This is a genomic window from Sinorhizobium sp. CB7 (assembly GCF_041357635.1).
Taxonomy (GTDB): Bacteria; Pseudomonadota; Alphaproteobacteria; order Rhizobiales; family Rhizobiaceae; genus Rhizobium.
This window is the reverse complement of sequence record NZ_JAULLL010000002.1, coordinates 398,457-454,275: the sequence shown is the minus strand read 5'-3', so window position 1 is coordinate 454,275 and position 55,819 is coordinate 398,457. Positions and strand designations below refer to the sequence as shown.

The 55,819-nt window shown below is 59.4% G+C and carries 57 protein-coding genes (2 of these 57 only partly in view); 29 read left to right on the top strand and 28 right to left on the bottom strand.

Features of this window, described 5'->3' with window-relative positions; translation table 11 throughout:
- The 5 genes in view from AAE029_RS06310 to AAE029_RS06290 are tightly spaced (at most 36 nt apart) and all read right to left on the bottom strand, a layout consistent with a single transcriptional unit that may run on beyond the window.
- Positions 1-247 carry the start of an XdhC family protein gene (locus AAE029_RS06310; RefSeq protein WP_371071939.1) on the bottom strand. It extends 464 nt beyond the left edge of the window, so only the first 247 of its 711 coding nucleotides appear in the window; the start codon lies at positions 245-247; its stop codon lies off the left edge, out of view.
- On the bottom strand, positions 247-576 hold the full coding sequence (locus tag AAE029_RS06305; RefSeq protein WP_371071938.1) for an XdhC family protein: 330 nt from the start codon (positions 574-576) through the stop codon (positions 247-249). Before AAE029_RS06305 ends, AAE029_RS06310 begins: the two co-directional genes overlap by 1 nt.
- Complete coding sequence (locus AAE029_RS06300; protein ID WP_371071937.1) at positions 573-1,835, bottom strand: VWA domain-containing protein; 1,263 nt, start codon at positions 1,833-1,835, stop codon at positions 573-575. Before AAE029_RS06300 ends, AAE029_RS06305 begins: the two co-directional genes overlap by 4 nt.
- Positions 1,836-1,839: 4 nt before the next feature.
- Positions 1,840-2,769: an AAA family ATPase gene (locus AAE029_RS06295; protein ID WP_371071936.1), complete on the bottom strand. Its 930-nt coding sequence runs from the start codon at positions 2,767-2,769 to the stop codon at positions 1,840-1,842.
- 36 nt (positions 2,770-2,805) lie between these two features.
- Positions 2,806-3,255, bottom strand: coding sequence for a flavin reductase (locus AAE029_RS06290; RefSeq protein ID WP_371072119.1), 450 nt, complete (start codon positions 3,253-3,255; stop codon positions 2,806-2,808).
- Between the two features lie 219 nt (positions 3,256-3,474).
- Between AAE029_RS06290 and AAE029_RS06285 the strand changes: the two genes are divergently transcribed.
- From AAE029_RS06285 to purB, 4 genes are all read left to right on the top strand, one after another.
- Positions 3,475-4,557, top strand: coding sequence for a branched-chain amino acid ABC transporter substrate-binding protein (locus AAE029_RS06285; protein WP_371072118.1), 1,083 nt, complete (start codon positions 3,475-3,477; stop codon positions 4,555-4,557).
- A 102-nt stretch (positions 4,558-4,659) separates the two neighbouring features.
- On the top strand, positions 4,660-5,337 hold the full coding sequence (rpe, locus tag AAE029_RS06280; protein WP_371071935.1) for a ribulose-phosphate 3-epimerase: 678 nt from the start codon (positions 4,660-4,662) through the stop codon (positions 5,335-5,337).
- 148 nt (positions 5,338-5,485) lie between these two features.
- On the top strand, positions 5,486-5,932 hold the full coding sequence (locus AAE029_RS06275; protein WP_371072117.1) for a hypothetical protein: 447 nt from the start codon (positions 5,486-5,488) through the stop codon (positions 5,930-5,932).
- A 63-nt stretch (positions 5,933-5,995) separates the two neighbouring features.
- Complete coding sequence (gene purB / locus AAE029_RS06270; protein ID WP_371071934.1) at positions 5,996-7,303, top strand: adenylosuccinate lyase; 1,308 nt, start codon at positions 5,996-5,998, stop codon at positions 7,301-7,303.
- Between the two features lie 227 nt (positions 7,304-7,530).
- On the opposite strand, the gene AAE029_RS06265 is transcribed toward purB, so the two are convergent.
- The gene (locus AAE029_RS06265) at positions 7,531-8,016 is read right to left on the bottom strand and encodes a low affinity iron permease family protein (RefSeq protein WP_371071933.1); all 486 of its coding nucleotides are present in this window, start codon (positions 8,014-8,016) and stop codon (positions 7,531-7,533) included.
- A 113-nt stretch (positions 8,017-8,129) separates the two neighbouring features.
- Positions 8,130-8,933, bottom strand: coding sequence for a DUF2189 domain-containing protein (locus AAE029_RS06260; protein WP_371071932.1), 804 nt, complete (start codon positions 8,931-8,933; stop codon positions 8,130-8,132).
- Between the two features lie 165 nt (positions 8,934-9,098).
- Between AAE029_RS06260 and AAE029_RS06255 the strand changes: the two genes are divergently transcribed.
- The 5 genes from AAE029_RS06255 to AAE029_RS06235 all read left to right on the top strand — a co-directional run bounded on the left by AAE029_RS06255 (position 9,099) and on the right by AAE029_RS06235 (position 12,121).
- On the top strand, positions 9,099-9,653 hold the full coding sequence (locus AAE029_RS06255) for an alpha/beta hydrolase (protein WP_371071931.1): 555 nt from the start codon (positions 9,099-9,101) through the stop codon (positions 9,651-9,653).
- Positions 9,654-9,890: 237 nt separating this feature from the next.
- Entirely contained in the window at positions 9,891-10,655 is a 765-nt protein-coding gene (gene purC / locus AAE029_RS06250; protein WP_371071930.1) for a phosphoribosylaminoimidazolesuccinocarboxamide synthase, read from the top strand.
- Positions 10,656-10,669: 14 nt separating this feature from the next.
- Positions 10,670-10,912 carry a phosphoribosylformylglycinamidine synthase subunit PurS gene (gene purS, locus AAE029_RS06245; RefSeq protein WP_371071929.1) on the top strand — a complete coding sequence of 81 codons (243 nt, stop codon included), beginning with the start codon at positions 10,670-10,672 and terminating at the stop codon, positions 10,910-10,912.
- 26 nt (positions 10,913-10,938) lie between these two features.
- Entirely contained in the window at positions 10,939-11,610 is a 672-nt protein-coding gene (gene purQ, locus AAE029_RS06240) for a phosphoribosylformylglycinamidine synthase subunit PurQ (protein ID WP_371071928.1), read from the top strand.
- A 109-nt stretch (positions 11,611-11,719) separates the two neighbouring features.
- Positions 11,720-12,121, top strand: coding sequence for a hypothetical protein (locus tag AAE029_RS06235; RefSeq protein WP_371071927.1), 402 nt, complete (start codon positions 11,720-11,722; stop codon positions 12,119-12,121).
- Between the two features lie 131 nt (positions 12,122-12,252).
- Here AAE029_RS06235 and AAE029_RS06230 read toward each other — a convergent pair whose 3' ends face one another.
- Positions 12,253-12,471, bottom strand: a complete 219-nt coding sequence (locus tag AAE029_RS06230) for a DUF1127 domain-containing protein (protein WP_371071926.1) — start codon at positions 12,469-12,471, stop codon at positions 12,253-12,255.
- 83 nt (positions 12,472-12,554) lie between these two features.
- Here AAE029_RS06230 and AAE029_RS06225 point away from each other — a divergent pair, with 83 nt between their 5' ends.
- The 4 genes from AAE029_RS06225 to AAE029_RS06210 all read left to right on the top strand — a co-directional run bounded on the left by AAE029_RS06225 (position 12,555) and on the right by AAE029_RS06210 (position 17,328).
- The gene (locus AAE029_RS06225; RefSeq protein ID WP_371071925.1) at positions 12,555-13,970 is read left to right on the top strand and encodes a PLP-dependent aminotransferase family protein; all 1,416 of its coding nucleotides are present in this window, start codon (positions 12,555-12,557) and stop codon (positions 13,968-13,970) included.
- 145 nt (positions 13,971-14,115) lie between these two features.
- Entirely contained in the window at positions 14,116-14,694 is a 579-nt protein-coding gene (locus AAE029_RS06220; RefSeq protein ID WP_371071924.1) for an acyloxyacyl hydrolase, read from the top strand.
- A 155-nt stretch (positions 14,695-14,849) separates the two neighbouring features.
- Positions 14,850-17,081, top strand: coding sequence for a phosphoribosylformylglycinamidine synthase subunit PurL (gene purL, locus AAE029_RS06215; protein WP_371071923.1), 2,232 nt, complete (start codon positions 14,850-14,852; stop codon positions 17,079-17,081).
- A 13-nt stretch (positions 17,082-17,094) separates the two neighbouring features.
- Positions 17,095-17,328, top strand: a complete 234-nt coding sequence (locus tag AAE029_RS06210) for a BolA/IbaG family iron-sulfur metabolism protein (RefSeq protein WP_371071922.1) — start codon at positions 17,095-17,097, stop codon at positions 17,326-17,328.
- Between the two features lie 32 nt (positions 17,329-17,360).
- Here the strand turns inward: AAE029_RS06210 and AAE029_RS06205 are convergent, their stop codons facing one another.
- Positions 17,361-18,512 carry a hypothetical protein gene (locus AAE029_RS06205; protein WP_371071921.1) on the bottom strand — a complete coding sequence of 384 codons (1,152 nt, stop codon included), beginning with the start codon at positions 18,510-18,512 and terminating at the stop codon, positions 17,361-17,363.
- 248 nt (positions 18,513-18,760) lie between these two features.
- On the opposite strand from AAE029_RS06205, the gene AAE029_RS06200 reads away from it, so the two are divergent.
- The 4 genes from AAE029_RS06200 (at position 18,761) to AAE029_RS06185 (ending at position 22,197) form a co-directional block, all read left to right on the top strand.
- Positions 18,761-18,991: a hypothetical protein gene (locus tag AAE029_RS06200; protein WP_371071920.1), complete on the top strand. Its 231-nt coding sequence runs from the start codon at positions 18,761-18,763 to the stop codon at positions 18,989-18,991.
- A gap of 200 nt (positions 18,992-19,191) precedes the next feature.
- Positions 19,192-19,527, top strand: a complete 336-nt coding sequence (grxD, locus tag AAE029_RS06195; protein WP_371071919.1) for a Grx4 family monothiol glutaredoxin — start codon at positions 19,192-19,194, stop codon at positions 19,525-19,527.
- Positions 19,528-19,666: 139 nt separating this feature from the next.
- Positions 19,667-20,905 (top strand): multidrug effflux MFS transporter, encoded by a 1,239-nt coding sequence (locus AAE029_RS06190; protein ID WP_371071918.1) that lies wholly within the window; start codon positions 19,667-19,669, stop codon positions 20,903-20,905.
- An 11-nt stretch (positions 20,906-20,916) separates the two neighbouring features.
- Positions 20,917-22,197: a multidrug effflux MFS transporter gene (locus AAE029_RS06185; RefSeq protein WP_371071917.1), complete on the top strand. Its 1,281-nt coding sequence runs from the start codon at positions 20,917-20,919 to the stop codon at positions 22,195-22,197.
- Between the two features lie 18 nt (positions 22,198-22,215).
- Here the strand turns inward: AAE029_RS06185 and AAE029_RS06180 are convergent, their stop codons facing one another.
- The 10 genes from AAE029_RS06180 to AAE029_RS06135 all read right to left on the bottom strand — a co-directional run bounded on the left by AAE029_RS06180 (position 22,216) and on the right by AAE029_RS06135 (position 32,342).
- A complete protein-coding gene (locus AAE029_RS06180; protein WP_371071916.1) occupies positions 22,216-23,040 on the bottom strand; it encodes an inositol monophosphatase family protein in 825 nt (274 codons plus the stop codon).
- Positions 23,041-23,064: 24 nt separating this feature from the next.
- Complete coding sequence (locus AAE029_RS06175) at positions 23,065-23,892, bottom strand: inositol monophosphatase family protein (RefSeq protein ID WP_371071915.1); 828 nt, start codon at positions 23,890-23,892, stop codon at positions 23,065-23,067.
- 38 nt (positions 23,893-23,930) lie between these two features.
- On the bottom strand, positions 23,931-24,809 hold the full coding sequence (gene ttcA, locus AAE029_RS06170) for a tRNA 2-thiocytidine(32) synthetase TtcA (protein WP_371071914.1): 879 nt from the start codon (positions 24,807-24,809) through the stop codon (positions 23,931-23,933).
- A 141-nt stretch (positions 24,810-24,950) separates the two neighbouring features.
- Positions 24,951-25,568 (bottom strand): 30S ribosomal protein S4, encoded by a 618-nt coding sequence (gene rpsD, locus AAE029_RS06165; RefSeq protein WP_371071913.1) that lies wholly within the window; start codon positions 25,566-25,568, stop codon positions 24,951-24,953.
- Positions 25,569-25,792: 224 nt separating this feature from the next.
- On the bottom strand, positions 25,793-27,307 hold the full coding sequence (locus AAE029_RS06160) for a helicase HerA domain-containing protein (RefSeq protein ID WP_371071912.1): 1,515 nt from the start codon (positions 27,305-27,307) through the stop codon (positions 25,793-25,795).
- A gap of 122 nt (positions 27,308-27,429) precedes the next feature.
- Entirely contained in the window at positions 27,430-28,062 is a 633-nt protein-coding gene (locus tag AAE029_RS06155; protein WP_371071911.1) for a LysE family translocator, read from the bottom strand.
- An 88-nt stretch (positions 28,063-28,150) separates the two neighbouring features.
- Positions 28,151-28,612 (bottom strand): N-acetyltransferase family protein, encoded by a 462-nt coding sequence (locus AAE029_RS06150; RefSeq protein WP_371071910.1) that lies wholly within the window; start codon positions 28,610-28,612, stop codon positions 28,151-28,153.
- A 1-nt stretch (position 28,613) separates the two neighbouring features.
- Positions 28,614-29,414 (bottom strand): glutamate racemase, encoded by an 801-nt coding sequence (murI, locus tag AAE029_RS06145; RefSeq protein ID WP_371071909.1) that lies wholly within the window; start codon positions 29,412-29,414, stop codon positions 28,614-28,616.
- The gene (locus AAE029_RS06140; RefSeq protein ID WP_371071908.1) at positions 29,395-30,225 is read right to left on the bottom strand and encodes an RNA methyltransferase; all 831 of its coding nucleotides are present in this window, start codon (positions 30,223-30,225) and stop codon (positions 29,395-29,397) included. Before AAE029_RS06140 ends, murI begins: the two co-directional genes overlap by 20 nt.
- A gap of 137 nt (positions 30,226-30,362) precedes the next feature.
- Positions 30,363-32,342, bottom strand: a complete 1,980-nt coding sequence (locus tag AAE029_RS06135; protein WP_371072116.1) for an FUSC family protein — start codon at positions 32,340-32,342, stop codon at positions 30,363-30,365.
- 320 nt (positions 32,343-32,662) lie between these two features.
- Here AAE029_RS06135 and AAE029_RS06130 point away from each other — a divergent pair, with 320 nt between their 5' ends.
- From AAE029_RS06130 to AAE029_RS06120, 3 genes are all read left to right on the top strand, one after another.
- A complete protein-coding gene (locus AAE029_RS06130; RefSeq protein WP_371071907.1) occupies positions 32,663-33,877 on the top strand; it encodes an NADP-dependent isocitrate dehydrogenase in 1,215 nt (404 codons plus the stop codon).
- Positions 33,878-34,046: 169 nt separating this feature from the next.
- Positions 34,047-34,688, top strand: a complete 642-nt coding sequence (locus AAE029_RS06125) for a glutathione S-transferase family protein (RefSeq protein ID WP_371071906.1) — start codon at positions 34,047-34,049, stop codon at positions 34,686-34,688.
- Between the two features lie 140 nt (positions 34,689-34,828).
- Positions 34,829-35,392, top strand: coding sequence for a GrpB family protein (locus AAE029_RS06120; RefSeq protein WP_371071905.1), 564 nt, complete (start codon positions 34,829-34,831; stop codon positions 35,390-35,392).
- 232 nt (positions 35,393-35,624) lie between these two features.
- Here AAE029_RS06120 and alaS read toward each other — a convergent pair whose 3' ends face one another.
- Positions 35,625-38,285 (bottom strand): alanine--tRNA ligase, encoded by a 2,661-nt coding sequence (gene alaS / locus AAE029_RS06115; protein WP_371071904.1) that lies wholly within the window; start codon positions 38,283-38,285, stop codon positions 35,625-35,627.
- A gap of 169 nt (positions 38,286-38,454) precedes the next feature.
- The gene (recA, locus tag AAE029_RS06110; RefSeq protein ID WP_371071903.1) at positions 38,455-39,543 is read right to left on the bottom strand and encodes a recombinase RecA; all 1,089 of its coding nucleotides are present in this window, start codon (positions 39,541-39,543) and stop codon (positions 38,455-38,457) included.
- Positions 39,544-39,786: 243 nt separating this feature from the next.
- Here recA and AAE029_RS06105 point away from each other — a divergent pair, with 243 nt between their 5' ends.
- Together AAE029_RS06105 and AAE029_RS06100 are read left to right on the top strand one after the other, a co-directional pair.
- Positions 39,787-40,731: a carbohydrate kinase family protein gene (locus AAE029_RS06105; protein WP_371071902.1), complete on the top strand. Its 945-nt coding sequence runs from the start codon at positions 39,787-39,789 to the stop codon at positions 40,729-40,731.
- Between the two features lie 30 nt (positions 40,732-40,761).
- Entirely contained in the window at positions 40,762-41,688 is a 927-nt protein-coding gene (locus AAE029_RS06100; protein ID WP_371071901.1) for a pseudouridine-5'-phosphate glycosidase, read from the top strand.
- Between the two features lie 123 nt (positions 41,689-41,811).
- Here AAE029_RS06100 and cckA read toward each other — a convergent pair whose 3' ends face one another.
- Positions 41,812-44,421 carry a cell cycle histidine kinase CckA gene (cckA, locus tag AAE029_RS06095; RefSeq protein ID WP_371071900.1) on the bottom strand — a complete coding sequence of 870 codons (2,610 nt, stop codon included), beginning with the start codon at positions 44,419-44,421 and terminating at the stop codon, positions 41,812-41,814.
- A 306-nt stretch (positions 44,422-44,727) separates the two neighbouring features.
- Between cckA and AAE029_RS06090 the strand changes: the two genes are divergently transcribed.
- Positions 44,728-45,714, top strand: a complete 987-nt coding sequence (locus AAE029_RS06090; protein ID WP_371071899.1) for a flagellar biosynthetic protein FliO — start codon at positions 44,728-44,730, stop codon at positions 45,712-45,714.
- Positions 45,715-45,866: 152 nt separating this feature from the next.
- Here AAE029_RS06090 and dksA read toward each other — a convergent pair whose 3' ends face one another.
- Positions 45,867-46,286 carry an RNA polymerase-binding protein DksA gene (gene dksA / locus AAE029_RS06085; protein ID WP_371071898.1) on the bottom strand — a complete coding sequence of 140 codons (420 nt, stop codon included), beginning with the start codon at positions 46,284-46,286 and terminating at the stop codon, positions 45,867-45,869.
- Positions 46,287-46,578: 292 nt separating this feature from the next.
- On the opposite strand from dksA, the gene AAE029_RS06080 reads away from it, so the two are divergent.
- From AAE029_RS06080 to AAE029_RS06065, 4 genes are all read left to right on the top strand, one after another.
- Positions 46,579-47,079, top strand: a complete 501-nt coding sequence (locus AAE029_RS06080) for a histidine phosphatase family protein (RefSeq protein WP_371071897.1) — start codon at positions 46,579-46,581, stop codon at positions 47,077-47,079.
- Positions 47,080-47,253: 174 nt separating this feature from the next.
- Entirely contained in the window at positions 47,254-48,732 is a 1,479-nt protein-coding gene (locus AAE029_RS06075; protein ID WP_371071896.1) for a YcjX family protein, read from the top strand.
- Positions 48,729-49,841 (top strand): YcjF family protein, encoded by a 1,113-nt coding sequence (locus AAE029_RS06070; protein WP_371071895.1) that lies wholly within the window; start codon positions 48,729-48,731, stop codon positions 49,839-49,841. The genes AAE029_RS06075 and AAE029_RS06070 overlap by 4 nt, the downstream gene beginning before the upstream one ends.
- A gap of 201 nt (positions 49,842-50,042) precedes the next feature.
- On the top strand, positions 50,043-50,591 hold the full coding sequence (locus AAE029_RS06065; RefSeq protein WP_371071894.1) for a hypothetical protein: 549 nt from the start codon (positions 50,043-50,045) through the stop codon (positions 50,589-50,591).
- Between the two features lie 61 nt (positions 50,592-50,652).
- Here the strand turns inward: AAE029_RS06065 and folK are convergent, their stop codons facing one another.
- Genes folK through folP form a run of 3 tightly spaced genes read right to left on the bottom strand, consistent with a single transcriptional unit; the run spans position 50,653 to position 52,395 of the window.
- Positions 50,653-51,171, bottom strand: a complete 519-nt coding sequence (folK, locus tag AAE029_RS06060; protein WP_371072115.1) for a 2-amino-4-hydroxy-6-hydroxymethyldihydropteridine diphosphokinase — start codon at positions 51,169-51,171, stop codon at positions 50,653-50,655.
- Positions 51,164-51,532, bottom strand: coding sequence for a dihydroneopterin aldolase (folB, locus tag AAE029_RS06055; RefSeq protein ID WP_371071893.1), 369 nt, complete (start codon positions 51,530-51,532; stop codon positions 51,164-51,166). Before folB ends, folK begins: the two co-directional genes overlap by 8 nt.
- Positions 51,529-52,395, bottom strand: coding sequence for a dihydropteroate synthase (gene folP / locus AAE029_RS06050; protein ID WP_371071892.1), 867 nt, complete (start codon positions 52,393-52,395; stop codon positions 51,529-51,531). The genes folB and folP overlap by 4 nt, the downstream gene beginning before the upstream one ends.
- 103 nt (positions 52,396-52,498) lie before the next feature.
- On the opposite strand from folP, the gene AAE029_RS06045 reads away from it, so the two are divergent.
- On the top strand, positions 52,499-53,125 hold the full coding sequence (locus AAE029_RS06045; protein WP_371071891.1) for a DUF922 domain-containing Zn-dependent protease: 627 nt from the start codon (positions 52,499-52,501) through the stop codon (positions 53,123-53,125).
- Between the two features lie 295 nt (positions 53,126-53,420).
- On the opposite strand, the gene AAE029_RS06040 is transcribed toward AAE029_RS06045, so the two are convergent.
- Positions 53,421-53,741, bottom strand: a complete 321-nt coding sequence (locus tag AAE029_RS06040; RefSeq protein ID WP_371071890.1) for a 2Fe-2S iron-sulfur cluster-binding protein — start codon at positions 53,739-53,741, stop codon at positions 53,421-53,423.
- 243 nt (positions 53,742-53,984) lie between these two features.
- Positions 53,985-54,356 (bottom strand): Hpt domain-containing protein, encoded by a 372-nt coding sequence (locus tag AAE029_RS06035; RefSeq protein ID WP_371071889.1) that lies wholly within the window; start codon positions 54,354-54,356, stop codon positions 53,985-53,987.
- A 477-nt stretch (positions 54,357-54,833) separates the two neighbouring features.
- Here AAE029_RS06035 and AAE029_RS06030 point away from each other — a divergent pair, with 477 nt between their 5' ends.
- Positions 54,834-55,819, top strand: the 5' portion of a protein-coding gene (locus AAE029_RS06030; protein WP_371071888.1) for a hypothetical protein. Its footprint extends 5,335 nt past the window's final position; the window shows 986 of its 6,321 coding nt (coding positions 1-986); it begins with the start codon at positions 54,834-54,836; its stop codon lies beyond the right edge, outside the window.

The window sequence follows — 55,819 nt, the reverse complement described above, 5'->3', positions numbered from 1 at the left end:
CGCCGATGACGACGATGCGGGCGGGTGGCAGATGGACATTTAAGAAGAAGGACCGACCTTCGGCCTCGATGACGCCTGATTTTCCGGAGCGAAGCGCCGACGAGACTGCGTCGCCAAGAACGCCCTCAAAGGCGGGCTCTCCCTCGACGAAAACCTGGTCACTGCCGTGACCGAGTTCGGTGATCTGCACCACAGCCTTTCGCTGACGCCGTGCGGCATTCAGTTTCGACAGATTGGCGAGTTCCATTACGCAAGCCTTTCGACATAGACGCGGATGCGACCGCCGCAGGAAAGACCAACCCTCCAGGCGGTTTCGTCAGCCACGCCAAATTCCAGCATCTTCCGCTTGCCGGAGCCGATGATATCGATGGCTTCCGCAATCACGGCACCCTCGACGCAACCGCCGGAGACCGAGCCGTGGAAGTTGCCCTCGCCATCGATAACGAGATGGCTTCCGGCCTGGCGCGGCGCAGAGCCCCAGGTTTCGATCACCGTGGCAACTGCAACATCGCGACCGTTGCTCTTCCATTCTTCCGCAATCATCAGCGGATCAAGATTTTCGGATGACGTTGTCATGGACTGCCTCTTAACTTTTCCAGGTGGCGGCGCGGATCATATTGTCCGGATCGCCCCGCATTGAGAGCCGATGCGAGATCGGCCAAGGATAACAGATTGTGGACCGGGCGGAATTCGTCAACATGTGGCAACATGGCGCGTACGCCCCGCGCCCTCGCCTCGAAGCCTTCGAACCGCAGCAGCGGATTGAGCCAGATGAGGCGGCGGCAGGAGCGGTGCAGCCGGTCCATTTCCTTTTCCAGGAGTTCAGTTCCCTCGCGCTCGAGGCCGTCGGTGATCAAAAGCACGACAGCGCCCTGCGCGAGAACGCGGCGCGCCCACAGTCGGTTGAATTCCTTCAGCGTTTCGCCGATCCGGGTGCCGCCGGACCAATCCCTAACGGCGGCGGCGCATTCCTCCAGCGCCTCGTCCGGATCCTTGTGACGCATTTGCCGGGTAACGTTCGTCAATCGCGTTCCAAACAGGAATGTGTGCACCCGCCGGCGCTTTTCCGTCAGGACATGCAGGAAATGTAGGAAGATGCGCGTGTATTGGCTCATCGAGCCGGAAATATCGGCGAGAACCACAAGAGGCGGCTGCATCTCCCGCTTGTCTCGGTAGCGCGGCAGGATCAGTGCGCCGCCGTTGCGCAGGGCGACGCGCATCGTTGCCCGCGGATCGGCATGGCGATGCCTGTGAGAGGAGCGGAACCGTCGCGTGCGCACTTTGTCGAACGGCAGTTGCAGCTTTGCCAGTTCCTTTTTCGCAAGGCTGATTTCGGCTGCCGACATTTGCGCGAAATCCATTCTGCGCAGCACTTCGCTGCCGGACGCTGTAAAGCGCGCATCCACTTCGATATCGGGATTTTCACGCGAATGCCGGTTGTTGCGCTGATCGCCAACCAGGGCGTCGCTGGCGCGAGCTTCTCCCGGTTTCGACTTTTGCCTGTCGCGATTGTCGGGAGCTGCCGGCGACATCATGGCGATCATTTTCTCGACGAGATCGCGTCGGCGCCAGAAAAGCCGAAAGGCTTCATCGAAGACGACACGATCCTCGTGCCGCTTTACGAAAACCGAAAAGAGCGCGGCCTGAAACTCTTCCCGCGACCCGATGCCGATTGCATCCACCGCCTCGATGGCATCCGTGATGGCGGCCGGGCCGATTTTGAGGCCGGCCTTGCGCAGCGCGCGGGCAAAAAACACGATATTGTCGGCCAGGCGCCCCTCGCCCATCGGCAGCGGTGGCGCGACGGTTCCATCCTGACGCGCGATTGTTTCCATTTCTTCAGCCTGCCGCCAGCAATTCCGCCTTGATTTCATCCAGGACCTGGCGGCCCTCGCTGCCCTGAATGCGGGCGATGTCGTCCTGATACTTCAGCAACGTGCCGAGTGTATCTGAAATTGTTTCCGGATCGAGCGCCAGGTGGTCGAGCTCGGTAAGTGCACTCGCCCAGTCGATCGTCTCTGCGACCCCCGGATTCTTGAAGAGATCGAGAGTCCTCAGCTTCTGCACATAGGCCACGACTTGGCGCGACAGCGTTTCGTTGCATCCGGGCACCTTGCGGCGGATGATCTCCAACTCCTGGTCGGCGAGCGGATAATCGACCCAGTGGTAGAGACAGCGCCGCTTCAGGGCGTCATGCACCTCGCGCGTGCGGTTTGTCGTAATGATGACGATCGGCGGCTCGGATGCGCGGATCGTGCCGAGCTCCGGAACGGTAACCTGAAAATCGGACAGCACTTCGAGCAAGAAGGCCTCGAAGGCCTCGTCGGTGCGGTCGAGCTCGTCTATCAGGAAAACCGGAGCCCGGCCTTGCGGCGACGACAGAGCCTGCAGTACAGGCCGCCGGATCAGATAACGCTCCGAAAAAATATCAGATTCCATCCGCCCCCGGTCGGTCAGCCCGGAAGCTTCGGCCAGTCGGATTTCGAGCATCTGCGCCGGATAGTTCCATTCGTACACCGCCGAAGCGACATCGAGACCCTCGTAACATTGCAGCCTGATCAGCGGCCGGTCGAGCGCCTTTGACAGCACTTTGGCTATCTCCGTCTTGCCGACGCCTGCCTCTCCTTCCAGAAACAGCGGCCGCTTCATCTTGAGCGCCAGAAACAGGACCGTGCCGAGCGCGCGGCCGGCGAGATAGTCGTGGGCGCCGAGCATCGCAATCGTTTGATCGATTGATTCCGGCAGCGATGGCGCAGATTGGTTCGGCATGTCTCCTCCCGGGGAGGCTTCTCCCCTTATGGGGCTCTATAGTGTGCGATAGTCGCGGTTTAGGTAGAGCAGTGCGGATGTCGTCTCGCTGTAGTGCACCGCCACGACCTCGCCGAATATGACATTATGCGTCGACATCTCCTTGATCTCCGTAACCCGGCAATCGAAGGAGGCAAGTGCGTCCATGAGTACCGGTGCGCCGGTGACCAAAGTTCCAAAGGAGCCAACTGAAAAACGCGCGTCCGAATCGAGCGGCATGCGTCCCGAAAAGGCATCGGCGACCGATTGATGTTGGGCGCCCAGTGCATTCAGCGCGAAGACCCCGCTGCGAAAGAAGATCGCATTCTTCGGATTGCTGTTGTTGAGGCAGATCAGAACTGAGGCGGGATCGTCGGAAACCGAACAGGCGGCGGTGATCGTCACACCACGCCTTTCGCCACCGAGCGCCGTTGTGACCAGCTGGACATGCGCGGCGTAACGGCTCATGGCATCGCGATAAAGGGCGGGATCTATTTCCTGCCTGCCCACTAAAACTCTGTCCTGCACGTTCTCTCCATTTTCTCCTTTCCGGCCAATATGGAGGTTTGGAGTTACCTTTTCTACAACGCCGTCCCGGAAAACCGCCCGAAATTGCTGCTTTTTCTTTGACGACGACATCCTGGCGGATAAAAGGGCATGAAAGAATATAAGGGAATTCATTTTCACATGAATATTGTCCGCGGCATGTTGCTTTCGATTGCGGCGCTCCTCGTGGCGGGGAGTGCCAATGCTGCCGGCGTCGTCATCGGTGTCGTCGCACCGCAGGAAGGCAGCTTTGCTCCCCTTGGCGCCCAGATCTTTGCCGGTGCCGGGTTCCAGGCAAAGGCGGATCAGGACACGGTGATCGCCATCAATGAGACATGTGAGGAAGGCAGCGGCGCGGCGATCGCCGACGCGCTCGTCAATGCCAAAGTACAGGTTGTCATTGGTTTCCTTTGTTCAGAAACGCTGGAAAGCGCCCTGCCCCGGCTGAAGGATGCCGGGATTCCTGCAATTACCGTTTCCGTCCGTTCCCGAATTCTGATGGAGGATGCACTTAAGAATGGCTGGCCGCTGTTTCGCTTGGCACCTCCTGACGGGGCCGAAGCTGCGAAAGTAATTGACGTCATTCTGAAGGACTGGCCGGCCGAGCCGCTGGCCCTCATCGAGGACGGCACCATTCATGGCCGGGAGCTTGTCGCAGCGGTGCGCAATGCCCTTGAGGAAAAAGGCCTGAAGCCAGTCTTCACCGATACTTATCGTCCGGGCCAGGAACAGCAGATTGCCCTTGTGCGGCGCTTGAAAAGAGCCGGCGTCACGCACGTCTTCATCGGCGGTGACCGCAGCGATGCGGCAATCATCGCGCGTGACGCGAAAGCTGAAAACATTCCGCTGGCCATTCTCGGCGGGGATGCGATGCGTGCGGCCGATCAGCCGGTGCCGCTCGCTCAAGGAGTGCGTGCCGTCGCCCTTCCCGATTATGCGCTGCTTCCCCCCGCCGCGAGCACCGTGGAGGCGATGCGGGCGCAAAATATCGAACCGGAAGGCTATGTTTTGCCCGCCTATGCCGCCGCGCAGATCGCTGCCGCCGCTGTCACCGCCGCCGTTGCGGAGAATAAGCCGGCTGCTGAAAAACTTCAGGGCACCATATTCCAGACCGTTATTGGCGCCGTGAGCTTTAACGCTGCACATGAACTGTCGGAAAACCCCTACCGGCTTCTCGAATGGCAGGGACAGGCGTTCGGGCTTGTGGGAGCGACAACGGAGTAGCGGCCGGACTTCGGCTGATTGTTGCACCGCTCGCTCTGTTGTCCACCCGGTCAGGTGGTGATAAGCCAGACGACGAATTACTACAGAGGAGTCCCGACACCGATGACACCGCCGATTCGGATTGCCCCCTCGATCCTCGCCGCCGATTTCGCCAAGCTCGGGCAGGAAGTGCGCGACGTCACGGCGGCAGGCGCCGACTGGATCCATCTTGACGTCATGGACGGACATTTCGTGCCCAACATTTCCTTCGGCCCGGATGTCATCAAATCTCTGCGCCCCCATACCGATGCCACCTTCGACTGCCACCTGATGATCTCGCCTGCCGATCCGTATCTGGAGGCTTTCGCCAAGGCCGGCTGCGATCGCATCACCGTCCATGCCGAAGCAGGGCCGCATCTGCACCGTTCGTTGCAGACCATCCGTCACCTCGGAAAGAAGGTCGGCGTCACGATCAATCCCGCAACGCCCTTGAGCGCGCTCGAAAACGTGCTCGACGATGTGGATCTCATTCTGATCATGTCCGTCGATCCGGGCTTCGGCGGCCAAAAATTCATTCCCGCCATAACGGACAAGATCCGTATGGCCAGGTTGATGATCGGAGACAGACCTATCGAGCTGGAGGTTGACGGTGGTGTGACGGTCGAAACCGCGCCGGCGGTCGCTGCTGCCGGAGGCAACGTGCTGGTGGCCGGTTCCGCGATCTTCAAGAGCGGCTCGCTAGAAGCATACCGGGAGGCAATCAGCGCCCTGCGCACTGCCGCGGAAGAAGGGCGGAAATGAAAAAGACAAAGGTCGTCCGGGACCGCATCGCGATGCCGGTGCGCCTCTGATGACGGAGCTGCCGGCGCGACTGCTCAAGCCTGTTTCGGCTCCAGCACGATTTTCCCTTCGCGACCGATTGGCTGCGGCCTTCCCGCCATGGTCCGACATGCTGATCGGGGCCCCGTGCTGGGGCGTCCAAATGGCTCTGTCCGCACTCGTCGCGCTCTATCTCCGCAATAGGATGGAGACGAGTCATCTGCCGACACTGATCCTTCTCTATGGTCTCGGTGGAATGTTCAGCTGGCCGTTCATGCTGCCGCTTGCACGCTTCTTCGCTAGGGGACGTCGCCCGGAAACCCGCTTTGCTGCATTCTTCGTGGCGTTGGCCGGCGGAACTGTCGCCATGACCGCCTTTCTCTTCGCGATGGACTATCGCGTATTCTACTCGCGCTGGCACGACCCATTCGGTACAATCGTCTGGGTCTTTCAGTTCGTTTTCACCAGCGCGAATGCGGTTTATCAGTTCGCCGTCCTCGGTTTGGATCTCTTCCTGCCGGTCGGCCTCGCCTGCTTGATCGTCACCAGCCTGTTCCTTGCCAAACGCATGCGTTGAGATTACGCGCCGTCTTTGCTACAGGGGCGCCAGCCAATCTTTTCGTCAATGAAAGCAGAAGCCATGATCCCTCGTTATTCCCGGCCCGAGATGGTCGCCATCTGGTCGCCCGAAACGAAGTTCCGTATCTGGTTCGAGATAGAGGCCCACGCCTGCGACGCGCTGGCGGAATTGGGAGTCATCCCGAAGTCGGCTGCCGAGACCATCTGGGAAAAGGGCGGCAAGGCCACATTTGACGTCGCCCGCATCGATGAGATCGAGGCCGTCACCAAGCACGACGTCATCGCCTTCCTGACGCACCTTTCCGAAATCGTCGGTCCTGACGCCCGCTTCGTCCATCAGGGCATGACCTCGTCCGATGTGCTCGACACCTGTTTCAATGTCCAGCTCGTGCGTGCGACGGACATCCTGCTTGCCGACGTCGATAAGCTCCTGGAGGCGCTCAAGCGCCGGGCGTTCGAACACAAGGACACCGTCACGATCGGCCGCTCGCATGGCATCCATGCCGAACCGACCACGTTCGGCATCAAGCTGGCGCTCGCCTATGCCGAATTCGAGCGTTGCCGGACGCGGCTTCTCGCCGCTCGCGAGGAGGTCGCCACCTGCGCGATTTCCGGCGCCGTCGGTACCTTCGCCAATATCGATCCTCGCGTCGAGGAACATGTCGCAAAAGCGATGGGCCTGAAGCCAGAGCCGGTGTCGACGCAGGTGATACCGCGCGACCGCCACGCCATGTTCTTTGCAACCCTCGGGGTGGTTGCCTCCTCGATCGAGCGTCTGGCAATCGAGATCCGCCATTTGCAGCGTACCGAAGTACTCGAAGCTGAGGAGTACTTCTCGCCAGGGCAGAAAGGCTCGTCGGCGATGCCGCACAAGCGCAATCCGGTGTTGACGGAAAACCTGACTGGCCTTGCGCGGATGGTGCGCTCCTACGCTCTGCCCGCCATGGAAAATGTCGCGCTCTGGCATGAGCGGGACATCTCGCATTCCTCTGTCGAGCGCATGATCGGCCCCGATGCGACGATCACTCTCGATTTTGCGATTGCCCGCCTGACCGGCGTTGTCGATAAGCTCCTGGTCTATCCGGAAAATATGATGAAGAACTTGAATAAGTTCCGAGGACTTGTTCATTCCCAGCGTGTTTTGCTTGCGCTGACGCAAGCCGGCGTGTCGCGCGAGGACGCCTATCGTCTCGTGCAGCGTAACGCGATGAAGGTCTGGGAGGAAGGCAAGGACTTCCTGGAGGAACTTTTGGCTGACGCGGAAGTTCGAGCCGCACTTTCGGAAGAGGATATCCGCGAGAAGTTCGACCTCGGCTACCACACCAAGCACGTGGACACGATCTTCCATCGCGTCTTCGGCAACAGCTGACGAGCAATGGAGCGGGATACCGAAAGTGCGCGCGGTCTTCGGGCAACATTTTGCTCTAACCTAGCGATTTAGAGAGAGATTCAGATTTCAGGTCGGGTCGATCTGAAATATTCGTCCCCAACTAATGCATGTCGCGCAAAAGTGTGCAGCGGTTTTTGCGGCAACGACATGCATAAAAAACAATAAGCTAAAGCCTGTCGCGTGAATCTCTTTTCAGGCGACAGGCTTTAGCCGCGGGCCGCTTGCCGGCGCTTTCTGTCGTCAGGTGGCTTTCTGGCAGTTTCAGTCGCGCCAGCCTCGGAAGAACTATCCGCATCGCGGTTTTCCGACTCCACGGCTCTGCAGTCTGCTTTTTTTCGCCGGGCCGCTTTCGCAACGAGTTCGTCGAGATGTTTCAGATCCTCTTCATCTAGATGTTCGATGCCGATGAAGCGGTTTTCGGCCTGGCTGGTTAGAATCAGCTCGTTGAGCTTGGCCTGAATGGCCTTCGTATCCCGTGTCTGGGCATTCTGAAGAATGAAGACCATGAGGAAGGTGATGATGGTGGTGCCTGTATTGACGACAAGCTGCCACGTTTCCGAATAGTCGAAGATCGGTCCTGTCGTCGCCCAGACGATCACAGACAGAAGCGCCAGTATGAAAGCGGCGGGCTTGCCCGCCCATTCCGAAACCCAACTGGCGAAACGGCTGAACACATGTGCATGTATCGTCATGCAGTCCTCCTCGATCACGGTGAACGATCAACGTTTCGAGAAGCTGCGGGTTCCTTATCCTAGAGCGCCGGGCGGGCAGAGGTTCGCCCGGCGCGGTCTATCGTGCTCGCGCCTTATCCGGCAGCCGGAGCGATGAGCTTGCGGTAGAAATGCCACGTGGCATGGCCGAGAACCGGCATGACGACAGCAAGACCCGCAAAGATCGGAATGGTACCGATCACCAGTAGTGCGGCAATGATCAGGCCCCAGAGGGCGACTGGCACAGGATTGGCCATAGTTGCGCGCAGCGAGGTATCCACGGCCGCCACGGCGCCGACATCCCGGTCGAGCAGCAGTGGAAACGCGACGACTGTCGTTGCCAGCACGGCAAGCGCGAACAGAAAACCGATCAGATTCCCCCAGATGATCAATTGCAGGCCGGCGGACGTGGTCAATACGCTCGACAGAAAGGCAGAAATGGAAGCCGGCGCGTTGCCGTCGAAATAGAAGATATAGAGCAGCTGCGCCGCGATCAGCCAGGCGATAAAGAGCCCAACCAGCATGATGCCGACTGCGATGATGGATGGCAGCGCCGGCGAATGACGGACATCGAGCGCATGGGTCCACGAGGTATCCAGCCCCTCCTCGCGTCGGCGGCTGATCTCATAGAGACCGATGGCCGCGATCGGACCGATCAGCGCGAAGCCGGACATCAACGGAAAGAGCAGCGGCAGGAAATTCGCCCCGGAACTCCAGACGGCTAGAAAAATGCCTGCGATCGGATACATCAGACAAAGAAAGACATAATGGGAAGGTTTTTCCCGGAAGTCATCAAGACCCTGGCGCAATGCGTCGAAGACATCCCCCGTCCCGATTTTTCTGACAACAGGGCGGACAAAAGTTTCGCTGCCACCCGCCATTACATGAAAAGCCGTCATCGTTCTCCTCCTAGACCGATTGGCCGGCTACAAGGCAAAAACGCATCGACAGAGCACTGCCGACACGTTCTTCCGCAACCGGCACGCACCCAAACTATCAAATCTTGCGGGAATTGTCGCTCTTCTCTTGACTTCTTGCTGAAGCTTTCTCACATCGGCGTGATCATGAAAGCCTCGGACGCAGACATCCTCATCATTCCCGGATACACCAATTCCGGACCGGACCACTGGCAGAGTCGCTGGGAAGCGAAGCTTAGCACGGCACGTCGCGTCGAACAGGCCGAGTGGTCCAAGCCCGTGCGTGAGGACTGGGTCGCCCGCATTGCCGAGGAGGTCAACAACGCTGTCAGACCGGTTGTGCTGATTGCCCATTCGCTCGGCGTTCCCTCGGTCATCCACGCCATTCCTCTTTTCCGCAAGCCGGTTGCGGGCGCTTTCTTCGTGGCGCCGCCTGATGTTGCCAATCCCGCGATCCGGCCCAAGCATCTGATGACGTTCGGTCCCTATCCGCGGGACCCCCTGCCCTTTCCTTCGATCACGGTTGCGAGCCGCAACGATCCCTTCGGCAGCTTCGAGCACGCCGACGACATTGCCGGCAGCTGGGGATCGTTCCTGATCGATGCGGGCGAAGCCGGCCATATCAATGCGGAATCTGGCCATGGACCCTGGCCAGAGGGTACAATGGTCTTTGCAAGATTCCTCAGCCGCCTGCGCGGCTGAGGCGGCAGCCGATATAGGCAACAACCGGCGCCCCATCGCGAGCCCTGTTTGCTCGGTCAGGCAGTGCTGAAGAGGGTCCCAATTCGATGCCGGCCTCACCTGGGATCGGCAAAGATGGAATACCAGGGAAAGACCTCGCGGGCGGATTGTGAAATTGCTTCTTTTCCGATAATGGGACGCCCAGAGATCGAACCACTCGCGCTATCCCAAGAGCGCCAACGACAGAGAATAATGACGATGAACCGTCGCCGCCGTATTTACGAAGGCAAGGCCAAGATCCTGTATGAGGGACCTGAGCCGGGCACGCTGATCCAATTCTTCAAGGATGATGCGACCGCTTTCAACAAGAAGAAGCATGAAGTCATTGACGGCAAGGGCGTCCTCAACAACAGGATTTCCGAATATATCTTCAGTCATCTGAACAAGATCGGCATTCCGACGCATTTCATCCGTCGTCTCAACATGCGCGAGCAGTTGATCAAGGAAGTGGAGATGATTCCGCTCGAGATCGTCGTGCGCAACGTTGCGGCCGGCTCTCTTGCCAAGCGCCTCGGCATCGAGGAAGGCGTCGTTCTTCCGCGCTCGATCATCGAGTTCTACTATAAGTCTGATGCGCTCGAAGATCCGATGGTCTCGGAGGAGCACATTACCGCCTTCGGCTGGGCCAATCCTGCTGAGCTCGACGACATCATGGCACTCGCAATCCGCGTCAATGACTTCATGACTGGTCTTTTTCTGGGCGTCGGCATTCAACTCGTCGATTTCAAGATCGAATGCGGCCGCCTCTTTGAAGGCGACATGATGCGCATCATCCTCGCCGACGAAATCTCGCCGGATTCCTGCCGGCTCTGGGACATCGAAACCCGGGAAAAAATGGACAAGGATCGCTTCCGCCGCGATATGGGCGGGCTGCTGGAGGCCTATTCCGAAGTCGCCCGCCGTCTCGGCATCATCAACGAAAACGAGCCGGTGCGTGGCACTGGCCCCGTTCTGGTCAAGTAAACAGGGAAGCAAACGTGATCAAGGCTCGTGTAACCGTTACGCTGAAAAACGGCGTTCTCGATCCGCAGGGAAAGGCTATCGAAGGCGCGCTCAGCACATTGGGATTCGATGGCGTTGGCCATGTCCGCCAGGGCAAGGTCTTCGACATCGAAGTCGAGGGCGCCGACAAGGCGAAAGCTGAAGCCGATCTCAAGGCGATGTGCGAGAAGCTTCTCGCCAACACGGTGATCGAGAACTACACGATTTCGATCGACTGAACGAGACAGACAGGATCCGAGCCGCCATGAAATCAGCCGTCGTTCAACTTCCGGGCCTTAATCGCGACCGCGACATGATTGCAGCACTTACCAAGATCTCCGGTAAGGCGCCGGTCACCATCTGGCAGACCGAAACGGAGATCCCGGATGTCGACCTGATCGTCATCCCCGGCGGCTTTTCCTACGGCGACTACCTGCGCTGCGGTGCCATTGCCGCCCGCATGCCGGTGATGCGGGCCATCAAAGACAGGGCAGAAAAAGGCGTCAAGGTCCTTGGCGTTTGCAACGGGTTTCAGATTCTTCTCGAGGCAGGCCTTTTGCCGGGCGCGCTGATGCGTAACGCCTCGCTAAGGTTCGTCTGCAAGCAGATCAAGCTGGAAGTCGTCAATGCCGAGACCGATTTCACGCGTGCCTATGAGAAAGGGCAGATCATCCGTTCCCCGGTCGCTCACCACGACGGCAATTACTTCGCCGATGCCGAAACGCTGGCGGCGATCGAGGGCGATGGCCAGGTCGTCTTCCGATATGCGGAGGGGACCAATCCCAACGGCTCCATCAATGACATTGCAGGCGTGATGAATGCTAAGGGCAATGTTCTCGGCCTGATGCCGCATCCGGAAAATCTGATCGAAGCGGCGCATGGCGGCTCCGACGGCCGCGGGATCTTTGCTTCCGCACTCGACGTAATCGCTGCTTAACTTCCGAGGTGTAAGAGGCTCTACATCAAAAAGTTAGAGCGGAATGTTGCCGGAAACCGCGCACACTTTTCGGCATCCCGCTCTGGGTCCTGATCGACGAAAGAGATTGATGCATCTTCACCCTGCCGCCGGAGCCGTCCGTACCTTCTGCCTGCTTGCGCTCATGACGCTTGCGTCATGTCAGTCAGGAACGTCGAGCAGTTCTCCTGAGCGAAGCGCATTGTCCACGATGGAACGCGTCGCCGTGGGCGCCAATTCTTGCTGGTTCAAATCGGGCGATGCCGCTTTCGGGGCCTATCGTCTTGCGCCGGAATTGAATTCCTTCTCCGGTCGTCCACGCATTCTGCTGGTGCACAAGTCCAGTCCCGAAGGTCGCCCCTTGCTGGTGGTCCAGGCCGAAGGCAATCCCGCACGTCTTCAGGCGTTCGGGCCGATGATGGCGGAGCCGGTAGCGGATCGCATTTCTGCCGATGTCACGCGCTGGGCAGCCGGAAGACGGGATTGTCGATAACCTGCATATCTACAGCGCCGTGCGTCTTTTCAGACGTACAAAGGTCGCTGTAGCACTTTGAATTGCTCCATGTTTTCATCCTTAAATCAGTTTTGATTCAAGGAATCATGCAACAGAGCATTAAGAACCGCTCAATCCCAGAAATAAGATTTGCTGACTTCTTTCATCGCTTCGGCGCGGGTCAGCCCAATATCTTTCAGCTGATCATCTGTGAGCTCGCGCAGCGCTCGCCGTCCCTTCCGCTTTTGTGCCCAAAGGCGGAAGGAATTCAACAGACCGTTTGTCCGTTCGGAGCTTGAATCAGCAACAGCTGCGCTAATTGTCTCAATTGTATCGATTGATCGCGACATCTCGCACATTCCTGGTCGTCGTAGGGGCGCAATTGTCTCTTAAACTTGACAGCGAGAACGATGCAATCTATTGAATTGTCACCATGACAAATTGGCTCCCAGACATTTCTCGCGGCAGCGGCCCCATGTATCTGCGTCTTGCCGACAGCATCGAAACGGCAATCGCTAACGGTACGCTTGCTGCAGGCAGCAAGTTGCCGCCGCAGCGTAACCTTGCCTATGACATCGGCGTTACGATCGGGACGGTCGGAAGAGCCTATGCTTTGGTCCACGAGCGGGGCCTCGTCGCCGGAGAGGTCGGACGCGGCACCTATGTGCTCAATCGTACTGATACGCAGCCTTCGCTGCAGCCCGATCCCCTCACCCTGTCATTGGCGGGAACGAGACCAATCGATGCTCCTTCGGACATGATCCGCTTTGACACCACCGCTGCGCCGGACCTGGGACAAGGTGCCGTGATCGGCCGGCTCTTCGCGGATATCAGCCGAGACCACCCGTCCGAAGTCGCCTCCTATTCGCGCAATTTCCCGCAGAAATGGTTCGAGGCGGGGCGGATCTGGCTTTCCCGAAATGGCTGGCAGCCCGAGGTCGAAAATGTTGTCTCGACGCTCGGAGCCCATGCAGCGGCGATCGCGGTCATATCAGCGGTCTCCTCACCGGGTGACAAGATCGTCTTTGAGAATCTGACCTATACCCATGTCAGCCGTAGCGCACGGGTTCTCGGACGCCGGATCATCCTGGCCGATTCGGATGAGCATGGCATGATCCCAGACGAGTTCGAGCGGCTTTGCATGCAGCAGCATCCGCGGCTCGCCTTCCTGATGCCCACCGCGCACAATCCGACGCTTGCGACCATGCCGGAGGATCGAAGGATGGCGATTGCCGCGATCGCCCGCAAGCATGGCGTATGGCTGATCGAGGACGATATCTATGGCGCCATGTCCCAGGATGACGCCCCCCTGCTCGCGTCCCTGGCGCCGGATCGAACATTCCTGGTGGCTGGTCTTTCCAAGGCGGTTGCTGCCGGCGTCCGCGGAGGCTGGATCGCCTGCCCGCCGCATTTTGCCCAGCGCGTGAAGGTGACCCACAAGATGGTTACCGGTGGCCTGCCTTTCATCCTCGCCGAGACCTGCGCAAGGCTCGTGCTGGAGGGGCACGCCCATGAGATACGCAAAAAGAGCGTCAAGGAAGTATCGGCACGCGAGAAACTCGTCCGAGAACACCTCGCCGGATTCGATTTCGTGTCCCATCCGCGTGTTCCGTTCCTATGGCTGAAGCTCCCGGAGCCCTGGATGTCTGGAACCTTCAAGCAGGCTGCTTTCCAGGCCGGTGTGCTCGTCGACGATGAGGACGAGTTCAAGGCGGCCAGGATCGAAAGGGTCTATCATCGCGTTCGCGTGGGGTTTTCCGCGTCGCAATGTCAGGAAGACGTCGCCGATGGCCTTATGATTTTGCGTCGCTTGCTTGAAAGCGGCGTTGCCTACGACGCAGACGTGTAGCGAATTCCTGCCTTGTGTTGCAGTTCGGTGTCATGGGCCCAAAATGCGCTCGGGCCTCTCTAGGCTCTGTTTACGAACCCGCTCAGATGTTACCAGTTCGTTCATGGAGATTGCCAAATGATTCTTGGGTAAGGCGGGAGATTTCATGCCATCGATTGCTTCCCGATTTAGTCACGCAGCATGGTCCTTCGTGCTGGCCGGCACGATTCTAGCCGCTGCCGGACACGGCACGGCCCAGGCCGAGGACAAAATCTTCGATGAGTTGCGCTTTGGCGCCTCCGCTTCCATACAGGGCGGCCATTCACGCGAGGATGGTATCTTTCCCGAGATTTCGGTGTTTTTCGATCCTTTCGGCTACGAAACCGCAGCGGACTGGAAGGAGCGGTTGCTTCGTCCGCGCGTGCAGCTCGGCACGTCGATCGGCACGGCCGGAGAAGCGACACAGTTCTTTACCGGTTTTTCCTGGACGATCGACCTTAGCGAAAGGGTTTTCGTCGAGGCTGGCATTGGCGGCACGATCCACACCGGCAAGCTCCATGACAACGACGATGGTCCCGCACTTGGGTCCCGTGTCCTCTTCCGCGAATATGCGGCGGCCGGTTTGAAACTCGACGATCATTGGCGCGTGATGGCGCAGATAGCCCACTCGTCCGACGCCAATCTCCGCGACGGTCCGAATGACGGCATGACCCGCGCCGGAATTCTCGTGGGTTACAAGTTCTGATCGACTGATTGCTCCTATCGTATGCACACGGGGGTCCGCGGCGCGGCGGCTGTTTGTTGATCCTGGCATTTTCCTGTCGCATGACGGGTACAGTTGCGCTAAAGAGACCCGATCCCCTTATCGGCCCCTTTATCGGCAAGGAATCCCGAGCGCCCATGACACTTTCCAATTCGATTCAGATCACCCCGGAACTCGTTGCTGCGCACGGCCTGAAGCCGGATGAATATCAGCGTATCCTCGATCTGATCGGCCGCGAGCCGACTTTCACCGAGCTCGGCATCTTCTCGGCCATGTGGAACGAGCACTGCTCCTACAAGTCATCCAAGAAATGGCTGCGCACCTTGCCGACCAAGGGGGCGCGCGTGATTCAGGGTCCGGGAGAAAATGCCGGCGTGGTCGACATCGATGATGGCGACTGTGTCGTCTTCAAGATGGAAAGCCATAACCACCCATCCTATATCGAGCCCTATCAAGGGGCAGCCACCGGCGTCGGCGGCATCCTGCGCGATGTCTTCACCATGGGTGCACGTCCGATCGCGGCAATGAACGCGCTCCGTTTCGGTGAGCCGGATCATCCGAAGACCCGCCATCTCGTTTCCGGGGTTGTTGCTGGGGTCGGCGGCTACGGCAATTCATTCGGTGTACCGACGGTCGGCGGAGAGGTCGAATTCGATCCCCGCTACAATGGCAACATTCTCGTCAATGCCTTCGCGGCCGGGCTCGCCAAATCCAATGCCATCTTCTATTCGAAAGCCGAAGGCGTGGGCCTGCCGGTCGTCTATCTCGGCGCCAAGACGGGCCGCGATGGTGTCGGTGGCGCGACGATGGCGTCCGCCGAATTCGACGAGTCGATCGAGGAAAAGCGCCCGACCGTGCAGGTTGGCGATCCCTTCACCGAAAAATGCCTGCTCGAAGCCTGCCTCGAACTGATGCAGACCGGCGCCGTCATCGCAATCCAGGACATGGGTGCCGCCGGCCTCACCTGCTCGGCAGTGGAAATGGGCGCCAAGGGCGACCTCGGCATCGAGCTTGATCTCGACAAGGTGCCGGTCCGCGAAGAGATGATGACAGCCTATGAGATGATGCTGTCCGAAAGCCAGGAGCGCATGCTCATGGTGCTGAGGCCCGAAAAGGAAGAGGAAGCCAAAGCGATCTTCGTCAAATGGGGCCTCGATTTTGCGATCGTCGGCAGGACGACGGACGATCTGCGTTTCCGTGTTCTTCATCAGGGTGAAGAAGTCGCCAACCTTCCAATCAAGGATCTCGGCGATCAGGCCCCTGAATATGACCGTCCCTGGCGCGAGTCGGACAAGCGTGCGCCGCTGCCCGCCAGCCTAGTCGCTGCTCCCGAGGATTACGGCCAGGCTCTGCTAACGCTCGTCGGCTCGGCCAACCAATCCAGCCGCCGCTGGGTCTACGAGCAATACGACACGCTGATCCAGGGCAATTCACTGCAACTTCCGGGTGGCGATGCCGGTGTCGTTCGTGTCGACGGTCATCCGTCCAAGGCGCTCGCCTTCTCCTCGGATGTCACGCCGCGCTATGTCGAAGCGGATCCATTCGAGGGTGGCAAGCAGGCGGTGGCCGAATGCTGGCGCAACATCACCGCGAGCGGTGCAGAACCATTGGCGGCAACCGACAACCTGAACTTCGGCAATCCGGAAAAGCCGGAAATCATGGGCCAGTTCGTCAATGCGGTGCGCGGCATTGGAGAAGCCTGCCAGGCCCTCGATTTCCCGATCGTCTCTGGCAACGTCTCGCTTTACAACGAAACCAACGGGATCGCGATCCTGCCGACGCCAACGATCGCCGGTGTCGGCCTGCTGCCGGATTGGACGAAGATGACGCGTATCGGTTCGGCATCCTATGGCGACCACGTCATCATGATCGGCCTCGATGGCAGTCATCTCGGCTCTTCGATCTATCTGCGCGACATCGTCGGAAGCACGGATGGCCCTGCCCCGGAAGTCGATCTCTTTGCGGAACGCCGAAACGGTGATTTCGTCCGCTCTGCCATCCGCAATGGTCAGGTCACAGCCTGCCACGATATCTCATCCGGTGGTCTGGCTCTGGCCCTGGCCGAGATAGTCATAGCGTCAGGTAAGGGTCTCCGTATCAGTCTCGGCGAGTGCAAGGGAGCGGCCCATGCGCTCCTGTTCGGCGAAGACCAGGCGCGCTATGTCCTGGCCGTGCCGGAGGACGTGGCGAATTTCCTTTGCGCCAATGCTGAAGGAGCCGGAGTGCCCTTCCGCCGTCTCGGCGTGGTCGGTGGCGATGCGCTCGTCATCGATGATCTTCTCTCGCTTCCGATTCAACAATTGCGTGACGCCCATGAATCGTGGTTCCCTGATTTCATGGAAGGCGAGACCACACTCGCTGCGGAATGAGGAGTAGACTGCGATGCCCATGAGGCCTGGCGATATCGAAGACATGATCAAGGCCGCGATACCCGGCGCCAAAGTTACGATCCGCGATCTGGCAGGTGACGGCGATCACTACGCTGCGGAAGTGGTCGCGGAAGCATTCCGGGGCAAGAGCCGTGTGCAGCAACACCAGATGGTCTATGAAGCCCTGAAGGGCAATATGGGCGGCATTCTACACGCGCTTGCACTGCAGACGTCCGCTCCGGATTGATGATCGGCTAAAATGCGAACTGATATGCCCGGTCAAAGACTGGGCATATTTGCGGACGAGAACTTGGCGAAGGAAGCCGCCGGCAACGGACCGGCCGTCAGGAGCGTGAAATCGAACGGTGCGCGCAGGTCCGGTCCCAGCACATACTGGCGGTGAACCCGCAGGAAATCCCTCTTGATCTTGCGATAGCGTTCCGAAGCCAGCATATGCCGGATGCGGATGAAAACGATATTCGCCTGCGGCGCGTCCGCATGTCCGGCCAGCCTCACCACGGGTGCCTTGTAGAAATGGATGGCGTCCGTCAGACAATGGACATCCAGCCAGAAGATCTCCTTGCACCTGGCGATAAGCCCCACCCGCGAGCGCAGAACCGCTGCGGGACGTAGCAGCGCACATTGCAGAATAGCGCCGCCGAGAGTGGCGAAGACCACCCGCTTGCCGTTGAGAAGCTTCGGTTCTCGCTCCATCAGCATGCCGATGACATGCGCGGCAACGTTCGATCCCATGCTGTGCGAGGAAATGACATATTCCTCCGCCTCTTCGGCAAATGCCGCGCGCGCGGCCTCCGTACAGCGCTCGAGCCATTGATTGAAATGCGCCCTGTCCATTCGGGCAAATGCGACGGCCAGTTCCCAGTCCGCAAAAAGATGTAGCGTATGAAGACGCTCGGCAAGCGGCAGAAAAATGAGAGCGAAGAAGGCAATCGCAACCGGAATGCTCCAGAGAAAATGCCAGGCGGAAAGTCCGAGACCGTAAGGCAGCATCGCCATGGACAGGCTGATGAGAAGACCCACCGCCATCAACAGGAAGGGAAATATGAAGAACAGCCCAAAGCGCCAGGCATGACGGAAATAGCCCGCCATACCGCCATCCAGTGCCACGCGCGCCGCATTCAGATATCCATGCACGAGCCTAAGGACGAAGTTCTTGTTCCGTAACGCTCTAACGAGGTCGTCGTGATCGAGGATGTGAATGCTGCTCTGCGTCCTCCAGCCTGCGCCTTGTGCGTCGACAATGAAGGAGCGGACTCCGCTTGTTTCCGCCAGCTCCCCGGTGGAGATGTTATAATTCCAGACGGCAGCACTCTGCTTTGCCGAACGCTCATACCGTGCTCTGTGTGCTTGCGCATCGAGGGGTTCGAAGCCTGGAAAATGCAGGACGACCCTCTTCGTAATTTGATTCATCTATATCTTTCGCGGGAGCGTTCGCCCCCCAAATATTTCTAACCGGCGCAACGTTTCCGATGGCACGACAGGCCGGAAAAACATCTCGCAATTTCAACGCACGCTTGCTAACTGAACCGCCGCGGAATTCAATAGGGAGTGCAGGCGTTTCTCACCTCTGCAGCGCCGTGCGTCTTTTCAGGCGCACAAGGGTCGCCGTAGCACGTTTGAATTTTGCCAGCGCGATAAAGGCGGTTTTCGGAGGGGCAATGACCGATCTTGTCAAGGAACTGGTAAGCGGGGTTGTCGAGAGCGTTCTGAAGGAGATTCTCAAAAAGACAACCGGACGGACGACGACGAAACGCAAGAGACGGCAATCGCGTTCAACGACGACTGGCCGCTTAACGCAGAAGTCCGCTTCTTCCACGCGAAAGCCGGCCAGGAAGCAGACCAGCCGCCGGCGCACGGCCGCAAGCCGCAGCAAGCAGCGCACGCAGTAGCTTTCTCTCGCGAGAAGCGGGATTAAGTCGATTACTCTTGGTTGCTTCTGACAACCGTAACGATAGCGCAACAGCGTCATTCTTGCGCAGGGTTTCGCCGTTCTTTTTTGTTTTCGGCGCTGGAATTCCGGCTGTCACATGCTATCTAAGATGAACGATTGAACTGCGGGCCTTGAACCTGCATGTGAAAGGAAGATTTCATGAGCGGAATTCACGATTTCATCGACAACGAAGTCAAGAGCAACGACGTCGTTCTCTTCATGAAGGGCACGCCGCAGTTCCCGCAATGTGGGTTCTCCGGGCAGGTCGTCCAAATCCTCGACTACATTGGCGTCGACTATAAGGGCATTGACGTGCTTGCCGATCCGGAAATCCGCCAGGGCATCAAGGATTATTCGAACTGGCCGACGATTCCTCAGCTCTATGTAAAGGGCGAATTCATCGGCGGCTGTGATATCGTGCGCGAGATGTTCCAGGCGGGCGAATTGCAGCAGCACTTCCAGGAAAACGGCGTCACCGTTCGCGGCGCCGCCTGACCGGTCACCGGGCGCGCCTGCCCGGTTTCCAAAGTGATTTTTGCTATCAAGGCGCCACTGCGCAGGTGGCGCCTTGGATATTTTTGGGATCAATACTGTGACAAATCCTTCACAAACCGCGTCTGCTGGGCAGTTGCCCATGGGCAGGTTGGAATTCATTGCGCTTGCGGCTCTGTTGATGGCCGTGAACTCGCTTGCGATTGATATCATGCTGCCTGCCTTGCAGCAGATCGGCGAAAGCCTCGGCGTCGACAACGAGAATCATCGGCAGTATGTGGTCTCCGCCTATCTACTGGGCTTCGGTGGGGCTCAGCTCTTCTATGGTCCGCTGTCTGACCGCTTCGGTCGTCGTCTCCCGCTCCTGATCGGTCTCGTGGTCTATGTCGTCTCGGCTTTCGGCATTGCTCTTGTTCCGTCTTTCGCCGGTCTCCTCCTGTTGCGTTTCATTCAGGGGCTAGGTTCGGCCGCAACCCGTGTCATCACGATTTCGATCGTCCGCGACATCTATGGCGGTCGCCAGATGGCTGAAGTCATGTCGCTCATCATGATGGTGTTCATGATCGTGCCGGTCATCGCACCGGGAACCGGCCAGATCGTCATGCTCGTCAGCACCTGGCACATGATCTTCGTCTTCATCGGCACGATGGCAACGGCAGTCGGCATTTGGATGTATCTTCGCATGCCGGAAACCCTTCATCCCGAAAATGTCAGGCCCTTCACCGTGAAAGCCGTGCTTTCAGGTTTCGGCATCTTCTTCACGAACAGGATTGCCCTCTGTTACACGATCGCCAACACCTTTCTTTTTGGCGCTCTCTTCGGTTTCATTAATTCCGCCCAGCAGATCTATGTCGGGATTTACAAGCTCGGCGTTTATTCGCCGCTCGCCTTTGCGGGTGTCGCGCTGTTCATGGCCTTTTCCTCTTTCGCCAACTCTCAGCTCGTCGGCCGCTTCGGCATGCGACGCCTCTCGCACGGATCGTTGATTGGCTTTTCCACGCTCAGCTTCATCTGGCTTCTGGCCGAGATATACGGCCCCTCGCCCATGCCCTTCCCGCTTTTCATGGCCTTCTTCGCGCTGGTGATGTTCCAATTTGGCTGGATTGGTTCAAACTTCAATGCGCTCGCCATGGAGCCGCTCGGCCATGTCGCGGGGACCGCTTCCTCTGTTATCGGCTTCATGAGTACGGTTGGCGGCGCCCTGATCGGCGCCGGCATCGGCCAGGCCTTCGACGGCACCGCGACGCCAATGGTTGCCGGCTACTTCATCGTTTCGCTGATCGGTCTGGTTTTCGTGCTGATTGCCGAACGCGGCCGGCTTTTCCGTCCACAGAATGCGCCGATTTCAGGCGACGATTCGCTCGCCAGTTTCAACCACTGACAGGCCTCAAGATGAATCCGACGCAGTTGCAGAAGAAAGAACTCCAGGGCTCGGCCCGCATTGGCCTCGGTCTGTTCGAATTCATTGTGACCATCGCCATCATGACCGCGAGTGTCGCCATGGCCATCGACATCATGGTTCCCGCCCTTCCGAACATCGGCCATTCGCTGGGAGTAAGAAACAGCAATGACGCGCAGCTCGTCATCGGTGTGTTCTTTCTCGGCTTTGGACTGTCGCAGATCGTCTTCGGCAGCCTGTCGGATGCGTTCGGCCGCAAGAAGATCGTGCTCGGCGGCTTTGCATGTTACACGCTGGCGATGTTTGCCGCCTCAGTCACGGCCAGCTTCGAGATGCTGCTTGTCATGCGCTTCATCCAGGGCATAGGCGCAGCCGCGGTGCGTATCACCACTATGGCGGTCGTGCGCGACTGTTTCGGCGGCCGCGAGATGGCGCGCGTCATGTCCTATGTCATGATCGTCTTCATGATCGTGCCGATCGTCGCACCGTCCGTCGGGCAGCTGATCGTCCATTATGCCAACTGGCACTGGATCTTCATTCTGCTCGGCATCGTCGGCTCGCTGCTCTTTCTCTGGGCCCTCACCCGCCTGAAGGAATCATTACCGGAAGAGGAGCGTGTGCCACTTTCCGTGCACTCGGTGCTCTCCGGCTTCGGCACGGTCCTGACGAACCGCATCACCTGCGGCTACATGATCGGGCTCACGCTTTTCACCGGCATCATCTGTGCCTATGTGGTCTCGGTGCAGCAGGTGTTCGGCGAGGTCTATGGATTGGGCGACCGGCTGCCGCTCGCTTTCGCCGCAACGGCGGCCGGTATCGCCGTTGCCAATTTCGCCAACAGCTATTTCGTCCGTAAATTCGGCATGCGCCGTATCTCGCATGGGGCGATGATCATCTTCACAGTTCTGTCGACGGTGGGTTATTCCGTGGCCCTCGGCGGTACGCCGCCTTTCGCCACCGCTTACATTCTCTTCACGATCCTTCTGATGATGTTTGCGCTGATTGCGACGAATTTTACCGCGATCGCTCTCGAGCCGATGGGCCATCTCGCCGGAACCGCGACAGCCGTCAGCGGCTTCGTCTCCACCACCGGGGGAGCCTTGCTGGGTGGCGCCATCGGTCAGATGTTCAACGGCACGATTCAGCCGATACTTGGCGGCTTCGCCCTCTTCGGCGCCCTGACGATCCTTTCGACCCTCTGGGCGGAAAAAGGCAGGCTCTTCACGCATCCTGGAGACAGCCCGCAACTCGATGCGGGCGCTGGTCATCTCTAAAGGAAGTTTTCACGGTGTTCAGACCGTGAAGACCTCCCGTCGCAGCAATTCCCAGGACGCCTTATCCGGCGCAATCAGCAGCCCGCCGTCCACGTGATGCGGCAAATAAGGCGTGCCATTGAAGCGGGCGGCATAGGCGCCCGCCTCCTGTGAAATCAATGTTCCTGCAAGATGGTCCCACGGCATAAGCTTGTTGTACATGAGATAGTGGACATGGCCGCCGGCAAAGACCCGGTATTCATGTGCGGCGCAGCGATAGTTGGTGAGGAAGCGCACCTTGGCGAGATTTGCCAGAATCTCGGCCCGCTTCTCCTTCGGGAGATAGCCGGTAGAGGCCATGCCGACCATCTGATCCAGCGGAACCGGCGCGGCGACCCGCAGACGTTCCGCCTCGCCGGTCGGCCGTCTCAGCCAGGCTCCGCCGCCCTTTTCGGCAATCACCCAGTCGTCGCCCATCGGATCGAAGATGATGCCGGCCACCGTTTCGCCTGCGACGACCACAGAACCCATGACACCGAAGGCGGGAATGCCGGAAGCGAAATTGAATGTGCCGTCGACAGGATCGACGATGATCGCGAGACCGGCGCTTCCGAGCTTGCCGAGCCGCGTCGGATCCGCAGCGACCGACTCCTCGCCGATGAAGAGCGCATCCGGCCAGCGCGCCGCCACTTCGGCGCTGATCAGCTGCTCAGCCTTCTCGTCCGCCTCCGTCACAAGATCGGTTGCTTCGGTCTTGGCGCGAACATCTGAGCTGCCCAGCCGTCGGAAGCGCGGCAGAATCTCCGCCTTTGCGGCGTGACGCAGCAGATCGGCCAGGGCCTGAACGTCAATCTTCGATACCATCCTCGATCCTTCTCTACTCTTCGTTCAGAGCCCGACAATCTCGCGGGCGATCATTTTCCAGCTCTCCCGGTCGGGCGCGGAGATGATACCGCCGGAGGTCTCACCAGGAAGATAGGGCGTTCCGTCGAATTTCGCCGTATAGCCGCCGGCTTCATGATGCGCGAGCACGCCAGCCAGGTGGTCCCATGGCATCTGCTTCTCATGACCGATGAAATGCAGCCGCCCGCTCGAGACCATCCAATATTCGTAGGCAGAGCAGTTCATCGAAACGGCCATCTTCGCCTTCGCCATGTTTCCGGCCACGAGCGGGCGGGCCGGAGGCGACATGTGGGGCCAGGAGAATGTCCCGACCATGGCGTTGAGTTCCGTCGGCACGGCGACCGCAAGCCGCGTAGTCTGGCCGTTCCTGCGATTGAGAAACGCACCCGCGCCCCTTGCCGCCACGATCGTGTCTCCAAGGATGGGGTCGTGAATAATACCGGCCACGGTCTCGCCCTTGACCGTCACGGCAAGGATTGTGCCGAAGACCGGAAGACCGGCCGCAAAATTGAATGTGCCGTCGACCGGATCGATCACAAAGGCAAGGTCGGCATTGGCAAGCGCCGGCACGACCGACCTGTCGGTCTCGTAGGATTCCTCGCCGACGATCAGAGCGGACGGAAATCTCTGCTTCAATGCCGCCGTGATGTGCTTTTCCGCCAGAAGATCGGCCTCGGTAACGAGGTCGATGGATGAGGTCTTCTCGGAAATGTCGCCGGTGCGGAGATTGCGGAAGCGCGGCATGATTTCGGCAGCCGCAGCGTCAGTGACGGCGGCCACGAGGAATTCGAGGTCTTGATCGGAGATTTTCATGGACGGTTTTCGTTTCGAAGAGGAGGAGAAAGATCCTCTTATGTCCGATTCTGTGACGGATCGGTGACGGCGAGCGCGGAAAAATCAAACAGCTTCGGATCAAACAGGTGAGATGCGTTCACATGGGCCAATGCTCTCAGCATCGTATCCTTGCGCCCCGGCATGCGCCGTTCGATATCAGCCAACATATCCTTCATTGCATTGCGCTGCAGGCCGTCCTGAGAGCCGCAAAGATCGCATGGAATAATGGGGAACCGCATGGCGGTGGCGAATTTCGCCAGATCATCTTCGGCGCAATAGGCGAGCGGACGCAGCACCATGAGGTCGCCCTCGTCGTTCAGAAGCTTTGCAGGCATGGAGGCGAGACGTCCGCCATGGAAGAAGTTCATGAAGAAGGTTTCGAGAATATCCTCACGATGGTGGCCGAGCACCAGCGCATCACAGCCTTCCTCACGGGCAATTCGATAGAGATTGCCGCGGCGCAGACGCGAACAGAGCGAGCAATAGGTTGCACCGTCCGGCACCTTCTCCTTCACGATCGAATAGGTGTCGCGATATTCGATGCGGTGCGCCACTCCGATTGAGGTCAGGTATTCCGGCAGCACGTGCTTGGGGAAATTCGGTTGGCCTTGGTCGAGGTTGCAGGCGATGAGCTCCACCGGCAGCAGGCCGCGCCATTTGAGATCCAGCAGAATGGCGAGCAGTCCGTAGGAATCCTTGCCTCCGGAAAGGCCGATCAGCCAGCGCTTCTGGCCGTTGAGCATCTGGAAGTCGTCGATTGCCTGGCGCACCTGCCGCAGCAGCCGTTTGCGCAGCTTGTTGAAGGAGACGGTATGCGGCGTATCGGCAAAGAGAGCGTGGCCTGTGCCGCCTTCGTCATCCATGTCGTCATCGGCTATCGTCGCTGCAATATTCATCCCATTGTTCCGTTAGGTGCCTGGACCTCGTTTTCCCATAGCAGAAATGCCCGGAGCACAACACCACGTCGTTGCCCTCCCCGGACAACAAAAAGCCGCCCCGAAGAGCGGCTTTCCATCTGCGAAAACGTATCGCGTTTATTAACGCGAGTAGAATTCGACGACCAGATGCGGTTCCATGACGACCGGATACGGAACGTCCGTCAGAGCCGGGACGCGTGCGTAGGTCGCGACCATCTTGTTGTGGTCGGCTTCGATGTAGTCAGGAACGTCACGCTCAGCGAGACCGACCGATTCCAGAACGGAAACGAGTTCCTTGGACTTCTGACGTACTTCGATGACGTCGCCCGGCTTGCAACGGTAGGAGCCGATGTTGACGCGGACGCCGTTCACGGTCACGTGGCCATGGTTGACGAACTGACGGGCGGCAAAGACCGTCGGTACGAACTTAGCGCGATAGACGATCGCGTCCAGACGCGATTCCAGGAGGCCGATCAGCTTTTCAGCCGTGTTGCCCTTGATGCGGTTTGCTTCGTCGTAAATCGCACGGAACTGCTTCTCGCGGATGTCACCGTAGTAGCCCTTGAGCTTCTGCTTGGCGCGCAGCTGCACACCGAAATCCGAAAGCTTGCCCTTGCGGCGCTGGCCGTGCTGGCCCGGGCCATATTCGCGACGGTTCACCGGGGACTTCGGACGGCCCCAAATGTTTTCGCCCATACGGCGGTCAATCTTGTACTTGGACGATTCGCGCTTGCTCATCGTATTTCCTTTTCAAAGTGTTATGTCGGTTTGTTACCAAACCGCGCGAAGGAAACACGCCCTCCTTTGACCTCTTTTCGGAGGTCCGACAGGATTTTCCACGTTACGCGAACAGGGAGAACCCACGGGACATGTCAAATGAAACACCGGACATTGCTGCCCGGTGCTGGCCGCGTCTTTAGCAGAAGTCATAAAAATGTCAACAGCGGGAATCGCTTTGGGTCCTATTCCGCGGCTTGCTGTGCACCGTCTCCGTCCGGCGCATTGGCGTCGCCCGGCGCGGTTTGGCAGTTCATGTCCGGGAAGGCGACGATGCGCTTGCCGGAAAAGTCGGTGTGCACCACGATGGTACCCTGCTCCTCGAAATAGCCGAGCAGGCGGCGGGCGCGACGGGCTGAATGCGTGCCGTAGGCGCGCGCGATGCGCGCATCCGAAGGGCACGGCTCGCCGCAGACAGCGCTCTTGGCCAGCATGAGGAAGACGCCCTGGAGATCGTCGGTGACTGTCGATGAGAGAGAGAGTGCCGTTGCCCAGGCCTCCGTCTCAGCGGTAGCGGCATCGACGCCCGAGCGGGAGATTGCGACACGGCGGCGGAACTCCGGCAGCGAGATCGGCGGACCCGGTACGCGGCGCATGCGCAGCCGTACGAGGAATTCCTGATAGAGGACGGAATCGGTGCGGAAGGCGGAGGCTGGATCGTCGAGTATTTCGGCAAGCACGGTCACAAGTCGTTCCTCGCGCTCCTCGACGGAAAGCTCCGGCTGACTGGCGCGTGCTTCGACAGGCGCCGGCGCAGCCGCGGGGGTCGAGCGGGAAAGTTCAGCGAGGATGTCCGTCGTCGGTCTCGGGGCCGGTGGCGCACGGCGCACGATCGGCCGCTGGAATTCCTCGGGGTCCGGCGTGAAGATCAGGTCTTCGACATCCTGCGGCGCGTCCGGCAGCGGCATCAATTTCGGGCTGGAGGAGCGCGCCGAAGTTTCCACCGTACCGATGGCGATCGGCAGCGGACGTCGCGAGAGCGCCGGGCCGAGAGCGACGAAATTACCGCGCTTCAGATCGCGAAACATCTCCGCCTGCCGCCGATCCATGCCGAGCAGATCGGCGGCGCGCGCCATGTCGATATCGAGAAAGGTGCGCCCCATCAGGAAGTTCGAGGCTTCGGCCGCCACGTTCTTGGCAAGCTTGGCAAGACGCTGCGTGGCGATGACCCCGGCAAGCCCGCGTTTACGCCCGCGGCACATCAGGTTCGTCATGGCGCCGAGCGACATTTTTCGCGCATCCTCGGAGACATCGCCGCCGACGGAAGGCGCAAACATCTGAGCCTCGTCCACCACGACGAGCACTGGATACCAATATTCGCGGTCGGCGTCGAACATGCCGTTCAGGAAGGCTGCGGCAGCGCGCATCTGCTGCTCGATATCAAGTCCTTCCAGTGTCAGGACACACGAGACGCGGTGCTGTCGGATACGATTGGCGATGCCGGCAAGCTCGGCCTCCGTGCGTTCGCCATCCACCACCACATGGCCGAATTTGTCGGAAAGCGTGACGAAATCACCTTCGGGATCGATAATAACCTGCTGCACCCATTGCGCCGATTGCTCGAGAAGACGGCGCAACAGATGGGATTTCCCGGAGCCGGAATTGCCCTGAACGAGCAGACGGGTCGCCAGCAGTTCCTCGATATCGAGCGTGGCCGGCGTGCCCCCGGACGCTGTTCCCATATCGATTCCAACCTGCAATTTGCGACCTCGTTCAAGACTCAGATGTGTGGACGCCCATTTTCACCAAATGGAGCGGCTCGGTCTATCAAAGAATCCTTCGGTTTTCGCGGGGTAGGATTGCAAAACCCACAGGGGAATATCTAAGCCGTGGCACGACGATAGAGCGCCAGCGATCCAGCAAGCGCGAGCAGTGCGCCGCCGCAGATGCGATCGAGCCAGAGCGCCCCGGCCTTCCTCAGCATATGCACGGCCTGGGCGCCCAGCAGCGCATAACCGAACATGACGAGCAAATCGATTGCTGCAAAGACCAGCGCAAGGATCGCATATTGCGGCAGTTGCGGCAGATCCGGTGCGATGAACTGGGGGAGGAATGCGGAGAAGAACAGATATCCCTTCGGGTTTGTCACGGCGACCAGAAAGCTTTTCAGGAAGATCTGCTGGGCGGAACGCGATCCGGTATCCGCCGCCGGCGCCGAGACGTCGATCGTGCCCTTCGATCGCAGCAGCATGATGCCCAGAAAGGCAAGATAACCGGCACCCAGCCACTTGATGATGGAAAACCAGAATTCCGATGCTGCAAGCAGTGCACCAAGCCCCAGCGCGACTGCCCCGATGAGGACAAAATCGGAGACAACCGCTCCGGCCATTCCGAAACAGGCGCGCCGAGCGCCGTAACGCGAACCATTGGTCAGGGCGAGCAACACAGTCGGACCCGGCGTTGCGATGCCGATCAATGATACCATTGCGAATGCAAGAAGCGTCAAGTCCGTCATTTCCATCCCTCCCAAGGCGGATGGTGCAGATCATCATCGGATGAGATCTGTCGCAACCGAATTCATGCCGACGTCAACTTCCGCTCACCTATCGTTGTTGCGCTGCCAGTAAATAGAGTATGTCTGGCTCATTTTCCGCGTTCTCAGCGCCATCGGTTTCTCTCATGGCCACAAACCCATGCGCCTCGTAGAAGCGGCGTGCCCGATCGTTGCGTTGGAATGTCCAGAGAAAGAGCTGCGGCGATGCCGATCGGGCAACCTCGAGCAAACGCGAGCCGATACCGCGTCCCTGCGCGGCGGGAAGCACGTAGAGCTGATCGATCCAGTCCCGACGAAATGCGATAACGCCGAGCAACAGATCATTGGCGGCTGCGCCCCAGACCTCGCAGTCATGGAAAACGTGCTCGCTCCAGAAATGCTGGTCTTCCTCCGGTGTATGAAGTCCCATGAGCCAGGGCAGCCGTTCATCGAACGACGCGCGGTGAACGCGCGCCGCGGCCGGCATGTCGGCAAGGGCGAGTCTCCGGATTACGATCTCGCCGCTTCCCATCTCAGGCCTTCAATCCGAATCCCTGCATCAGCCGGCGTGTCGGAAAATCGGGCGCGCCGGAGGTGAAGACGGCAAAATCGAAGCCGTCGGGATGCACGGCATCGACGATCTGAGGGACAAGCCGTCGAGCCTGTCTTGCGATCGCTTCTGCCGGATCGAGCCAGTCGACTGGCCAGGGCGCCAGCCGGCGGAAGACATTGGCCATGAAGGGATAATGGGTGCAGGCGAGCACGATGATATCCGTCTTCCTGCCGTCTCTCTCGATGAAGCATTGGTCTATTTCGGCAGTCACGGCCTGATCGGAGACAGCATCGCCGCGAATATAGGCTTCCGCCATCCGCGCCAGATTTTCCGAACCGACCAGTCGGACATGGCACTGCGTCGCAAAGGATTGGATCAGATCACGGGTATAGGCGCGCTTCACCGTTCCCGGGGTGGCAAGCACCGAGACCAAACCGGAGCGCGTTCGCTCGGCCGCCGGTTTGATGGCCGGTACGGTGCCGACGAAGGTCATCTGGGGAAAGGCCGCCCGCAGGTCGGCGCCAACAAGCGTGAAGGCGGTATTGCAGGCAATGATGCAGACTTCCGGATCGTGCTCCTGCAGGAGCTTTGCGAAAAGCTTGATGATCCGCTCTTTGAGCGCATTCTCCTCCCAGCCGCCATAGGGAAAGCCGGCATCGTCCGCGATGTAGATGAATCCGCGTTCCGGCATGAGTACCCGTGCCTCACGCAGGACGGTCAGCCCGCCAATCCCCGAATCGAAGACCAGAACGGGTTTCAGCTCATTCGCCGGTGGTGTCATTGCTTGGCGGTTCCTTGGTTGCGGCAGGCGAGCCGCGTCCACGCGGAGATTTCCGCGAGAAGCGGTCGAGAGATGAAATCACGCCGCGCAACACGCTGATTTCCTGTTCCGTGAAGGCGCGGCGGGACAGGACAGCACGCAGGTTGTCGACCATTTTCGGCTTTTTCCCGGCAGGGTGGAAATATCCGCGCGCATCGAGGGCTTCTTCGAGCTGATCAAATAGACCAAAGAGTTGCTTTTTGGTCGACGGTCGCTGCTCGACCGCCTGAAACGGAACGGCGCCGAGATCCTCCATGCCGGATTTCATCCATTCATAGGACATCAACAGAACGGCCTGGGCGATATTCAGCGATGCAAAGGCGGGATTGACGGGAAAGGTGACGATTTCGTCTGCAAGGGCAACTTCCTCGTTGGTAAGCCCCCAGCGTTCGCGGCCGAAGAGGATGCCCGTCCCCTCGCCCGCAATGAATTTCTCGCGCAAGGTCCGGGCGGCTATGACCGGAGAGCGTACCGGTTTGTACCCGTCACGCTCGCGTGCGGTCGTTGCGTAGACGAAATTGAGATCTGCGATCGCCTCTTCCAGCGTGTCGTAGACCCGCGTTGCTTCGATCACATGGTCTGCCTTGGATGCCGCCGCCTGTGCCTTTTCATTCGGCCAGCCGTCACGCGGATTGACGAGGCGAAGTTCAACCAGCCCGAAATTGGCCATGGCCCGGGCGACCATGCCGATATTCTCGCCCATCTGCGGTTCGACCAGGATGATCACCGGTCCTTCGGCCAGAAGTTGACGCTCGCTGTTGGTGCCTGCCATGAAATGCCGATCCTGGCGGAATGCCGAAAATGTACGCGGTTTTCGGACGACATCCCGCTCTAAATTTTGATGTGGCGCCCTCGAGGCGCATTCATAGCGGGAATAGCGAGGGAGGCCACAAACGGCAAGGCCCTTGCTTACGGATAGAGCCTATCCAGCATCGAGCCGATCATTTCGATGCCGAGCCGCGATCCCTTGCGCGACAGCGGCAAATTGTGTCCGGCCGAGCGTGGAGTCTTGCGTTCGACGAAGAAACATTCCGATCCGCGCGGCGAGATATCGGCAAGCCGTGCCGTGTCGGCGGCCAGCTGCCGCTGGATATCCCCATCGGCCGCCATTGCGGGATCGTAGTTCCTCGCCGTGATCCGCGCCCAATAGGTCGCCGCGAGGAAGAGCGCCAGCGTCTGCCGGATGCGTCCCGGCCGGGTGACCATGGACCAGGAGGAACCAAGCGGCCGGACCGAAGTCGTCAGGTCCCGGTAAGCGGCATCAAGCTTTTGCGAAAGCGGCATCAGTTCAAGATGTGCCTTTCCCGCGGCGGCCGCACTTAGGAGTTCACCCAGCGCTCCATACCATCGCTCCAGCGCGGTATCGACGGCACCGCGTGTGCGGGCCGGAAAGACGAGAAAGGCGACAAGGATTCCCGCCGCGGAACCGATTAACGTCTCGCCGAGCCGCAATTGCAGCAGGTTGAACGTCAGTGCACCGGTCATCCCGTAGATAAGGCATAGGACAATGGAGATGAAGAAAGTCATCATCGCGTATGAAATCTGCAGGAAATAGAAGGCCAGGAAAATGCACATGGCCGCGGCCAGCATGGAGATCGCAAGATGGCTGGTAAGCAGCGTCGCGAGGCCGAGGCCGATCACGATCCCGAAAAGTGTGCCGATCGAGCGCTGGAGCGCTCTGATTGCCATGTCACCCCGCGATGTTGTGTTGGAAAAAACCAGAAATGCCGTCAGGACCGACCAGAACCACCTCTCGCGGGAAAGCGCCAGGCCGAAGGCCATCGCGATTGCCGAAGCGAGCGTGATCTGGAGCGCGGATCGCAGCAGCGGATTTTGCAGCGAAAAGTCGATCTTCTCCGGCGAAGTCGTCTCGCTTATGCTTTCAATTTCAGCAAAGCCGGTTTCTCTCGCCTTGGCGATCGTATCTGCGAGCCCCTTGCGGGTTTCTCCGAGCCATAAAAGCGCCTGTCTCGTTTCATCCTGACTGCCAGCTTCGGCATTTATCCCGGTTTCTTCCTGCCTCTCCAGAGAAGCTCCATCATTTTCGATCACTGCGTGAACCAGTGCAAAGGGCGGAAGCTGCTGCCGGCTGAGCACGATCACGCTCTCGGCCGCAAGATGGACGTCGAACAAGCGCAGAGCCACCTCCGCCGCTGGCCCGCTATCACTGTCGAAAACTCCACCGGCGGGGCGTGGCACGAAACTTTCCGCCATCAGGACGACTTCCTTTAATCGCTCCTCCGCTTGGCGAAGTTCATTGCGGTCAGCCTCGCTCACCCTGCCTTCCGCTGCGATGGCCGCCAGCTTGTAGAGTATCTCATTGACCCTGCCTTGCACGCTTTCGAGCGATCGCAGCAAATCCCGGCGCCAGTCGTCCGGCAGCATCCAGGCACGCACGACATGGCCAACCACCAACGCGACGAGTGGTCCAATGGCGATAACAGGCAATTCGCTGAGATTCGGCTCGAAATAGGCTCCCATGAAATAGGAGATGAAGGCGAACATGCCGATGGCAAATCCACGTGGCCCGAAGATCCGAGCCGCCGCTGCGAGAAAGATGATGACGAGAAAGACGAAGTCAGACAGGAGGCGGTGATCCTTCAAACCGGCGGCAATGGTGACCGCCATGAGGCTTGCGAGACCGCCGAGGAGACGCGTGACGAACTGGCGGGCAGTCCCCTTGTCGCGAACCGACACACCGCCCTGAATGGAAAGAACGACTCCAAGCCCAAAGGCGGATGTAGGTAGCGGCAAAACGAGATAATGGATGGCGATCAGAATGAGGAAGGAAATGATGATGGTGAGCGTGACCCGCGACGCCATGCGGAATCGTGAAAGCGCTGGATCATTGGCGAGAATCCAGTCTCTGATCTGAAATCCCGAACCGATCACGCCCCTGTCCTCTTCCGAAATCAACCGGTTAGCCGGAGGATGGCAAATATCGCCGCGGCTTTGCAATCAAATCACGATCGCACCGATGCCATGCGCCTTTTCGGCGCTGGTCCCGCATGAATCCACTGCATGGCGCCGAGCTGTTTGGCAACCGGAAAACAGCCGACTGGTCTATGAAAAAGACCTTTGGGGGCGCGTCAAAAGACCTCCCGGCGGCGCTTGCGGCTTTGCGTTCCCTGTTCACAGTGCTATAGCCCTCGGGATTTCCATTTACCCACCGGGACGTCCGTCCCCATAAGCTCAGACGAGGCAGGAATATGAAGAAGATCAAGGTCGCAAACCCTGTTGCCGATCTCGACGGCGACGAAATGACTCGCATCATTTGGCAGCTCATCAAGGAAAAGCTGATCTTCCCCTACCTCGATCTCGACATCGATTACTACGATCTTTCCGTCCAGAACCGCGACGCCACGAATGACCAGGTTACCGTCGACGCGGCCAACGCCATCAAGAAATATGGCGTCGGCATCAAGTGCGCGACGATCACGCCGGACGAAGCCCGCGTGAAGGAATTCAGCCTGAAGGAAATGTGGAAGTCCCCGAACGGCACGATCCGCAACATCCTTGGCGGCGTCATCTTCCGCGAGCCGATCATCTGCAAGAACGTGCCGCGCCTCGTTCCTGGCTGGACGCAGCCGATCGTCGTCGGTCGCCACGCCTTTGGCGACCAATACCGTGCCACCGACTTCAAATTTCCGGGCAAGGGCAAGCTGACGATCAAGTTCGTCGGCGAAGACGGCCAAGTCATCGAGAAGGAAGTCTTCAATGCGCCCGGCGCCGGCGTTGCCATGGCCATGTACAACCTTGACGAGTCGATCCGCGAATTCGCCCGCGCCTCGATGATGTACGGACTGATGCGCAAGTGGCCCGTCTATCTCTCTACCAAGAACACCATTCTCAAGGCCTATGACGGCCGCTTCAAGGACATCTTCCAGGAAGTCTACGAGACCGAGTTCCTGGATCAGTTCAAGGAAACCGGCATTACCTACGAACACCGCCTGATCGACGACATGGTCGCTTCCGCCCTGAAGTGGTCCGGCGGCTACGTCTGGGCATGCAAGAACTATGACGGTGACGTCCAGTCCGACACGGTCGCACAGGGCTTCGGCTCGCTGGGCCTAATGACCTCGGTCCTTCTGACGCCGGACGGCAAGACCGTCGAAGCCGAAGCTGCCCACGGGACGGTCACCCGCCATTACCGCCAGCACGAGAAGGGTCAGGAAACCTCGACGAACTCGATCGCTTCCATCTTTGCCTGGACCCGTGGTCTCGCCCACCGCGCCAAGCTCGACAACAACCAGGAACTCGCAAAGTTTGCCTCCACGCTCGAGACCGTCTGCGTCGCGACCGTCGAAGACGGTTTCATGACGAAGGACCTCGCGCTGCTCATCGGCCCCGATCAGCCGTGGCTGTCCACCACCGCCTTCCTCGACAAGATCGACGCGAACCTGCAGAAGGCAATGGGCGCCTGAGCCACACGGCATCGTCACTATCGAAAAACCCGGCCATCGTGCCGGGTTTTTTTCGCCCAACCTCGCCCCTTACCGCGGGCTGCACCGCCAACGGCCGAAACCGTGTGGTTGAAACTCGCGGCGGGGAATGTTAGTTGTAGGGAACATAGAGAGAACGATGGGGGAGATAATGAACGAGGAGATCACGTTTTACACCAATCCTATGTCGCGTGGCCGCATCGCCCGCTGGATGCTGGAAGAAATCGGTGTTCCCTACAGAACCGAATATCTCGATTTCGGCACGACGATGAAGGAACCGCGCTATCTCGCCGTCAACAGAATGGGCAAGGTCCCTGCGATCCGTCATGGTGATACCGTGGTGACGGAATGTGCGGCGATCTGTGCCTATCTGGCGGACACATTTCCGGAGAAAGATCTGGCACCCAGGCCGAATGAGCGTGGCAGCTACTATCGATGGATGTTCTTTGCGGCGGGCCCGCTCGAAGCCTCCGTCACCCTTCGCGCGCTCGGCTTCGAAATCCCGCCGGACCGCCAACGCATGGCCGGTTGCGGTTCCTTCGGCAATGTCATGGGAACGCTGGAAGAGGCGGTATCCGCCTCGCCTTACATCGCCGGCGATCGCTTCACCGCCGCCGACGTCTATGTGGGCTCGCATATCGGTTGGGGGCTCGGCTACGGCACGCTCGAGAAACGGCAGGCATTCGTCGACTATTTCGGCCGCCTCAGTGACCGCCCGGCCTATCGTCGCGCTAACGAGATTGATGATGAAGCGATGAGTGCCGCAAAATTGGCTGAGCATTCCAAACCGTAGTGAGTTGGAGCGCCTTTCGTTCAGACAGGTATGCGGTGCAATTGCGCTTGGATTAACAGCCTTCCCGTCGCAGCGTTTTTTATGGCATTGGCTGGTGCTACACCGCTGCAAACTCTTGCTGGATGGATAGTCGCTCAAGCATGTCGAAGCTTATTGAAATACTGGCCCCACGACAGAGTTGGGTCGACGATTTCCTGCGTCTTAAGCAGACTATCATGCGGGCTGCACCGGCTGGCGCGTATCTCCATCACATTGGCTCCACAGCCGTGCCCGGGCTCGCCGCGAAGGATATAACCGATATCCAGGTTACCGTGGATGACCTGGCTCAAATCGATGGCGCCGCTTTCGAACGGGAGGGCTTCAAATGCCGGCCGGGGCTTGTCGACCACTGCCCGCCGGGACTCGAGCTGGCCGAAAGCGAGCTGAGAAAACTGTTCTTTCGCGGTTCGGGTCGTCCAGCGAACGTACACATTCGTGAAAAGGGGCGATTCAACCAGCGTTTTGCACTTCTCTGCCGGTATTTCCTGCGCGCCCACCCGACGGCGGCAAGCGCTTACGCGCTCATCAAACAGCGTCTCGCCGAGCGCTTTCCAACAGACGCGGATGCGTATTACGATATCAAGGATCCCGTGTTCGACATCATCATGGACGGCGCCAACGAATGGGCGAAGGTCATTGGATGGTCGGAACCGCCAGGGGACTGATGCATGGTGTACAAAAGTGCGGCGGGCTCACTGCAACGATATGCATGAAAACAACAGCCTGAAACGAAAAGAAAAAAGGCGGAGATCAATCCTCCGCCTTCTCAAATTGCGTTATCGGTCGATTTTCGTTAGAGCGTTTCAGCTTTTCATGAAAGCGCAGAACCGCTCTAACCCTTTGTTTTTACGCAATTCCGGACGGAAAACCGCTTCGCACTTTTTCCTGGAATTGCTACTAGCCCGCCAGCGCCACCGCGACAGCTTCGATCGCCTGATCCGCCTTGGAACCGTCCGGGCCACCGGCCTGCGCCATATCGGGGCGCCCACCGCCACCCTTGCCGCCGAGGGCCGCAGATGCGACGCGGACGAGATCGACGGCGCTGAAGCGGCCGGTCAGATCGGGCGTCACGGCAACGACCGCGCTCGCCTTGCCGTCGTCGGAGACACCGATGAGCGTGATGACGCCGGAACCGAGGCTCGCCTTGCCGTCGTCGGCAAGTCCCTTCAGATCCTTCGGGTCTACACCGGAAATGGCCTTGCCGAGGAACTTAACGCCTGCGACCTCGCGCACCGAGTCACCCGTCCCGCCCTGCCCGCCGCCCATCGCGAGCTTGCGCTTGGCATCGGCGAGCTCGCGTTCCAGCTTGCGGCGTTCCTCTATCAGAGCTTCGACGCGTGACAGAACATCGGCGGGCTGTACCTTTAACGATGCGGCAAGCGCCTTCACGCGTTCATCCTGCTCGGCGAGATAGTCGCGCGCGGCTTCACCGGTGACCGCTTCGATACGGCGAACGCCGGCGCCGACGGCGCTTTCACCGAGGATGCGTACGAGCCCGATCTGGCCGGTCGCCGCGACATGCGTGCCACCGCAGAGCTCGATCGAATAGGATTTGCCCGCCTTGGTGCCACGCACGCCCTGCCCCATGGACACGACGCGGACCTCGTCCCCATATTTCTCGCCGAAGAGCGCCATCGCGCCCTCGGCGATCGCATCGTCGACGCTCATGAGCCGCGTCGTGACCGGTGCGTTCTGCAATACGATCTCGTTGGCCATATCCTCGACCTGCTTCAATTCCCCGGCCGACATCGGCTTTGGATGCGAGACGTCGAAGCGCAGGCGCTCGGGCGCAACCAACGAACCCTTCTGCGCCACATGCGTGCCGAGCACTTCGCGCAGTGCCTCATGCAGAAGATGGGTGGCGGAGTGATTGGCGCGCAGGCGCGAACGCCGGGCGTGATCTACCGTCAGCACAACCGGCTCGCCGGTCTTGATCCCGCCTTCCGACACCGTCGCGATGTGGACGAACAGGCCTTCGCCCTTCTTCTGCGTGTCGCTGACCTGGAGCTTGCCGCTCTCGCCGGCAATCACACCGGTATCACCCATCTGACCGCCGGATTCGCCATAGAACGGTGTCTGGTTGACGACAACCTGCACGCTGTCGCCCGCTGAAGCGCTGTCGACAACTGCACCGTTCTTGACGATTGCCTGAATCACGCCTTCCGCCGCCTCCGTGTCGTAGCCGAGGAACTCGCTTGCACCGAGCTTTTCCTTGAGCTCGAACCAGACGGTCTCGGTCGCCTTCTCTCCGGAGCCGGCCCAATGTGAGCGCGCTTCCGCCTTCTGACGCTCCATCGCGTCGGTAAAGCCGCTGATATCCACACCGATGCCGCGGGCGCGCAATGCATCCTGCGTGAGATCCAGCGGGAAGCCGTAGGTATCGTAGAGCTTGAAGGCCGTTTCGCCGTCGAGCATGTCACCCTTGCCGAGCGTCGTTGTCGCATCCGACAACAGCGACAGCCCCCGCTCCAGCGTCTTGCGGAAGCGGGTTTCCTCGAGTTTCAGGGTTTCGGAAATCAGCGCCTCGGCGCGCGCGAGTTCCGGATAGGCGTGGCCCATCTGCTGCACCAGCGTCCGCAGGAGCTTCCAGATCAGCGGCTCGCGCGCGCCAAGCAGCTCGGCATGGCGCATGGCGCGGCGCATGATACGGCGCAGCACATAGCCGCGGCCTTCGTTGGAAGGCAGCACGCCGTCGGCGATCAGGAAGGCGGAGGAACGCAGGTGATCGGCAATGACGCGATGGCTCGCCCGACGCTCACCCTCGGCCTTTACGCCGGTTGCCTCCTCCGACGCGGAGATCAGCGCCCGGAAGAGGTCGATGTCGTAGTTGTCATGCTGGCCCTGGAGAACTGCGGCAACGCGCTCCAATCCCATGCCGGTGTCGATCGACGGGCGCGGAAGGTCCACGCGCTCTTCCTTCGTCACCTGCTCGTACTGCATGAAAACGAGATTCCAGATCTCGATGAAACGGTCGCCGTCTTCCTCCGCGGAACCGGGCGGGCCGCCCCAGATTTGATCGCCGTGGTCGTAGAAGATTTCCGAACAGGGGCCGCAGGGACCGGTATCGCCCATTGCCCAGAAATTGTCGCTGGTGGCGATGCGGATGATCTTCTCGTCGGGCAGACCGGCGATCTTCTTCCATAAGTTAAAAGCGTCATCGTCGGTATGGTAGACAGTGACCAGCAGACGTTTCGCATCGAGGCCAAATTCCTTGGTGATCAGGTTCCAGGCGAGTTCGATCGCCCGTTCCTTGAAGTAATCTCCGAAGGAAAAGTTGCCGAGCATCTCGAAGAACGTGTGGTGACGCGCGGTGTAACCGACATTATCGAGGTCATTGTGCTTGCCACCGGCGCGCACGCACTTCTGCGCCGTTGCCGCCGTCTTATAAGGGCGCTGCTCCAGCCCGGTGAAAACGTTCTTGAACTGTACCATGCCAGCATTGGTGAACATCAGCGTCGGGTCGTTTCGGGGAACGAGCGGGCTGGACGGCACGATCTCGTGTCCGTTCTTCTTGAAGTAGTCGAGAAAGGTCGACCGGATTTCGTTCACACCGCTCATGTTTGGCCTTTCAATGCGTGAGGCAGGTCTCTACTGTAGTAAATCCAGTGGCTTTTATCGTCCGCTCCAGCCAGTGTCCAGCGGACAAAGAAAACCGGCCGCAATCTGGAGAGATAATGCGGCCGGTTTGAATTCAGGCTTAACCGGAAACGGCGATCACCGCTTCAAATTACATCTCCGCGGCGGCGTCACCGTCATCGGCCTCAGGACCACCGTTCTGGAGGAAGCGATCGGCGATCAGACCGGCATTCTGGCGAAGCGCCATTTCGATCTCGCGCGCCAGGTCCGGGTTATCGCGCAGAAACAGCTTGGCGTTCTCACGACCCTGCCCAAGGCGCTGACTGTTATAGGAGAACCAGGCGCCTGACTTTTCGACGATGCCCGCCTTGACGCCGAGATCGATGAGTTCGCCCGTCTTGGAGACGCCTTCGCCATACATGATGTCGAATTCGACCTGCTTGAAGGGCGGCGCCATCTTGTTCTTGACGACCTTGACACGGGTCTGGTTGCCGACGACCTCCTCGCGCTCCTTGACGGAGCCGATGCGGCGGATGTCGAGGCGGACGGAGGCGTAGAATTTCAGCGCGTTGCCGCCTGTCGTCGTTTCCGGCGAGCCGAACATGACACCAATCTTCATACGGATCTGGTTGATGAAGATCACCATGCAGTTCGAGCGGCTGATCGAGGCGGTCAGCTTGCGCAGCGCCTGGCTCATCAGCCGCGCCTGCATGCCGGGAAGATTGTCGCCCATCTCGCCTTCGATTTCGGCGCGTGGCGTCAGTGCCGCGACCGAGTCGACGACCAGCACGTCGATGGCGCCCGAGCGCACCAGCGTATCGGTGATCTCAAGGGCCTGCTCGCCGGTATCGGGCTGCGAGATGAGGAGGTTCTGAAGATCGACACCAAGCTTGCGTGCATAGACCGGATCGAGCGCATGTTCGGCGTCGACAAAAGCGCAGATGCCGCCCTTCTTCTGCGCTTCGGCGATCGTCTGCAGCGCGAGCGTCGTCTTGCCCGAGCTTTCCGGTCCGTAGATCTCGATAATGCGACCTTTCGGCAGGCCGCCAACGCCAAGCGCGATATCCAGCCCCAGAGAACCCGTCGAAATCGTCTCGATCTCGACCACATTCTCGTTCGAACCGAGCTTCATGATCGAGCCCTTGCCGAACGACCGCTCTATCTGGGAGAGCGCCGCTTCAAGTGCCTTGCTTTTATCCACCGATTTGTCCTCTACAAGCCGCAAAGAATTCTGTGACATCCGATCCACCTTTAGGTTATTGAAGCCGCATAGGCAACGTAGCCGCCGATGGGAATTTTGTACTCTATTTGTTCCGATGTCGCAAGGTCATATCAAGCAATTGAAAGAAAAAGGTAAAATGAGTTCTGTTCGGCATTTGTTTTCCTGTTTCATAGCAATAACTTATGGCGGATCTCGGGCATGCGGCGCCATCGGCCCGGGAATGCTCGATTCGCGCGATCCGCCGATGAAAGGGAACTTGCCGTGACGAAAAAGATTCTTGTCCTAGGCGGAGCCCATATCGACCGCCGCGGACGCATTCTCGCCGAAACCGCGCATGGTGCGAGCAATCCCGGCACATGGTTCGAGGAGCCGGGCGGCGGCGGCTTCAATGCGGCTCGTAATCTCGCAAGGCTCGGCTTCGGCGTGCGGCTGATTTCACCGCGTGGCGGCGACGCGGCAGGCGATGTCGTGGCAGAAGCCGCGCATCGGGCGGGCATCGAGGACAAGCCCTTCGTCTTTCTTGATCGCAGAACGCCAAGCTACACGGCTATCCTCGAAAGTAACGGCAATCTCGTCATCGCGCTGGCGGATATGGATCTCTATCGGCTGTTCGTGCCGCGGCGCCTGGCGATTCGCGCAGTTCGGGATGCGTTCGAGAAGGCGGATCTGATTCTCTGTGATGCGAACCTGCCGGAGGAGACCTTGGAGGCGATCGTCCGGCGGAGCGCATCGTTGGCAAAGCCGGTTGCGGCGATCGCGATCTCGCCCGCAAAGGCTGTCCGCCTGCGTGCCTGCCTCGAGGACATCGACTATCTCTTCATGAACGAGGCGGAAGCGGAGGCACTGAGCGGGAGCCGGCCGGACGCGCCGGAACATTGGCCGCGCCATCTGCGCGCTCTTGGGTTGAAGGGCGGGGTCATCACGCGAGGAAAGCTTCCGATCATCGCATTTTCCGCCGATACCGCCGTCAGCCTGCCACCGATTGCGGTAGAGCAGGTCGCCGATGTAACGGGTGCTGGAGATTCGCTTGCTGCCGGAATGCTCGCAGCACATCTTTCCGGCCATGATTTCGCAGAGGCGTTGCGTCATGGAGCCGCAGCGGCCGCAATCACTGTACAATCGCCCCACGCGGTCGCCGAAAATCTGACCCCTGACCTCATGGAGGCGACGCTCGCTCTTGTCCCTCAGGCAGAATTTCTGTCATGAACAGCAGAACTCCATCGAACGGATAACCGCATGACCCAAACCATTTCGCCTCTCCTGCCGATCTCCTACTCCAAGGAAGTCGCCGCCGCCAAGTTGCGCGGTGCACCGCTGGTCGCGCTCGAATCGACGATCATCACCCACGGCATGCCCTACCCCGGCAACATCGAGATGGCCCGCAGCGTGGAGGCGATCATCCGCGAGGAAGGTGCAGTGCCAGCGACGATCGCCGTCATCCACGGAACGCTCCATATCGGCCTCGAGGCGGAAGAGCTGGAAAGCCTCGCCAAGTCCAAGGGCGCAATGAAGGTCTCTCGCGCCGATCTCGCCTTTGCCATTGCCGAACGTCGCACGGGTGCCACTACGGTTGCCGCGACGATGATTGCCGCCGCCCGTGCGGGCATCAGGGTCTTCGCCACCGGCGGCATCGGCGGCGTCCATCGCGGCGCCGAGCAAAGTTTCGATATTTCCGCCGATCTCGAGGAACTGGCCAGGACCGGCGTTATCGTCGTCTGCGCCGGCGCCAAGGCGATCCTCGATATTCCGAAGACGCTCGAAGTACTGGAAACGCGCGGCGTTCCCGTCGTCACCTACGACAGTGCGGAATTCCCGGCCTTCTGGTCGCGATCTTCCGGGCTGCTGAGCCCGCTGTCGCTCAACAGTCCGGCAGCGATCGCCAATTTTCAGATGACCCGCGATCAGCTCGGTATTGATGGCGGCATGCTCATCGCCAACCCGGTGCCGGAAGCCGATGAGATTCCGCGCGAGGAGATGGAGATCTACATCCAGAGAGCGCTCGACAACGCGGAGCGCGACGAGGTCACCGGCAAGGCTGTGACCCCTTATTTGCTCGACGCTATCTTCCAGATTACCGAGGGCCGCAGTCTGAAGACCAATATCGCACTTGTCGAGAACAACGCACGGCTGGCGGCGGAAATCGCCGTTGCGCTTGCATCCTGACGGGGCCATCGGGCGCCCGAGCGGTTGGTTAGCGGTTCATCTTTCATGTAAAGATGAACATCTAAGCTTTTGTTTTTTCGCGTTTTCTTGCGGAAAGCTGTTTCGCGCTTTCCTGGAATTGCTCTAGCTGTCCAGCGCTTCGTGCACCGCGACGGCAAGCTGCTTCAGCGAAAACGGCTTGGCGAGAAAGCCGAACTGGGCATCGGCCGGGAGGTTGCGTGCGAAGGCGTCTTCCGCATATCCGGATACGAAGATGAACTTCATGTCCGGATATTTCTTGCGCAGTTCGCGCAGGAGCGTCGGTCCGTCCATTTCCGGCATGACGACGTCGGAGACAACGACATCGACCTTGCCTTCCAACTCTTCCAAGATCTCCAGAGCCTCGACGCCGGAACCGGCCTCGTGCACGGTATATCCGCGTGTTTCCAGCATGCGCTTGCCGCCGCGCCGTACGGCCTCCTCATCCTCGACAAGCAGGACGACGGCGGATTTGCCGGTCAGATCAGCGGGTTCCGCCGCGGAGACAACTGCGAGGCCTGGCTCCATCACAGAAGCCTTCCGGATTTCGCCTGCACTTTCCTCCGCGACTGACGGCGTCTCAGCAACATAACGCGGCAAGAAGATGCGGAAGGTCGTTCCCTTTCCGACCTCGGATTCGGGATGAATGTAGCCGCCCGACTGCTTCACGATCCCATAGACCATCGCTAGTCCGAGACCAGTGCCCTTTCCGACTTCCTTCGTGGTGAAGAAGGGCTCGAAGATCTTGTCCATGATTTCGGGAGCAATTCCCGTGCCGGTGTCGCTGACCTCGATCAGCACGAGCTCCTCATGCGGTAGCTCGGCGTAATTCAGCGCCGCCACATCAGCGGTGGAAAGATTACGCGTTCTAAGCGTCAATGTACCGCCGTTAGGCATTGCGTCACGCGCATTGACGCAGAGATTGATCAGGACCTGTTCAAACTGCGACAGGTCGGTCTTGATCGGCCAGAGATCTCGCCCGTACTCGACCTCCAGCTTGACATTGGTGCCGGAAATCAGCCGATCGACAAGCATTCGCAGGTCGCCGATGACATCTGTGAGGTTCAATACCGTGGGCCGCATCGTCTGCTTGCGCGAGAATGCGAGGAGCTGGCGCACGAGCACCGCGGCCCGGTTCGCATTGCGCTTGATCTCCATGAGATCGGCGAAACTGGCGTCCGAGGGGCGCGCCTGCAGAAGGAGATGGTCGGAAGACAGCAGAATCGCGGTCAGAACGTTGTTGAAGTCATGCGCGATGCCGCCTGCCAGCGTCCCGACGGCATTGAGCTTCTGAGTCTGCGCCATCTGAGTCTCGAGCGCTTTCTGCTCCGTCACCTCGACCGCATAGACGATTGCAGCTTCCTCAGGCGCCTCATCGCTCTGATCGATGACGGCGTTCACATAGAAGCGGAAATGCCGCGTCTCGTCCTTCGGATTACGGGAATCGATTGGCGAGATATCGCCCTGGCGATCCTTGGCTGCGGCGAGTGCCTGTGCAAGGTGCTGGTGCTCGGTCTCATGCACGATGGAATTGAGGAATGCGCCGCGCTCAATGTCATCGCGTGACACAATGTCCGAAAACAGCTTGAGGAACGGCGCATTGGTTCTGAGGATCCGGCCCTCACCATCGACGGATGCGATCGCCATGGGCGTATTATTGAAAAAGCGGGTGAAGCGCATGGAGGCAGCGGAGGCGGACTGCTCGCCCTCCCCTCCGGTCTGCCGCGCCAGCACGATCGTACGGCTCTCGCCCGGAGCGCCGTCGCGCATCGAACTGACGCTGTGGACGAGGTGGACCGGAAGGCTCTGTCCGTTGGTCTGCCGCAGATCGAGATCCAATGTAACCGTCTTCTTCAGGCCCGGTTCCGCCTGTACGGACTGTATCAGCGCCATGCCCTCGCCCGCCACCAAATCATTGATCGTCATGGAGCCGGGAACGAATTTCGTAAGATCGAGGCTCAGCCATTCCGCCAGCGTCGCATTGAGATAGAAGATCTCGCCCTTACGCCCGGCGGAGAAGAAGCCCGCCGGTGCGTGGTCGAGATAGTCGATCGCATTCTGCAATTCCTTGAAGAAGCGTTCCTGATCGTCGCGCTCGGAGGTGATGTCGGTGATCTGCCAGATGAACAGGCTTTGTCCGCGCTTTTCCTGTGGCAGCGCGCGCGCCTTCAGACGATACCAATGCGCACCGGCGCCGCCCACACCCATCGCCGGCCCAAGCGGCTTCAAGAGCCGGAACTCCTCGCTGCCTTCGCGGCCGTCGCGCAGTCCGTTGACAAGCCTGTACAGCGCTTCGTTGGATTCGCGGTGACGCGACAGCAGTGCTTCCAGCGTCTGCACTTGCGTCGCCTTCGTTGCCCCGGTGAGTTCGCCATAGGCGGTATTGGCGTAGATTACCCGACCTTTTTCATCGGTGATCAGCGTGCCGTCTGGATGGCTGTTGAGAAATGATCGGGCAAGAGTATCCGATTGCGACTGCGGCATCACTTCGACGAAGCCGATGATCGAGGAAACAAGAAAGAATATCCCCACCATGGCAAGGATGCCGAGCGCACCCAGCACGATCTCGTTGTCGAGGGAATTCTTAAACATGATGAAGGCGGCCGCCACGGCGACCAGCACGACCGCAAGGAGCATGATACGCAGTACCGTACCCGAACGCACTCCGCGATCCACCAGCGGCATGTTGTAGTCGTCAGCCTGACGCTTCGTCATGCATCCCTCACAATTGCAGCCCCTTTTCATGATAGCCCAAAACGGGGTCAGAATCGGAACTTCCGAATCTTCTTAGCAATTTGCGCCAGCGGCAAAAACACTGCGGCAGAGAAAGACCGCTTGAATTCACAAGGAACCGCTCCAGCTTTGGCTCTGATGGGACGGTCGAAGCCGATCGTTCCGGCGTTCCAACACGCCGCACAGGCCCTGCCCCGCCGAGGGCACTGGACAAACGGCGTCTTCATCCTGTCTAAGGAGAACGGAAAGTCGTTTTGGAAGTACCGGGGGCGAGGGAGTATTTGGAATATGTATGATGATCTTGTCGCAGCCTATGGAAACCGCTTCTTCCTCGCCGTTGGCGGAGTGGGAATAGCCCTACTCTGCTTGATCGGCATATTTTGGATCATTCGCAACCGCCGCGCACCTTCCCCCTTCGTACGTGGTGGCAGAAATCGCCAGCCCCGGCTTCAGGTCTTGGATGCGGCCGCGGTCGATACGCGCCGCCGCCTTGTCCTCGTTCGGCGCGACGATGTCGAACATCTGATCATGATCGGTGGTCCGACCGATATCGTCATTGAAAGCAGGATCTCCAATGCCGAAGCGCCTGTGACTGCCGTGCCCGCTTTCACCTCCAAGCCGGAAGTGAAGACCACGGAACCTTCGCCCGTATGGCCGGAACCGCGCGCCGTTCCCCGCTCCGTTGCGCCTGCCGTTCCGGTGGACGAACCGACGCCCCCCTATGTCCCTCTCGAAGCGACGCTTGAAAGTCTCCCGCGCAGAGAGCCCATTCTCGATGCGGAGCCATCTGTTCGACCGGCACCTTCTCCACAGCGGGAGCGTGCCGCTGCGCCACAGCCCGTTCCGGAACGCACTCCGTCAACACCGCCCCGCACCGCACAGGCCGTCGATATCCTGGACGCCCACCGCCAGCGGGTTCTTTCGCAACAGCCCCAACCTCAGCCGCCCGTAACGCCGCCGGCTCAAAGCCTGCCCGCCGCCGCGCAAGGTACGCCCGTCGTCCCTGATGATGGCAATGTCGCGCCGCCCGTAGCGCAACCGAGGCCACGGGAACTCGGAAGTGATTTCCAGCGTGTCCTGGAAGCGGAGATGGCAAGCAATCTGACAGCGGAACGGCTCGTGCCACCCGCGGGCGCCGCACCTCATCGCGCCAGCCAGCCGAGCCAGATGCCGCGTCGCGACCCGGAACTGCCCCCGATCACCGGTTCCGATGCCGCATTGCAGAAAGAGGTCGCGCGCATTTTCGGCGAGATGAGCGTCAATCGCGACAAGTGAAATTGTAAAGGCAACGCATGCCGCGCAAAAGTGTGCAGCGGTTTTGCGGGAACGGCATGCCCGAAGACAACAGCGTCTTCAGCGTCTTCATCTCACAAAATAGAAAGGCACGGCGAATGCCGTGCCTCGACTATTGATCCCGGAAATGCGGGTTATTCGTCGCGATAGACCTTTTCACGCCGCTCGTGGCGCTCCTGCGCCTCGATGGACAGCGTTGCGATCGGTCGCGCATCGAGCCGCTTCAGTCCGATCGGCTCGCCGGTTTCCTCGCAATAGCCGTAGGTGCCGTCCTCGATCCGCTGCAGCGCGGCATCGATCTTCGAGATCAGCTTGCGCTGGCGATCACGCGCTCGGAGTTCGATTGCCCTGTCTGTTTCGGAGGACGCCCTGTCGGCGAGGTCGGGATGATTGGCGCTTTCCTCAGCTAGATGGTCGAGAGTCTCGCGCGCTTCTCTGAGGATATCGTTTTTCCAGGCAATTAACTTAGCGCGGAAATATGCCTTCTGATTTACGTTCATGAACTCCTCGTCTTCCGAGGGAACGTAACTGCTAAGATCGATCTTCTCACTCAACGCGATTCTCCTGAAGAACATCTCATCTGGCGGGTGTATATCCCAACCGCATGTAGTGATTCAAGCCAAATACGATAGGTAAACAGATTTTTAAATCTGTCATAAAAATCGGCTAAGGCACTATTTTTTCAGCACTTATTCGTGGAGCTAATTCAAGCGCAACTTGCGAGCCGATCTTTGACTACTTGTCGCATCGCGCGGCTGCCGGGCATCAACTCGGGCGCTGTAGTTGACGGAGCTGAAGCTGAGAATGTAGTGAATGGGCCATTTCGTGTTCGGAATTTTTTGTCGAATGGTCGCCATTTCGCCTCCGCCATATCGAATTTATTTGCTGCGACATGCCGAGGCTGGATGGGCGCGGCCCGGAGAGCGTGATTTCGATCGCGCACTCAGCGCAAACGGATTTGCGGAAGCTGAGATTGTCGCCGATATCGCATCGGACAGAGGCTACAGGCCAGACCTCGTCATCAGTTCGACGGCCGTTCGCTGCCGACAGACGGCCGACGCAATCCGTCGGGTGATGGATCCGGACGTGGAGTTCCGTTTCGTCGACGAACTCTACAACGCATCGCTTCCTGTTTATATTGAGATCCTGCAATCCCAGAGGGGCGCGAACGCCATCATGCTGATCGGCCATAATCCGGTGATGGAACAGACACTTGAGGCGCTGATAGGCCACGAAGCGCTTTGCAAGGCGTTGCCCAACGGATATCCGACGGCGGGCCTTGCTATCGTCGACGCGCCTTCAAGCCCAGGATTGGCTTGGACTCTGAAAGAACTCTTGACGGAATAATCCGACGACGGTCTCGGCATGCGAAGCGAACCGCAAGGCGGCGCAAGAAATTTCCGGATAGGCAGTGTTGCAAACGAAAATCAGCCATGACCGGCGTTCTGCAATACCCGTCTCGAAATTTCTTTCCTCATTGCATAAATCATATGGACTTAGCTTTCATTCCGGGATCCCGCCTTGCCGCCAAGCCTGACCACCTTTACCGACGACGCGCGGATCGCGCTTGACAATCTGGCCGACCGAGCCGTGGGTCTCGTCAATCCGGCAATACGCCTCGGCGTGACGGGCCTCTCCCGTTCCGGCAAGACGGTCTTCATTTCCTCGCTTATCCATAACCTGCTGCATAACGGGCGCCTGCCGCTGTTCGAGGCGCTGCAGTCGGGTCGGATCTCTTCCGCCCGTCTCGAACCGCAGCCGGATGATGCGGTCCCCCGTTTTCAGTATGAGGATCATATCCGGGCGCTGGTGAAGGAGCGCGTGTGGCCCGATTCCACGCGGGCGATTTCGGAGTTGCGCATTACCCTCGATTATCAGAGTGCAAGCGGCTGGAACCGGCTGTTTTCTCCCGGCCGGCTCTCCATCGATATCGTCGACTATCCCGGGGAATGGCTTTTGGACCTGCCGTTGCTCGCCAAAGACTACCGAACCTTCAGCGAGGAAACGGTAGCGCTTGCCCGAAGCGGCGTTCGCTCCGAACTTTCGGGGAACTGGCTTGCTGCGACGGGTGCCGTTGATGTCAACGCGCCTGCGGACGAGATGCTTGTCCGGGATTTGAATGCAGCCTTTGCCGCCTATCTGCAGGCCTGCAAATCCGACGAGCGCTCGCTTTCCACCCTTCCGCCGGGCCGGTTCCTGCTGCCAGGCGACCTTGAAGGCTCTCCTGCCCTGACATTTGCGCCGCTCGCCGATTTACCGCCGGCCGCCAAGGCACCGAGGGGATCGCTGTGGGCGATGATGGAGCGCCGCTATGAAGCCTATAAGTCTGTGGTGATCAAGCCGTTCTTCCGCGAACATTTCGCGCGGCTCGATCGCCAGATCGTGCTTGTCGACGCGCTGCAGGCTCTCAACCGCGGCCCGGAAGCGGTCCAGGATCTGGAACGCGCTCTGACGGACGTGCTTGCCTGTTTCCGTCCCGGTCACAATTCCTTCTTCTCTTCCTTTCTCGGCCGCCGGATCGACCGGGTGCTGGTGGCGGCAACCAAGGCCGACCATCTTCATCATGAAAGCCATGACCGGCTGGAAGCGCTGACCCGCCGGTTGGTCGAGCGCGCCATCCAGCGCATCGGCATGGCTGGCGCCGGCATTGACGTCATGGCGCTGGCCTCCGTTCGCGCCACGCGAGAAGCAACCGTCAAGCGCGAGGGACACACGCTTCCGGTAATTGTCGGAACGCCCATGGCGGGAGAAACGATCGGCGGAGAGCGCTTCGACGGTACGCGCAAGACCGCGATATTTCCGGGAGACCTTCCGGAAGATCCGGAAACATTGTTCAAGAGCCTTGAATCCGACCCCGCAAACGTCCAATTGCCGGAAGTGAATGTCGTGCGCTTTCGTCCGCCCGAGATTGAGGAGACGGGCGGCGGCATCAAGCTCTCGGTGCCGCATATCAGGCTCGATCGCGCCATGCAGTTTCTGTTCGGGGATCGCCTCGCATGATAAAATCCAGTTCCCAGAATCCCGAGAGACCGCATCCTGAGAAACCGCATCGCCGCCCCGCCGCCTTTTCTTTCGAGCCGGAGGCAACCGCCGATGCGGCGCCCAGCCTGACAGCCCCCAAATCCCCGCTCCGTTCACCGCAGAGCTTCGAGGGCGACGTGATCCTCACCCCGGATGAAGAGGACCCGTTTCTGACCCCGCCCGAAGCGACGAACGATTTGGACCTTCCGGTCGCTGCGCCGCGTCGCCGCCAGTTTTCCTTCGCCAGGATCGCGCTTGGCGCTTTCGGTATCCTGATTTCGCTCGCGATTGGTCTGTGGACGGATCGCCTGATCCGCGATCTGTTCACCCGTGCCGACTGGCTGGGCTATGCCGCGCTTGCAGTGCTTGCGATCGGTATTCTTGCCGTCATCGCCGTTGTTCTGCGTGAGGTGGCCGGCATGATGCGGCTTGCTGCGGTGCAGACCATCAAGGTGGAGGCAGAAGCCGCCATTATCGAGACCCGTCCAGCCAGGGCGCGCGCTTTGGTGAACCGGCTGTCGGGCCTCCTTTCATCAAAGCCCGCGACGGCCAAGGGACGGGCAACGCTGAAAGCGGCCGAGGACGACATCATCGACGCGCCGCATCTCGTCGCTCTTGCTGAACGCGAGTTGCTGGCGCCTCTCGACCGGCAGGCGCGCGCCCTCATCCTCAACGCTTCGAAACGCGTTTCCATTGTCACGGCCGTCAGCCCTCGTGCCCTCGTCGATCTCCTTTATGTCCTTTATGAATCGGCGCGGCTTGTGCGTGCTATGGCTGATCTGTACGGCGGCCGGCCGGGAACGCTGGGCATGATACGCCTGATGCGCGACGTCATCGCCCATCTTGCCGTCACCGGCTCTATCGCCGCGGGTGACAGCCTAGTGCAGCAGGTGCTCGGCCATGGCCTGGCATCTAAACTTTCGGCCCGGCTCGGTGAGGGCGTCATCAACGGCCTCATGACGGCAAGAATCGGTATCGCGGCGATGGATCTCTGCCGCCCCCTGCCCTTCAAAGCGCTGAAGCGACCGGGAATCGGCGATTTCATCAGTGATCTGACGCCTACGATGACCGGCCGCAATAACCCGTAGATCGACGCGCCAGAAGGCAATAGGGTGACGGGGAAGCGACAGGCATCGCTCATTATTCTGACCGGCGTCCTGAGATCGCGCGGAACAGCATCCTTCCAACAGCTGGCTGCCGCGGCTATTTTAGCGGTCGCGGAAACCAACTGTTAACCATTATCCGGCAAAACTCACATTAGTTCGGATGCGGTTCGCCAAGGAAAACTCATGTACTCGCGCAAGTTCCTTATTGCATGCGGCCTGGCCGCCGCAGCGTTTTTTTCTCTCACCGATGTCGCTTCCATGGCCAATGCTGCCTCCCGCGACAAAGCCTTCTTCGAATCCGTAGCCGGCACGTGGAGAGGTCCGGGCGAAATCGTGGCAGGCAAGTACAAGGGAACGAAGTTTACCTGCAACCTGGTCGGCGAGCCTATGGCGGACGCCGCGGGCATCAAGCTCGACGGGACTTGCCGCGTTGGCGTCTTCAAGCAACCGATGTCCGCAGTGATTTCCCAAACTGGCGGTACCTATACCGGCAAGTTTCTCGACGGTGCGGCCGGCAAGGGACTGGACGTAACTTCCGGCACCGTTAACGGCTCCACTGTCGTCGTCGGATTGAACCGTGCAAAGCTCAATGGCGCAATGATCGCGCGTCTGCAGGATGACAAGGCGATGAATGTGACTATTTCCGTCAAGGTCGAGGACAAGATGATCCCGGTCATCGGCCTTTCGCTGACGCGCCAGGTGGACGAGATCGCAGTCGGCGCGATCGAATAGGTCTCATCTTTATAATTTCATATCCAGAAGCGGCCTGAGAGCTTTTCCGGGCCGTTTTGTTTCAGGACCGTCGCCACCAGTTCTCGTTGTCTTCGGCGATCTGGATGCCTTCCATATCTGCCTCGCGCAGCCACTCGACCACCGTGCGGCCTTTGACCGTCAGGTCAGGCGCAAAATCCGCAAGCGGCATCAGCACGAAGCCCCTCTCCGTCATGCGCGGATGCGGGATTTCAAGTCGCGGGGTTGCCAGAAGGAGATCACCATAGGTGAGGATATCGATATCGAGCGTCCGCGGTCCCCAGCGTTCTTTTCGCTCGCGCTTCATCTCCTTCTCCACGCCGAGGCAGACATCGAGAAGAGCCTCGGGCTCGAGCGTCGTTTCGAGCTCTGCGCAGGCATTGAAGAAAAAGGATTGATCGGTCTTGCCCCAGGGCGGCGTACGATAAAGCCGTGAAACGGCGATAACGGCACAATCATCTCGCGCATCGAGGATTTGTAGCGCGGACGTCATCGCCCGGATCGGATCGCCAAGATTGCCGCCGAGCCCGAGGGTCGCACGCTGCGGTATGGCCTCAGGCAAAATGCTCAACACTCACCTGTACGTAATCGAGAACGCCCGGCACCGGCGCATTCGGTTTTCTCACGACGATCTTCGCCCGTTTTATCTGCGGGAAGCGAGCGCAGAGTGCCTTTGCAACATCGAGCGCCAGCGCCTCGATAAGGTAGCGCCTCTTACCCGTGACGATCTCCTGGATAACGTTGAAAGCGATACCGTAGTGGACGGTATCGTCAATGGAGTCAGTTTCGAGAGCATTGCCCGCGACGACGTCGAGTTCGGCATCGACGAAGAAGCGCTGTCCAAGAAATTCCTCCTCGTCATGGACACCATGACGAGCGAAGAAGGCGCAGTTCTGCAGGGTTATGGTATAGATGCTGCTCATAATGCCCCCTCTCCTGCCGTTGATCGGCGGGTCGCCAAGATGGCATCGGCGACAGCAAGGGCGTCCCTGTTGATTGCGACATTGTGTACGCGAAAGATCGCAGCACCTTTAAGGCGCAGGATCGCGCTGCTTGCCGCAGTGCCCACGTCCCTATCGGCCGCCTCCTGTTGCGTCGCAGCGCCGATGAACCGTTTGCGCGACGTCCCGACCAGCAAAGGCAGACCGAAGCGATGGAGTTCATGCAAGCGATCCATGAGTTCCAGGTTTTCCGTATGCTCCTTGGCAAAGCCGAAACCAGGATCGAGTACGATATGTTCCCGTCCGACGCCCGCAGCATCGGCAATTTCCAGTGATTTCCCGAGGAACGCGTCTTGATCATTGATGACGTCGGCAAGCTTGGTGCGCCCACGACCCGTGTGCATGATGCAAACTCCGGCACCAGCGGTGGCGGCTAGCGACGCGATGTCGGGGTCGCGCTGCAACCCGAAGACATCGTTGATGATGTGGGCGCCGGCGCTGATCGCCAGTCGCGCGGTTTCTGCATGATAGGTATCGATGGAAATCAGCGCGTCTGTCTGTGCACGCAGGGCTTCGATCACGGGCAGCACGCGTCCCTGCTCCTCGGACGGGCTGACTTCCACAGCCCCTGGACGGGTCGATTCTCCACCAATATCGATGATGTCAGCACCCTCGGACAAGCATTGCAGCGCGTGGTCTACCGCAGCTTCGACGTCGACGTAGCGTCCGCCATCCGAAAAAGAATCCGGCGTCACGTTGATGATCGCCATGATGGAGGCACGCGCGCCAAGCTCCAATGTGCGCCCATGCGCGACTTGCCATGATTGTGCGTGAATTCTGGTCACTTGGGATCCGTACAGTCCAGGAAACGAAAAATCCGAGGCGAATATTGCGCTCGCATCGGCTATGCCGCAAGCTCAGTCGAAGTTCAACCTGGTAGTGCCACGAATGCTGTCTGCATCCCGATATGTCCGCGTATTGCTTGCCATCCCCCTGTCGCTCGGTATCTGCGGGCCGGCGGCGTCGGAGGTCGTTGTCCGCAACTCCTATTCCTATTTCGATATCCGCGGAAAAACCGCCGATGATCTCGATCGCGAACTGGCAAAGCATGGTCCCTCGACCCAGGGCAATGACAATCGCCATCCCGGCGCCACCAGGATCCGTTTCGGCGGCGATGTCACCTATGCCCAACGCGGTGGCTGGTGCTATGTTGCAAACGTCCGGGTAACGGTCGACACACAGATCATAATGCCGAGATGGCGCAACCGCAGAAACGCCGAGAAGGATCTTTCCATCGTTTGGGATACACTGGCAAGCGACATCAAACGGCACGAGGAGCATCACGCGGAGATCGCGCGCAATCATGCAAGGGCGATGGAGAAGGAGATTCGCAAATTGCGCCCGCAGAGAAGTTGCGAGACCCTGCAGCGCAAGGTCGCAGACGAATCAACGCAGGCAATCGCAGCGCATGATCGGGACCAGGCTCGATTTGATCGGGTGGAGGCCGTCAATTTTCAGAACCGGATGACGCGGCTGCTCTATTATAGAATCAGACCGCGAACTGGCGGCGAATAATAGCCCAACATCGTGATCCCTTCCATTGAAATTGCCGGGAATCCCGCGAAACTTGTACGAGCGCCGACATAGACCCAGTGATTGATCGATCATTTTTCGTTCTGGAATGTTGTCGGGAACTAAAATATTATTATTCGAAAGCTCGTTGATTCGAACTTTTGTTACCAGGTTCTCCTGGCGCATTCCGAAGCCGCAGGCGTATTCCTCCCTCGCCTGTTGGTAATGCGCCCTCCTCGCCTCGCTCGTCGGTTCGAAGAGCGAGGCCCTTTTTTGCGGCTATGATCTTGCGGAAGGCCTATGCCTGGCGCTCTGGTACGTGCACGACGAGGCCGTCGAGTGCGGCCGTCAGACGGATCTGACAGGACAGGCGCGATGTCGGGCGGACTTCGAAGGCGAAATCGAGCATATCCTCTTCCATGGGTCCTGGAGGTCCGGCCTTCTCCGCCCAGCTTTCGTCGACATAAACGTGACAGGTCGCGCAGGCACAGGCGCCGCCGCATTCGGCCTCGATTCCAGGCACGGAGTTGCGAACGGCATTTTCCATCACAGTGGAGCCCTCGTCGGCATCAATGTCAAAACGCGTGCCGTCGAAGGCAACGATGGTCAGTTTCGTCATGTAACTGATTTCCGTATTCGTGAACGGGAGAGATTTGGATTTGTCTTCCAACAAATCTCGAAACCAGTCAACATCGACGCAAATCGAACCGATTGCCGCCGCCTTGGAAAAGCTTCTCTGCAGGCCCGGGTCTCTGCTTATGTGCGGACAAGAAAGTGAAAGAGCGTCCTATCAAAGACGCTCATGCATGTCGCACGGTTTAGGTTTAGGCACGACATGCATGGAGACAGCAGTCCGAAGCCCTTACCGGCAGAGTTTCAGAATGAAATTTTCCGCTTCAGCCACGGCGGCCCCAACGGATGCCATGCGCCCGGCATCGTTGATCGCGCCTTCCATGGCCTCGGCGGCTTGCGATACTCCAAAGGCGCCGACGGCGCTCGCGGCACCCTTGAGCCGGTGTGCAGCCGCCTGAACCCTGTCCGCCTCGCCGCTTGCAATTTCCTGCAGGCAGCCGCGCGCCTGTCGGGCAAACATCTGAAGCACCTCGATTTCAAGGGCCTTATCGCCCATTGTCTGCCTTGCGAGGTGAACCAGGTCGATCGGACGTGATTGCGACGGGCGCGGACCGCCTCGCGAATTGTCGGGTGCCTCGAAGGCGATGTTTAACGCTGTCATTTGCCAATTCTCCCGTCTATATATTCTTTGGTTGTCGCACTCTTGCGGCCGCCGCATGGCTGTCGAGTTAAATTCCGGCACATTCAGAGCGGAAATTTCGTGGTATGGTTAACATCCGTTAAACATCCCTAATTTATTGCTTTTTCAGCATGCCATTGATTTAAAAGATGTTAACAACCCGTTAAGCGTCGCCACTTCGCCCTATTGATTTAATTGTGTCGGCTCTGCGAATGTGTCACTACGATACGGGTATTCAGGGCTTGAGGCGGATGCCTTTGCCCATCGCGTGGATAGTGGTAATGTTTTGATACCATCCGTCTAAAAAGCGGCTATCTACTCTGAAATGCAATGGAAATCCCTCGTCGCTACAGGCCTGGGGGATGACTTGGCGGGCACCGACGGATTGGTTCCGAAACGAGGCGGGGATCCGGAATTGAGCGCGGCATGCCTGACCGGAAAGTAACGAGGCGTAACCGTATGGCGAACAATAAGCACAGCGAGTCGATTGAGGATAGAGCGTTCAGGGCCCTGGACGAGGCGCTGCAGATCGATTTCAGTGATGAGGGCGTAGAGCCTCGCGACACCGGCAGAAAGGCCAACGCCCCGGAGGCAAAATTGTCCGACACACCGAATCCGCGTGCCAAGTCGAACCAGGAGGAGGCCGCGCGCAGGACTGCAAGGAGTGCGCCCGCGGGCAGGGCCGAACCCGCGCCCAAGACACCTGCCTTCGAACCGGCTAACGATGCCACGAGGGTCAATCCCGCCACGATGCTGAGGTCCCTCGACGGCGGCTCGATGCGGTCGGCTATCCGCAACGCCACGATCGTTTCCGTGCTCTGGGTCATTGGCGGTATCGGGTTGATGTCCCTGCTCTATTCGCCGCAGATCTGGCAGATCCGCTCGGTAGCCGATCTGGTGGCGCTTCCGGGTGTGATCGCCGGTCTTGTCGGCATCATCGTCCCCGTACTGATGTTCTACGCCTTCTCCATCATGATTGCGCGGGCGCAGGACATGCGCAATGCGGCCCGATCGATGGCCGAGGTGGCGCTACGTCTCGCGGAGCCGGAAACCATTGCTTCCGACCGCATCATGACTGTCGGTCAGGCCGTGCGCCGCGAAGTCTCCGCCATGAACGAGGGAATCGAGCGCACGATCGCACGGGCAAGCGAACTCGAGACGCTGGTTCATTCCGAGGTGAATGCGCTGGAGCGCAGCTACGCAGACAATGAATTGCGCGTGCGCGGTCTTGTTCATGAACTCGGCTCCGAGCGTGAAGCCATCGTCAGCCATTCCGAGCGCATCCGTTCCTCGATCGTCGGCGTGCACGATCAGCTTAAAGAAGAACTGGCGCTGGCGACCGAAGAGATTGCAGTCCGGCTGGCCACCTCAGGCGAGGCATTTGCCTCGATGATCGATACGCGCTCGGCGGCACTGATGGAAAAGTCGGACTCGGCGATCCAGTC

Excerpts from the sequence above, each read along its gene's own strand:
- purC (WP_371071930.1), top strand. The coding sequence starts at position 9,891 with ATGAACCGTCGCCGCCGTATTTACGAAGGCAAGGCCAAGATCCTGTAT.
- AAE029_RS06255 (WP_371071931.1), top strand. The coding sequence starts at position 9,099 with ATGAAAGCCTCGGACGCAGACATCCTCATCATTCCCGGATACACCAAT.
- murI (WP_371071909.1), bottom strand. The coding sequence starts at position 29,414 with ATGACACCACCGGCGAATGAGCTGAAACCCGTTCTGGTCTTCGATTCG.
- AAE029_RS06290 (WP_371072119.1), bottom strand. The coding sequence starts at position 3,255 with ATGAGCCGTTACGCCGCGCATGTCCAGCTGGTCACAACGGCGCTCGGT.
- AAE029_RS06260 (WP_371071932.1), bottom strand. The coding sequence starts at position 8,933 with ATGACGGCTTTTCATGTAATGGCGGGTGGCAGCGAAACTTTTGTCCGC.
- AAE029_RS06265 (WP_371071933.1), bottom strand. The coding sequence starts at position 8,016 with ATGACGATACATGCACATGTGTTCAGCCGTTTCGCCAGTTGGGTTTCG.
- AAE029_RS06190 (WP_371071918.1), top strand. The coding sequence starts at position 19,667 with ATGGGCAGGTTGGAATTCATTGCGCTTGCGGCTCTGTTGATGGCCGTG.
- folB (WP_371071893.1), bottom strand. The coding sequence starts at position 51,532 with ATGAGCAGCATCTATACCATAACCCTGCAGAACTGCGCCTTCTTCGCT.
- AAE029_RS06295 (WP_371071936.1), bottom strand. The coding sequence starts at position 2,769 with ATGCCGAACCAATCTGCGCCATCGCTGCCGGAATCAATCGATCAAACG.
- AAE029_RS06150 (WP_371071910.1), bottom strand. The coding sequence starts at position 28,612 with ATGGGAAGCGGCGAGATCGTAATCCGGAGACTCGCCCTTGCCGACATG.
- AAE029_RS06300 (WP_371071937.1), bottom strand. The coding sequence starts at position 1,835 with ATGGAAACAATCGCGCGTCAGGATGGAACCGTCGCGCCACCGCTGCCG.
- AAE029_RS06080 (WP_371071897.1), top strand. The coding sequence starts at position 46,579 with ATGGTCGCCATTTCGCCTCCGCCATATCGAATTTATTTGCTGCGACAT.
- AAE029_RS06305 (WP_371071938.1), bottom strand. The coding sequence starts at position 576 with ATGACAACGTCATCCGAAAATCTTGATCCGCTGATGATTGCGGAAGAA.
- recA (WP_371071903.1), bottom strand. The coding sequence starts at position 39,543 with ATGTCACAGAATTCTTTGCGGCTTGTAGAGGACAAATCGGTGGATAAA.
- AAE029_RS06040 (WP_371071890.1), bottom strand. The coding sequence starts at position 53,741 with ATGACGAAACTGACCATCGTTGCCTTCGACGGCACGCGTTTTGACATT.
- purQ (WP_371071928.1), top strand. The coding sequence starts at position 10,939 with ATGAAATCAGCCGTCGTTCAACTTCCGGGCCTTAATCGCGACCGCGAC.
- AAE029_RS06220 (WP_371071924.1), top strand. The coding sequence starts at position 14,116 with ATGCCATCGATTGCTTCCCGATTTAGTCACGCAGCATGGTCCTTCGTG.
- cckA (WP_371071900.1), bottom strand. The coding sequence starts at position 44,421 with ATGACGAAGCGTCAGGCTGACGACTACAACATGCCGCTGGTGGATCGC.
- rpsD (WP_371071913.1), bottom strand. The coding sequence starts at position 25,568 with ATGAGCAAGCGCGAATCGTCCAAGTACAAGATTGACCGCCGTATGGGC.
- AAE029_RS06185 (WP_371071917.1), top strand. The coding sequence starts at position 20,917 with ATGAATCCGACGCAGTTGCAGAAGAAAGAACTCCAGGGCTCGGCCCGC.
- AAE029_RS06125 (WP_371071906.1), top strand. The coding sequence starts at position 34,047 with ATGAACGAGGAGATCACGTTTTACACCAATCCTATGTCGCGTGGCCGC.
- AAE029_RS06090 (WP_371071899.1), top strand. The coding sequence starts at position 44,728 with ATGTATGATGATCTTGTCGCAGCCTATGGAAACCGCTTCTTCCTCGCC.
- AAE029_RS06210 (WP_371071922.1), top strand. The coding sequence starts at position 17,095 with ATGCCCATGAGGCCTGGCGATATCGAAGACATGATCAAGGCCGCGATA.
- AAE029_RS06140 (WP_371071908.1), bottom strand. The coding sequence starts at position 30,225 with ATGGCAGGCACCAACAGCGAGCGTCAACTTCTGGCCGAAGGACCGGTG.
- alaS (WP_371071904.1), bottom strand. The coding sequence starts at position 38,285 with ATGAGCGGTGTGAACGAAATCCGGTCGACCTTTCTCGACTACTTCAAG.
- AAE029_RS06200 (WP_371071920.1), top strand. The coding sequence starts at position 18,761 with ATGACCGATCTTGTCAAGGAACTGGTAAGCGGGGTTGTCGAGAGCGTT.
- AAE029_RS06130 (WP_371071907.1), top strand. The coding sequence starts at position 32,663 with ATGAAGAAGATCAAGGTCGCAAACCCTGTTGCCGATCTCGACGGCGAC.
- rpe (WP_371071935.1), top strand. The coding sequence starts at position 4,660 with ATGACACCGCCGATTCGGATTGCCCCCTCGATCCTCGCCGCCGATTTC.
- AAE029_RS06120 (WP_371071905.1), top strand. The coding sequence starts at position 34,829 with ATGTCGAAGCTTATTGAAATACTGGCCCCACGACAGAGTTGGGTCGAC.
- grxD (WP_371071919.1), top strand. The coding sequence starts at position 19,192 with ATGAGCGGAATTCACGATTTCATCGACAACGAAGTCAAGAGCAACGAC.
- AAE029_RS06035 (WP_371071889.1), bottom strand. The coding sequence starts at position 54,356 with ATGACAGCGTTAAACATCGCCTTCGAGGCACCCGACAATTCGCGAGGC.
- AAE029_RS06235 (WP_371071927.1), top strand. The coding sequence starts at position 11,720 with ATGCATCTTCACCCTGCCGCCGGAGCCGTCCGTACCTTCTGCCTGCTT.
- purB (WP_371071934.1), top strand. The coding sequence starts at position 5,996 with ATGATCCCTCGTTATTCCCGGCCCGAGATGGTCGCCATCTGGTCGCCC.
- AAE029_RS06070 (WP_371071895.1), top strand. The coding sequence starts at position 48,729 with ATGATAAAATCCAGTTCCCAGAATCCCGAGAGACCGCATCCTGAGAAA.
- AAE029_RS06275 (WP_371072117.1), top strand. The coding sequence starts at position 5,486 with ATGCTGATCGGGGCCCCGTGCTGGGGCGTCCAAATGGCTCTGTCCGCA.
- AAE029_RS06205 (WP_371071921.1), bottom strand. The coding sequence starts at position 18,512 with ATGAATCAAATTACGAAGAGGGTCGTCCTGCATTTTCCAGGCTTCGAA.
- AAE029_RS06225 (WP_371071925.1), top strand. The coding sequence starts at position 12,555 with ATGACAAATTGGCTCCCAGACATTTCTCGCGGCAGCGGCCCCATGTAT.
- AAE029_RS06285 (WP_371072118.1), top strand. The coding sequence starts at position 3,475 with ATGAATATTGTCCGCGGCATGTTGCTTTCGATTGCGGCGCTCCTCGTG.
- AAE029_RS06065 (WP_371071894.1), top strand. The coding sequence starts at position 50,043 with ATGTACTCGCGCAAGTTCCTTATTGCATGCGGCCTGGCCGCCGCAGCG.
- ttcA (WP_371071914.1), bottom strand. The coding sequence starts at position 24,809 with ATGAATATTGCAGCGACGATAGCCGATGACGACATGGATGACGAAGGC.
- AAE029_RS06230 (WP_371071926.1), bottom strand. The coding sequence starts at position 12,471 with ATGTCGCGATCAATCGATACAATTGAGACAATTAGCGCAGCTGTTGCT.
- AAE029_RS06180 (WP_371071916.1), bottom strand. The coding sequence starts at position 23,040 with ATGGTATCGAAGATTGACGTTCAGGCCCTGGCCGATCTGCTGCGTCAC.
- AAE029_RS06100 (WP_371071901.1), top strand. The coding sequence starts at position 40,762 with ATGACCCAAACCATTTCGCCTCTCCTGCCGATCTCCTACTCCAAGGAA.
- purL (WP_371071923.1), top strand. The coding sequence starts at position 14,850 with ATGACACTTTCCAATTCGATTCAGATCACCCCGGAACTCGTTGCTGCG.
- AAE029_RS06155 (WP_371071911.1), bottom strand. The coding sequence starts at position 28,062 with ATGACGGACTTGACGCTTCTTGCATTCGCAATGGTATCATTGATCGGC.
- AAE029_RS06175 (WP_371071915.1), bottom strand. The coding sequence starts at position 23,892 with ATGAAAATCTCCGATCAAGACCTCGAATTCCTCGTGGCCGCCGTCACT.
- AAE029_RS06045 (WP_371071891.1), top strand. The coding sequence starts at position 52,499 with ATGCTGTCTGCATCCCGATATGTCCGCGTATTGCTTGCCATCCCCCTG.